Origin of the sequence: Nitrosomonas oligotropha (assembly GCF_009833085.1) — a bacterium.
Taxonomy (GTDB): Bacteria; Pseudomonadota; Gammaproteobacteria; order Burkholderiales; family Nitrosomonadaceae; genus Nitrosomonas; species Nitrosomonas oligotropha.
Window position 1 is genome coordinate 1 of the sequence record NZ_QRBZ01000017.1, and the last position, 52,839, is coordinate 52,839.

The window sequence follows — 52,839 nt, forward strand, 5'->3', positions numbered from 1 at the left end:
AATCCATGCAAGAACAAGCGCACGCATTAGCGCAAGCGATAAACACGTTCAAATTATCGGGAGCACACTCAGGAACACCGGCGGTGATCAAAAGAAGCAACCGTCCCGCCACTGTAGCCAAGTTGCCGAATCGCGGCCCTGCGCGGAAGAAACCCGCGGTGAGATCCGTAGCGAATACCGAAGCGGAACCGGCCCAACCCCGCAAGGTTGCCGCTGGCGGTAGCGGTGAGGATTGGGAAGAATTCTAAAATTTCACCCGCAACAGATTGATCAACCTGATCAATCTGTTTCTTCCTAATCCCCGGCCAGCGTGCCTTGCGAACATTCACAAGCACGCTGGTAAGCCAACCCGGCCACCGCCAAATCCCCCAACGCCAAACCCCGGAACACAAACGCAGTGCGCTCGTTCGCTGCGCAGCGCCCAGCCGCATCGCCCGTCACCAATCCGGTCAGATCACCACGCACCAGCGCCGGATCAACCAAAGGCTTCGGCATGCTGGCTTCCTGTTCCAGGTCGTCGACGATAATCCGGTCAAACGCCGCCATACTTTCAGCCAGCCAAGGCGCGGCGAGATCCGTCATGGTGACGAAAGCTCCGGACTTCAGCCAACGCGCGTCCAGAAAAGGAACCAATTGCGGCGACAAAGTTACAGACGTGACGATCACATCCGCATCGCGTAACGCTTCCTGCGCAGTTTCGCTGGCGATTGCCGTCAGTCCCATTTTTTCCACGCTGCGGCAAAAAGCATCGCGGCTCTCGGTTCCTCGTCCGAATGCATGAATCCGCTTAAGCGGAAACAGCGCCGCGAAAGCTTGCAAATGACTGTACGCCTGCACCCCGCAGCCGATAAACGCGGCAACGGATGCATCCGGCCGCGCCAGCCGCTTGGCGGCAACCGCGCTCAATCCGGCTGTACGCACCGCGGTTACCCAGTTGCCGTCGAGCACCGCCAGCGGCAATCCGCTGCGGCTATCGAGCAAAGTCACCAGTGAGTTGATGCTGGCCAAGCCGTGTTTGGGGTTATCCGGGTTCAGCACCAGAGCTTTGACGGCAAGAAAAGGCGGATCGTCGGCCGCCGCCAGCGTAGCCATCATATAGCGGCCATCCGGCGGGGTGATGACCGCTTTCGGTGCATTCCAAACCTGCTGCCGCTTACGGCCAAGCAACAGATGCTCAATACTGTGCGCAATTTCCTGCGGCGTTAATCGCAGCGACTGCAATAAATCCCAAGATAAATACCGGATGTCAGAACTTTGCCGCACGGAATGTTGTCTCTGAAGGTTCGATTAAGTTAATGGAAAATTAGCCATTTTCACGCTATGGCTGCTATAATGCTGCCCCCCGCCGCAACAACTAAAAGCTTATTTTTTTGAGGAATTATTTATGTCTCGCCCGATCCGCAATATCGCCATCATCGCTCACGTTGACCATGGCAAAACCACAATGGTTGACAAACTGTTGCATCAAGCCGGCACCTTTGCCGCGCACCAACAAATTTCTGAACGCGTGATGGATTCCAACGATATTGAACGCGAACGCGGCATTACCATTTTAGCCAAGAATTGCGCCATCGACTACGAAGGCGTGCACATTAATATCGTCGATACCCCGGGCCATGCGGATTTCGGCGGTGAAGTCGAACGCGTGTTGTCGATGGTCGACGGCGTGCTGCTGTTGGTCGACGCCGTCGAAGGCCCGATGCCGCAAACCCGTTTTGTCACCAAAAAGGCGCTGGCGTTGGGATTGCGTCCGATTGTCGTGATCAACAAAATAGACCGGCCCGGCGCGCGCGCCGATTGGGTAGTCGATCAAACGTTTGATTTGTTCGACAAATTGGGCGCCAGCGATGAGCAACTTGATTTTCCGGTCGTATATGCTTCGGCGTTGAATGGTTTTGCCACGCTGGATATTGATAAACCCAGCACGGACATGCGCCCGCTGTTTGACACCATCCTCAACTATGTCCCCGCGCCTGATGAAAATCCTGATGAACCCTTGCAACTGCAAATCAGCGCGCTGGATTATTCCAGTTTCGTCGGCCGTATCGGCATTGGCCGTATCCGCCGCGGTAAACTGAGACCCGGTCAGGAAGTCATGGTGTTAATAGGCGATAAGCCGCCGAAAAAAGCCAAGGTCAATCAAGTACTCGGTTTTCAGGGGTTGGAGCGGATACAAATGAAAGAAGCCTTGGCCGGTGACATCGTATTGATCAACGGCGTGGACGAACTCAGTATCGGCGCCACACTGGCCGATGTCGACAAACCTGAGGCGCTGCCGGTTCTCGCCGTCGATGAGCCGACCCTGACCATGACATTCCAGGTCAACACTTCACCGTTTGCCGGTCAAGAAGGCAAATTCGTCACCAGCCGCCAATTGCGCGAACGTCTGGAAAAAGAATTGCTCACCAATGTCGCCTTGCGCATGGAAGAAACTGCCGAGACCGACTCGTTCCTGATCTCCGGACGCGGTGAATTGCACCTGACCATTCTGCTGGAAAATATGCGCCGTGAAGGCTACGAGCTGGCAGTATCGCGCCCGCACGTTGTGATCCGTGAAATCGACGGCGTCAAATGCGAGCCGTTTGAAATGCTCACCGTCGATGTGGACGAAGCCAATCAAGGCGCGGTGATGGAAGCCCTGGGCGCACGCCGGGGCGACTTGCAAGACATGGTGTCGGATGCCAAAGGCCGCGTACGGCTGGATTACCGCATACCTGCGCGCGGTCTGATCGGTTTTCAATCCGAATTCATGACCATGACGCGCGGCACCGGCTTGATGAGCCATGTGTTTGACGAATTCGCCCCGATGCGTCCGGAAATTCCGCCGCGCAGAAACGGCGTGCTGATTTCCGCCGAACTGGGGGAAGCCGTCGCCTATGCGTTATGGAAACTGCAAGACCGCGGCCGCATGTTCGTTAGCCCCGGCGACCGCCTGTACGAAGGCATGGTGATCGGCATTCACACCCGCGATAACGATCTGGTCGTCAATCCGATCAAAGGCAAGCAATTGACCAATATCCGCGCCTCCGGAACCGATGAAGCGGTGACGTTAATCCCGCCGATTCAACTGACTTTGGAATCCGCGATTGAATTCATCGCCGACGACGAGCTGGTGGAAATTACGCCGCAAACCATCCGCATCCGTAAACGCTTTTTGCTCGAGCACGAACGCAAACGCGCATCGAGAGCGGCAGCCTAATCACGATTTTCAATCCATTGCGCCGGTATGAGGTAATACCGGCGCAGCCATAAAGCTTCACTGTTTCACCGCTTGACCGTCATCCGCCTGTTTTGCTGTTTTTCAGCAAATTGGGCGGCGGGCCGATCGGCTCAAAATCCTTCAACAGCGGCACATCGTTTTTATTGACCCAGCGGATATCCATGTCATACGTGCCGTGCGGCCCCCAGCTGCCGGTGAATTGCTTACCGTCCGGTGTAAACGTCCAGCACATATCTTCCCCGCCGGTATTGATTGCATCGCCGAGATTCAATGGCTGCTGCCATTCGCCGTCGGCGTTTTGCTGCGCAATCCATTCGTCATGCCCGCCGCGCGAACCCAAATCCGTGCGCATGCTGGTAATGATCAGACTCTTGCCGTCCTTGGACAATCCGGTCCAATGCATATGGTCGCGCTGCGGTGAATTGATCTTCGGCCCCAGGCTTTCCGGCTTCTGCCACACACCGTCTTTCTTTTCGACCTTCCAGATATCGCTATCCTGCGTCACGCCCGGCTGATGGTAACTGAAGTAAATCAGACTGTCGGACGCAATAATCGGACAATGTTCCTCGCCGGTCGAAGTATTGATGCCCGGCAATTCCGGCACATCGTTCCAGTTCCTGGCCGCTTGCCAGACACCGTCGACTTTTTGCACCACGTATAAATCGCCCGACAACATATTGCCCGCTTCGTAGCGGGTGAAATAAATCACGTTGCCATCGTCGGAAAAACTCGGCTCCAGCTCCCACGCCGACGTATTGATATCCGGCCCCACCTTGGGATCGATGCCCGGCCCCAGATGGATCGGTTCCTGCCACTCACCGTTCACCAAATGTGACATCCAGATATCGAAACTGTAGTTACCGCCAGGCGATTGAACACTGCCTTCGCGCGTCGACACAAAAATCGCCGTCTTGCCGTCGGCACTGTAAGTAATCTCCATCTCCGAACCGGGCGAATTGATTTTCCCGCCGAGACTGTTCGAGACTCTGGGCTGCTCCGTCACCGCCCCACCATCGGAACCGTGCATGCCCGGCATGGCATACGAAACACCCTGCGCCAGGATGAGCACCAGCGGGATGGAATAAAGTTTTGGCATCAAAAGATTCTTTTTCATTGATTGACCCTCCATTTTAGGTAGCTTTAGGTTTTAGGAAGAATAGGTAGGTGCGCCTGGTATTGCAATTTGATTTTTTTCGAGTGATATGAAGAGTCGTATAAGCTGAATATCATCAGGTATCGCCGCTATTTCTTTCCTGCCATGCCGCAAACTCCAACGGCCGCAGGCCAAAACGAATGACATTGCCGGAATGCAGATTCTGAAATTCCTCCATCGCCAACGCGACGAAGCGCTCATGATCGGCCTCAACCACGGTACCGGGCACTTGGGCGCGGATCACTGCTAAGTCGGCTTTAGCGCCACTACGAACAATTGCCGCGACAAGTGCTGACAATTGCGTGCGATAGCGAAGGCGTACGGCATCCGGCGGGATCAGCTGCTGGCGCACTGCGACGTATTGCTGGCAGGAACGCTCGTAGGCACGCACGAAAATGTCGTGTAGCAATTCCACACGATTGAGCTCATAGACGCCGAGCAGGGCTTCAATGTAATCCTTCGCGGCGACATCGATGAAGGACAGTGGCGAGAGGTTATGCCGGATAAAGGGAATGTTGGCAGCCAGCCGGGAAACACGTTTATTGACATCCTCAAACGGTTGCAGGTACGGCAGATGCACCATCAGGAAGAAAGCTTGCTCAAAGGGATCGAGAATTTCGGCCGCCATCTCGATAACGACGCCGAATAGCTCTTCGATACGCTGGGGCAGGGCAATCGGCAGATAAACACTGCCACCGATTTCAACCGGCCGGCTACGGAGGCGGCCGCAAGTTGCGGGATCGGGCATAAGGCCATCCGACAAAAAGGCATGCAGCGCAATGACGGTTTCCGGATTAACACCCACATGCTCGGTATCACGCACCAGATATTCAATCGCCGCCTTATGGTTTAGGATCATCTGGGTTTCCAGCGCATCCTTACCGGCGGCGGCTTGCCCGTATTCGATGAGACGTTCGGTATCCAGTCGCGAATAGGTGTTGCCCTCCAGTTGCGACGAAGCCCAGGAAAGATCAATCAACAAACGATTGAGAATGTCACGGGCAAAAGTACCCGCCGGAGCGTCTTCAACCTTTGGCGTGGCCGGACGGCCAAGGTTGTGCAATTGCGTACGCAGGGATTCAGGGAGATAGGCGGTACTGTTCGGGGTATATTGCTCCAGGAAAGACTGCTTGTAACTGACCGGCGCCCGCTGTTGCCTGGGCTGACGCACATAACGCCGGATCTCTTCCCCTTCCGGCGATACCGGAGTATCAACCTCCGTGCCCGGCGAAGCTGCAATTAAAGCCGGTTCATGACTCCGGGCATAGATTATTTGAGATTGGCGATAACGCAGACTCGGCCCTTTACCGGAGACGGACACCCTTTTTTGATCGGCCAAGTTTGCAAGACGGCGCTGCAACGTGCGGCGGCTGACTATCTCTGCCAATGCCGCATGCAGCACGTCGATACCAACGCCTTCGACGTGTCGGACAATCTCGGCTTCGATCCGCTCGTTTAGATCATCAGTCAGTTTTTTAGGCATAACAAGATTATTTGGCGCGATAGAAAAATTATTACGCCAAAAGATTAACTTTATTGGCGCGATTTGTCAAAATTTGCGCCAATAAACGCTATGAATCGGCATGATATCCCCAGCAAGACTAACTGTAGCACTTCACTTCAAAGCGCAAAAGTTAACAGCTACCGGAAAATCTTGAATTAATCAAAGTTGTATGAATCGCTAGTCCTTTTCTTGAGTAAGCTTGATTTGCTGCCAATCATCAGCTATAGCCTTCCAATCAACAGCTCGTTCGACTCCTTTTCCATCTTTGTCTTTGCCTGACCATACATCCCAAAAATCGGGGTCATTCGATTTGGGTTGGTGGTGCTCAGGCAGTGCGTTCATCTGCACCAATACCGGTAATTCCGATGCCCAGCCGAGCAAGATGGCGTGGCGCGATGGCAGCGAAGGTAAGTCGCGCAGCAATCCTCGCAGATTGTCGGGTACTAACTTATGCACCAGTTCTTGATCGCGGTCGTTACTGATGCGGTGCAAGAGGTAGCTGTTGCACTGGGAAAGCACGGTGGGCGACAATTCGCTCGGGCGCTGTGAGGACAGCACAAGACCTAAGCCAAACTTGCGACCTTCGCGGGCGATCTTTTCAAACACCTGGCAACAGATGGTTGCCGAGTTTTGATTCTCAGCATCGTCCTTATAGCGCTTGATGAAGGTGTGCGCCTCTTCCATCACCAGCACAGTGGGCAAGGTCTTACCGTGGTTTAGCTTGCGGTAACGCTGCAGGGCCTCCAGCGTCATGCGGGCAACCACTGCCGTGATGATATGCACCACTTCCGCCGGCACCAGCGAAAGATCGATGACGGTGACGGAGCCGTTAGATCCTTGGTTGTCACCGATATGATTCTCAAGCCAGTCGGCTAGGGAAGTTTCGGCAGTGCCTGTTACGATTCGCTTGACCTTGGTATCCGATAGTATGGTTCGAATTCGCATGATCAGGAAATCGAAAAACTGTGCGTTCGTTTCTTGGCTTGCCAATGCCTCAAGATGATCAGCGAACTGGGCACCATCAAATTTTAAAGGCGCATCCTCGTTAGGTCCCTCTTGATAAACCGCACCACCAATGGAAGAAAGGAATTTTTGAAAATCACAAATGATTTTCTCTACTGCAGTCGCGGGAAAATCGTTGTATCCAGTCTGTCCATTACTTTTTTGGAACGTTTGTCTTGGTCGATCCAGTAGAGCCTGCACTTGAGAGGTAAGTAATTCCAAATTCCCGCTGTGGTCAGTGAACTCGCGTGCAAACGCATTAAGATCCTCAATAAAAACCGGTAGCTTAGGGCCAAATTTCCAACCTTCGTAAGTTTCACCGTTACGGACTTGTGCTTTCAGGGTAATAAGAATGGAGCTAACTTTTCGCCGCAGAACGAACACGGTATCTTCGGCGGCATCGGAGCTGCTGCGCATTTCCCGAAGCGCCCTGCGTAGCAGCGGGCGTTGCGCACGTTCACTTGCCTGAGTAAATGCATTCCACTCCGCACTGTTCCAAAACCACAAAGGTACTTGCAGTTGTTCGACTCCTTTGTCGGGTTCGACGGCATACACCCGCACCTTACTCATATCGCGGAAGGTGTTGGCGTATTCGCCGTTAGGATCGAGCACGATGAAACGGGCATTGGGGTCTGCGCCTGCGCGGGCTTTTCTGGCCTCAACCATCGACCAGCGGATCAGGCCCGCAACTGAGCAGGATTTACCGCTACCCGTATTACCCAGTACGGCAAGATGGCGTCCGAAGAGACGATCAGGATCGATTCGCACTTCCGCATTGGCAGCCAGCGGACTGATGCCAATCTTGACTCGGCGGTTATCTCCAGATTCCACGATGGCACGCAACTGGATTTGCGTCGGCAGCAGCACCGCATCACCGACGGTGGGATAACTCTCGACACCGCGCCGGAAACGGTAGACCTCCTTGCCTTCTAGTTCGGTTCCTTCGTAAGTCAAAGAACCCAGGGGATTTAGGCTCATCTTGCGCAGTGGGTAAGGCAAGTCCACCAAGCCAAAGTCCTGCATACCCTTGCGCTTGGGGTACTGTGAACGCTCAATAGTGATCCACTCTACCTGAGCGACTAAATGTCCCTCATCGCTGGGAATTAGCACATAACCGTTGATACGCGGGAACGGACGAGGTGTGCCAGTATTGAGAGCCACGCCCTCGGGTGCTTCAATATCCAGCAGCACTTTGATTTCATCCGGTGAAACAAAATCAATGACACCAATGCGAAGGGAGTCGGCGTAAGCCAGTGGTGACATATTCATTCTACAAATCTACTTATATTAAGATTATCACCATCATTTACGTCCGGCTTGGCCGCAACTTGTTCTGCACTAAACCGTTGCTTAAGCAACTCACTCATACGGAAGGTGGCTTTGTCGATAGCTGCTTTGGGCAGGTAGTTCTCAGTTAGTGCGGACAAGTCCGCCAAGGCTGGTCCGATCATCAAGCTGATCTGCGAGGGGCGGCCCATCTCCTTAAAGATTTGCATGATACGGCCCAGAGGATCATCGTATGCAATTACCACCAAATGGGTAGAAGGAATGGTGAGCATATCGCGGATGATGCGATTGATATGCTCATCACCAAAGCTGTATCCATACGTGACCAGTGTACTATTCGGGCGGCACACTGCCGTTGCCAAATCACGGAACAGTTCCACATAAGGATAATCGGTAGTTTCCCTATCCTTGGCGGCGTTAGGATAGATCATCAATTGGTGTGCTGTGACATCACTTAAGCCAGGTGCCTTCAGATAAGGATTAGTACTCTCTGCACCAAAAGGGAGGCCAATACGGCGAATATCCTTACCCACTTGCACCCAATCCACCGAGCCATGCAGTTTACTGAAACGAGCAACACCTTCCAGGTAGCGCGGCTCCCCGCGTATACCGGGTGGGTTGTAGTGCATGTCAAGATCCAAACGCGAGGAACGGAAGATCGGCATTAGATTACCGAGAAAACGATCCAGCAAATGTAGTCCGGCCAGTTCTGCTCCAGCTTCAATTAAACGGTCGTAATTGGTGGTAAAAATATTCAGACGGTCGCGTGTGCCCGTCCTGCTTGCAAAGCTCATCAGGAAAGTGACGAGCTTATTGAAGGCTTGCTCACGTTTTTCATCCCCAGCAGTAACAATCCCTGCTTCACTTTTCAGGATGGATTCTGCAAATCCTTGCATTCCCTTTTCAAGCTCTGAACGCAAAGTTTTTGTCTGATCATCTCGCAGAATTTCCAACCCACGTAGAAGCTCGTTGGCAACACGCAGTTGATCCTCCAGATTACCTTCTTCTCGTCCAGCCTCTTTTGCTGATCGTTCCGCTGCCGCGACAATTTTGTCTGTATGGATGGTAAGCGGTATTGCATTCATACTGGCAGCACTTTTTTCCGCCGCTAAAAAATGCACTGCATGCGTTAACCCTGAACCAGCCAGCAGCGAAAGGTGCTCGGATTGAAAAAGTGAAGTCAGCCAAGGTTCTATACGGGCGCGCAACTCTTTGAAGCTAAAATCTTCGCTGGCCCACTGTGCTTCAAAGGCATCGCAAAGCTTGAATTTTCCAGTACTACTTCCCTCTTCAAAGTAAACAGGCTGATAATCGTCGCGAACTTTAAGAATATTGCAGTTCTTAAGCTTGGTTTTGTCAGGCATTATTTCAATTCCCATTCGATAGTGAACAACGCGCATTCTTTCACTTACTCATGACCTTGAAGTCCCAACCGGGTGAAAACAGCGGAGAATCAAGCCCGCTGTGGATTAAATATCAATATTCGTCGCCCTTAACGCATTCTTCTCAATAAACGCGCGCCGTGGTTCAACCACATCACCCATCAACGTAGTAAAGATTTCATCAGTCAATATGCTGTCTTCGATTTGCGCGCGCAGCAGGCGGCGGTTTTGCGGGTCCATGGTGGTTTCCCAGAGCTGGCTGGGGTTCATTTCGCCGAGACCTTTGTAGCGTTGCACGTTCAAGCCTTTTTTCGCTTCTTCCAGCAGCCATTCGAGCGCGTGCTTAAATTCGCTGACAGTTTGTTTGCGTTCATTACGCTGAATATACGCGCCTTGACTCAGCAGGCCGTCAAACACTTGCGCGGTTTTCTGGATTTGCGCGTAGTCGCCGCTTTCGAGGAAATCAATGTCGAGGTAGCTGGTCAGCACGTTACCGTGCGACATGCGCATGATTTTGAGGCGGTAACGTTCGTGCAGATCGTCGTATTCCGCAACGATTTCCACATCCTTGACCCGTGCCGCCAGACGGGCTGCACTGTCCGCCGCGGCTTGGCCGTTGCTTAAATCGACATCGGGCTGGCGCAGCAGTGCGTGCATGACAGTGCTGTCGATGGCCTGGCTCATGCGCTCGATGACCGCTTCCGCCAGGATATATTCATTGGCGATTTTTTCCAGTGTGTCGCCGGTCAATGCCGGTTTATCGCCGCCGGTATGCAGCTCGGAACCATCCAGCGCCAGGCTCAGCATGTATTGTTTCAATTCATGGTCGTCCTTGACGTAGCGCTCTTTTTTGCCGTGCTTGATTTTGTACAGCGGCGGTTGCGCGATATAAATGTGGCCGCGCTCGATCAATTCGGGCATCTGGCGGTAGAAGAATGTCAGCAGCAGCGTGCGGATATGCGAGCCGTCCACGTCCGCGTCGGTCATGATGATGATGCGGTGATAGCGCAGCTTGTCCGGGTTGTATTCGTCCTTGCCGATGCCGGTGCCGAGCGCGGTGATCAGTGAAATGATTTCCTGCGACGAGATCAGTTTGTCAAAACGCGCTTTTTCCACGTTCAGGATTTTGCCCTTGAGCGGCATGATGGCCTGGAATTTACGGTCGCGCCCTTGTTTGGCGGAGCCGCCTGCGGAATCACCCTCGACCAGGTACAGTTCGCACAGCGCCGGATTTTTTTCCTGGCAATCGGCCAGCTTGCCCGGCAATCCCATGCTGTCGAGCACGCCTTTTCTGCGTGTCAATTCACGGGCTTTACGCGCCGCTTCGCGCGCTCTGGCGGCATCGATGATTTTGTTGCAAATTGTTTTGGCGTCGATAGGATTTTCCAGCAAATACTCGGTCAGTTTTTGCGCCACGACTTCTTCCACCACCGGACGGACTTCCGAAGACACCAGTTTTTCCTTGGTTTGCGACGAAAACTTAGGCTCGAACAGTTTCACCGACAGAACGCACGACAAACCTTCGCGCATGTCGTCTCCGGAGGTTTCCACTTTGGCTTTTTTCGCCAGTTCGTTTTTCTCGATGTAGTTGTTGAGCGTGCGCGTCATCGCCGCGCGCAGGCCGGTCAAATGCGTGCCGCCGTCTTTTTGCGGAATATTGTTGGTGAAGCACAGCACCTGCTCGGTGTAACTGTCGTTCCATTGCATCGAGACTTCGACGGCAATATTATCCTTCGCGCCAGCGGCATAAAAAATACTGGGGTGCAGCACCGTTTTGCTGCGATTGATGTACTCGACAAAGTTCTTGATACCGCCGGTGAAAGCGAATCTTTCATCCTTGCCGGTGCGTTGATCGATCAGATGAATTTTCACGCCATTGTTAAGAAAAGACAGTTCGCGCAGGCGCTTGGCGAAAATATCGTAGTGGTATTCGACGTTACCGAAAATCTCCTTGCTGGCGAGAAAATGCACTTCGGTGCCGTGGCGTTCGCTTTCACCGGTGACTTCCAGCGGCTTGACAGGAACACCCATGCGAAATTCCATCTGATTGATTTTTCCGTCACGGCGGATGGTCAGTTTCAACCATTCCGACAACGCATTGACCACAGATACACCGACGCCGTGCAAACCGCCGGAAACCTTGTACGAATTGTCGTCAAACTTCCCGCCGGCGTGCAGTTCGGTCATGACGATCTCCGCCGCGGAGCGTTTCAGATCGTCGTCATGCTTAATACCGGTTGGAATACCACGGCCGTTGTCGATAACGCTGACGGAATTATCCGGATGGATGGTGACGGTAATTTCATCGCAATGACCGGCCAACGCTTCATCGATAGCGTTATCGACGACTTCGAACACCATATGATGCAATCCCGTGCCGTCGCTGGTGTCGCCGATGTACATACCGGGCCGTTTACGCACGGCGTCCAGGCCTTTCAGGATTTTGATGCTTTCGGAACCGTAATCGCTCGAACTTTCTTTAGGTACGTTGGGGTTTTGATCGCTCATTGGTCAGGATTTTCAGGGTTATGTAAGTTGCAGGGAATAGCTTCGATAGTTGCGGATTTTGCTGAGCGCTTGCTCACGTGCGGTTAAATTCTCATCGGCATGACGATATATTTAAACGCATCGTTCCCGGGTATTGTGATCAACACGCTGCTGTTGGCGTTTTCAAACGCGCACAGCACGGTTTCGCTATCCACATTGTTCAATAAATCGAGCAGATAGGTGATGTTCAGGCTGATATCCACCGATTCTTCACTGTAGTTGATTTCCAGTTCTTCTTCGGCTTCTTCCTGTTCGTTATTTTTGCAAACGATACGCAGGTTATTTTCACTGACGATCAAGCGCACACCACGGAATTTTTCGCTTTGGTTGGACAGTATCGATACCCGTTGCAACGCTTGTAAGAAGGTTTGGCGGTTAATTTCAAACTGTTTGTTGTTCCGGGTCGGGATAACGCGGTTGTAGTCGGGAAACTTACCGTCGATCACTTTGGACGTCAGGATGACGCCGGAAAAGGAAAACCGCACCTTATTCTGGAAGTATTCAATGGTCACCGGCTCTTCGTTGTCTTCGAGCAGTTTGGACAGTTCATACACGGCTTTGCGTGGCAGGATGACTTCCTGTTTTTTCTGCGCTTTATCCAATGCCGCTGCGATGTAAGCCAGACGATGCCCGTCGGTGCCGACGCTGATGAATTTCTTGTTGTCCGTCAATAACAACAGACCGTTCAGGTAATAACGGATGTCTTGTTGCGCGACGGCGAACTGGACATGGTGCAACAAGTCCTTTAATTCTTTTTGTTTCAGCGTGATCGCATCTTCCGATTCCGCTTCTTCCGCAACTTCGGGAAAGTCTTCCGCCGGAAGTATTTGCAGGTTGAACGCACTTTTACCGGATTTGACGTAGAGATGATCGTCTTGGCGGGTTAATGTCACTTCGGCATCGGCGGATAGTGAACGCAGAATATCCAGGAGTTTTTTCGCGGAAACCGTCAAGGAAAAATCCTGTTTGGGCAACAAATCAATGGTGGCAACCGTTTTGATTTGTATTTCCAGATCAGTGGTCAAAAAAGAGGTCTTTTCCGCATTTTGCCGGATCAGTACATTCGATAAGATGGGCAATGTCTGACGGCGTTCGACAATTCCGGTAACTGTCTGCAGGGGTTTTAACAAAGTATCCCGGTTGGTTTTAATTAAAAGCATTTATATAAAAGTAATAGTAATTTAATAATGTCCGCCAATCTTCTGTATAGTTTTTAACATCTGCTGAATATCAACGAGATAATTCAAAATTTTGCTTTGTATGGCGAGTGTATACTGCTTGGATAGTTTGTGGATAAAAATGGCGGATTTTTTAAAACAAGAGTTATACACAAACTGTTCAACTGTTATCAACCTCTCAAAATGAGTATCAGCGCATTGAAATCCCGGTTCACCACCGGATCGGAAATACGCAGTTCGTTAATTTTACGGTAGCCATGCAGCACGGTGGTATGATCCCGGCCGCCAAATGCCTCACCGATATCCGGTAAGCTCAACGAAGTCAATTCCTTGGCGATAGCCATGGCCATTTGCCGCGGCCGTGCGACGATACGCGAGCGTTTCTTGGAATACATTTCCGATACTTTGATTTTGTAGTAATCGGCGACGGTTTTCTGGATGTTTTCGATGGAAATTTGCCGGCTTTGCACTGCGAGTAAATCTTTTAGCGCTTCCTTTGCCAGATCCAGCGTGATTTCCTGGCCGACAAAGCGCGAAAAAGCCAGCACGCGTTTCAATGCGCCTTCCAGTTCGCGCACATTGGAGCGGATATGCTTGGCGATGAAAAACGCGACATTTTCGCCCAGGCGGATTTTTTCCTGTTCGGCCTTTTTTAACAAAATCGCCACGCGCATTTCCAGTTCCGGCGGCTCGACCGCAACTGTTAATCCCCAGCCGAAACGCGATACCAGCCGTTCTTCCAGTCCGGTAATTTCTTTCGGATAGGTATCGCAAGTGATGATCACTTGTTTGTGCGTTTCAATCAGCGCGTTGAACGCATAGAAAAACTCTTCCTGCGTGCGATTCTTCCCGCCGAAGAACTGCACATCGTCCACCAGCAGCAGATCGAGCGAATGATAGTACAGCTTGAACTTATCGAACGCCTTATGCTGGTACGCGCTGACGACATCGGACACGTATTTTTCCGCATGCACATAACGGATCTTGGCGTTTTTGTCGTTTTTCTGCACGTAATTGCCGATGGCTTGAATCAAGTGCGTTTTTCCCAGACCCACGCCGCCGTAAATGAACAGCGGGTTGTACGCGATACCGGGCGATTCCGCTACCTGGATCGCCCCGGCGCGCGCAAGTTGATTGGCTTTACCGGTGACGAAATTATCGAAGGTGAAATTGGGGTTCAGACCGCTGGGATTTTTCCTGCCTGGCTGGTATGTGGCCTTCGCTTCCGCTGGCGGCTCCTGAGGCGTTTCCACCGGGGTGGCTTTGACTATCACGGCTTTTGCATCGTTTTGCTCGGCCAGTTTCAGATGAAACTGGATTTTCTTATCGAAGTACATCAGCGCCATGTTTTCAATGTGCGCGATGAAATTATCCTTGACCCATTGCGACACGAAACGGTTGGGCGCAATTAACACAACCTCGTCGTCGCTGTTCAGTTCCGGATCAATCTGTAAAGGTTTGATCCAGGTGTTAAATTGCTGTGCGTTGAGTTCTTTTCTAAAATGATCAAGGCAGGATAACCAGAAAGTGTTCAGTGATTGCATCATTTTTTGTTCTTCGTCTGTCTGGTTTGGAAAGGCGGTCATAATGCTGCAATGTTAGTTTAGAAAAATCGGCGGTTCAATTTCCAGGTTATCGATTAATCGCGTGTTGCCGAGCCAGGCTGCCCCTAAAACGACCAAATCCCGGTCCGGGGCCTGCGCCGGCAGCAGCGAGCTGCGTTCATGGATGCTGATGTAATCAACTTTCCAGCCGCGTTGAAGTAGAGCGTTGCTGGCGTTTTGCTGTAGTGTCTGAAAATCGTTGCAGCCGGAAATGATTTCCTGCTTGATGCGCAAAAGCGTCTGATAAAGGTGGCAGGCTTCTGCCCGTTGTATGCCGTTTAAATATTGATTGCGTGAACTTAAAGCCAGTCCATCGGCAGCGCGGATCGTTTCTCCGGCCACAATATTAACGGGTAAATTCAATTGTCGTACCATTTCACGCACTATATGCAACTGCTGATAGTCCTTTTTGCCGAATACAGCCAGGTCAGGTTGAATAATATTGAATAGTTTCAATACGATCGTTGCAACACCACGAAAAAACCCTGGGCGGAATTTTCCTTCCAGGATATCTGCTACAGGCGGTAATGCTAACAAGAATTCTTGCGGTGTTGGGAAAAGAATTTTTTCATTGGGCGCGAAAACGGTCTTGACATTCAGTGCGGACAGCGCCCTGCAATCTTCTTCCAAGGTGCGCGGATAGCGCTCGAAATCTTCGTGCGGCAAGAATTGCAACCGGTTGACAAAAATACTGACCACCACGCAACCGGACAACCGGTTTGCCTGTTCGATCAGCGCCAGATGGCCTTCGTGCAGATTTCCCATGGTTGGAACGAAAGCAATGTTTTTTTCACCGCGCAGCGTTTCACGCAATGCAGCAATATCGGTCAGTATGTTCATGTTGCGCGGACGATCAAAATTCGTGTTCTTTAGCGGGAAACTGTCCGGTTTTGACCGCCTGGACATAATTCGCCACCGCTTCGGGTATGCTGTTGGCGCCCGGCATGAAGTCCTTGACGAAACGCGGTTTTTTACCCTGGGAGAGTCCCAGCATATCGTGCAACACCAGCACTTGGCCTGAGCAATCGGCGCCCGCGCCGATGCCGATGGTCGGGATGGTTAATGCCTGAGTGATTTTTTTCGCCAATTTCGCCGGAACCACTTCCATGACCAGTAAGCTGGCGCCGGATTTTTCCAGGCTTTTTGCGTCGTCGAGCAATTGTTTCGCCGATTTCTCCGTATTGCCCTGCAACTTATACCCGCCGAGCTGGTGAATCGATTGCGGCGTCAGACCGATATGCGCACACACCGGGATACCGCGCCGGGTCAGGAACTGAATCGTGTCAGCCATGAGATGGCCGCCTTCGATCTTAACCATATGCGCACCTGCAGCGATAATCCGGGCGGCATGCTCAAACGCTTGCGCGGGCGAGATCTGATAACTGCCGAACGGCATATCCGCGACGATCAGCGCCTTGCTGCTGCCGCGCGCCACACAACGGGTGTGATAAATCATGTCCTCGAGTGTCACGGCCAAGGTGGTGTCACTACCGTGCAATACATTGCCCAACGAGTCACCGACCAATAACACGTCGACACCGGCATTTTCCAGCACGGCGGCAAAAGTCGCGTCGTAACAGGTCAGTACCGCGAATTTTTCACGGTTCTCGACCATTTTTTGCAGGGTGAGGTGGGTAATTCTCATGTTTTTGTATCAATACCTAATAAAGACTTAGCCGTTACCGGATCATCATAGCGTATTTGCTGGCTTCGAATAGGCGTTTCAATACCCGGAACGGATGTGCATTCCGCTGTGATTTTTCTCACTGCGATTCCAAGTGAATCGCGCTATCTTGAAACTGGATTGGTTGATAAATGCATTGGCAGCGGTTTTTGGCAGCGCCAAAACCTTATTTCAATCGCAACTTTGGGATCGATCAATCCGCCTAGCAATGTTTATTAAATCCTTCAAAGGAGAAAAATCATGTCTCATGAAATGAGCGGTTCTGAAAAACTGAAAGCCGAATGCCAAACCATGGCGAACTTAACCCCGGAAGAAATCAGCCAAATTGCGGGTGGATTATCCGGTTTCAGTACAGCTAATTTTAACACTTTTCCATCCTGGCTGATCAGGGGTATCCCAGTCGATATTTATCACTTTAACCATTCGATCAGCAGCGGACACTAATAGCTCATCAAGAGGGAGATAGCAATGGGACCAACCGGATCAGCCCGTATTTTGCAAATTCATCCAACACGGCAGTGCAATCTGAGTTGCCTCCACTGCTATTCTTCTTCTTCACCGCGAGTACACGGCGCTCTTGCGCTTGATCTTTTGTGTGAGGCCATTTCGGATGCGGCCGACGAAGGTTTCAATTTTGTCAGTCTTTCCGGTGGTGAACCGCTGGTTTATAAGCCATTGGCGCAATTATTACAGCATGCCCACGCGTGCGGCATGCGTACCAGCGTGACTTCCAACGGTATGCTGCTGACCGCCCCGAATATCGAGCTGTTGCAGGGTAACGTCGATGTCCTGGCGATCAGCATAGACGGAATACCTGAGTCGCATAACCGTATCAGAGGCTCGCAATTGGCGTTCGATACCATGAAAGCGCGTTTGCCGCTGTTGCGCGCAGCGAATATGAGTTTCGGTTTTATTTTCACCTTGACGCAATACAATTTGAACGAACTCGACTGGGTGCGCGATTTTGCCCTCAGCGAGGGCGCAAAACTGCTCCAGATTCACCCCTTGGAAGAAGTCGGTAATGCAGCCACGATGCTACAGGGAAGCGCGCCGGATGCGACGGAAAGCGCGTACGCCTGGCTGCTTGCCCAGCAAAGCAATAACAGCGGGTTCAGGGTGCAAATCGATCTCGCATTTAGCGAAACCGTGAAACAACATCCGGAACTGGTTTTTGCCGGTGCTGTGCCGGAACAGAAAAGTAAACGGTTTGGCGATTTGATTTCTCCGCTCGTGATTGAGGCGGACGCCACCGTCAGTCCGATTCAATACGGATTTGCGCGCGATTTTGCCATAGGTAATCTAACCCAGGCGCCGTTGCGCACGCTGCTGAAAGACTGGCAAGCACAGCGCCTGCCAGCGTTTTATTCGCTTTGCCGCGATGTGTACGATGAAATTGCCGGTGCACCCAAACCCTATTTCTTTGATTGGAACAATCTGATCGGCAAACGGGCGGAAGAAATGAATCGTTCTTACGCCGCGAATAAGAGCGCTCCATTGAATGCGGTGCATGCGCACAGCGACATTTGACATCATCGATCCAATGAAGCGCACGCTCTTTCGCACAGAAGCCTTATCCCACCAGCAAAACCGCTTGCATGGCGATGTTTTGATTGCCCGCTCTCCGGCGGTCAGTGTGCTGGTTTGGGCGGCCGCGCTTTTTGCCATCGCGATCGCGGGTTTTGCCTACTGGGGGGAATACACCCGTAAGGAACATGTGGTGGGCTACTTGTCGCCGACGCAAGGCATGATCCGGATTTTCTCCCCGCAAGCCGGGACTGTGGTTGAAAAGCATGTCAGTGAAGGTCAACAGGTCAAACAAGGCGATGCGTTGCTGACGATTACCAGTGAGCGCGCCACGGCAAACACTCGCGAAGCGCAGGCGGCGATGCTGGCTGAACTGAAACAACGGCGCGATAGTCTGCGGCAGGAGCAAGGCAAGCAGCAGCAAATCGATGTACTGACCGGAAGCAGTATTGCCGGACGGATCCGCGGGTTGGAAACGGAAATCCGCGAAGCCTTGGCGCAATTGGCGCTACAGGCCAGCCGCGTGGCGAATGCGGAACGCACGGTGGCGCGCTATGAAAAATTACTGACAGAGCATTTTGTCTCCGATGCGGCAGTGCAGGAAAAGCAGGAGGCGTTGATCGATCAGCGTAATCAACACGCGCAATTAAAACGCAACATCACCGGTCTGAATCGAGAGTTGAACGCGGCGCGCGTGGAGTTATCGGCTTCCGGTTTGAAACAGGCCAACAATACCGCCGCGATCGAACGGCAAATCTCCGAGCTGGAGCAGCAACTGACGGAAGCGGACGCACGCCGCAGCGTTATTTTGACCGCACCGGCCGACGGCACGGTTACCACCATTTTAGCTGAAGTAGGGCAGACGGCGAATCCGGCCATGCCGCTGCTATCGATTTTGCCCGCAGGAGCCGAACTGCAAGCACAGTTATTGGTGCCCACGCGCGCCGCCGGATTTATCAAGCCGGAACAGCAAGTTTCCCTGCGCTATCAAGCTTTTCCTTATCAGCGCTTCGGGCATCATCTAGGTGAGGTGGTCGAAATCGGCCGCACGGTGATTCAACCGAATGAATCCAGTGTGCCGGTAGCGATCCAGGAGTCGGTATACCGCATCACAGTCCGTTTGCCGCAGCAGCAGGTGCAAGCGTACGGCCAGGCGATGCCATTGCAAGCGGGTATGGTGTTGGATGCGGATGTTCATATCGACCGGCGGCGATTGATTGAGTGGGTGTTTGATCCGGTGTTGTCGATTACCGGGCGGATTTAAAGGATTGATGATGCTTAATTTTTCCTTACGCCACAAAACCCCGGTTATTCTGCAAACCGAAGCAGCGGAGTGCGGTTTGGCGTGCTTGGCCATGATTGCCAGTTATCATGGCCACCGCATCGATCTGGCGACTTTGCGGACACGCTATCCCATCTCGTTACGCGGATCGACACTCGCCGATTTGATGAAAATTGCCGGTCAGCTCAAACTCACTCCCCGTCCGCTGCGGCTGGATCTTGACCATTTGCCGGAACTGAAGCTGCCTTGCGTTCTGCATTGGGATTTCAGTCATTTTGTGGTATTGACCCGCGTTCAAGGAAACCGCGTGACACTGCACGATCCGGCCGCCGGTGAACGTGAATTGGTGTTAGCGGAGTTCTCCAAGCATTTCACCGGGGTTGCGTTGGAGCTGATGCCTACCAATGAATTCACAGCGCGCGACGATACACGCAAAGTAAAACTGACCACGCTGATCGGCCGTCTGCAAGGATTGGGCGGGACGGTTACCCAGATTCTGGTGCTCGCACTGGTATTGCAGCTTTTTGCCATCCTGGCGCCTTTCTATATGCAATGGATAGTCGATCAGGCGCTGGTGGCGCAAGATTATGATCTCATCACCGTGCTGGGAATTGGATTTCTGTTGTTCGCCGTGGTGCAAGCGGGTGTGACGGCATTGCGAGCCTGGGTGCTGATGGTGCTTGGAACAACGCTCAATTTGCAGATGATCACGAACCTGTTCCGTCATTTGATCCGCCTGCCCATGAGCTGGTTTGACAAGCGTCACGTCGGCGATATCGTGTCGCGTTTCGATTCGCTCAATGTCATACAACGCACCCTGACGACCGGATTTCTGGAAGCATTGATCGACGGCGTGATGGCCATGGTCACGCTCGGCATGATGCTTTTTTACAGTATCAAACTGGCATTGATCGCGCTGATTGCCGCCACGGTTTATGCCTTGCTGCGGTTTGCGTTGTACCGTCCGTTTCGTCTTGCCACGGAAGAGCATATTGTCCGCAGCGCCAAACAGCAAAGTCATTTTCTTGAGACCATCCGCGGCATGCAGAGCATTAAACTGCACGCGCATGAATCGTCGCGCACGGCGGCGTGGCAAAACCTGACGGTCGATCAGTTCAATGCCGGTATCCGCACCCAGCGCCTGGGCATTTTGTACCAAGGACTCAATGGCCTGCTGTTTGGCGTGGAGAATGTCATTACCATTTGGTTCGGCGCCATGCTGGTGTTGGATACCGCGAACGGCAGCGGTTTTTCGATCGGAATGCTGTTTGCTTTCATCGCCTATAAAACGCAATTCGTGCAGCGCGTCGCAGGCTTGATTGAAAAAGGCCTGGAATTGCGCATGCTGGGGTTGCACACGGAACGTGCCGGTGACATTGCACTGACGCCCCCGGAACCACCTGATGAATCGGCAAGTATCACGGCAGCGCCGCTCGCCGGCCGGATCGAAGTGAAACATCTGGTTTTCCGTCATGCGGAAACCGATCCGCTGGTGCTGCACGATGTCAGCTTCACTATCCAACCGGGTGAGTCGGTTGCCATCGTGGGTCCGTCGGGGTGTGGTAAAACGACCTTGGTTAAACTGATGCTGGGATTGTTGCAGCCGAGCGGCGGCAGTATCGAAGTGGACGGCGTTCCGCTGGGCCTTTTTGGGGTTGAACGGTACCGCAATGCGGTTGCTAGCGTGATGCAGGACGATCAGCTTTTCGCCGGTTCCATCGCGGAAAACATTTGCTTTTTTACTCCGCAAGCGGACTACGGGCGTATCGAAGCAAGCGCGCGGCTGGCGGCGATCCACGACGACATTACCGCCATGCCGATGCAATACAATACATTAGTCGGCGATATGGGTGCGGTATTGTCGGGCGGGCAGAAACAGCGGCTATTACTGGCCCGGGCGCTTTACCGCCAGCCCAGCATTCTTTTTCTTGACGAAGCCACCAGCCATCTCGATATCGCGCGTGAGCACAGCGTCAACGAAGCGATCCGTGCGCTGAAACTGACGCGCATCATCGTTGCGCATCGCCCCGAAACGATTGCCAGCGCGGATAGGGTGATTGTGATTGAGGGCGGAAAAATTATCAGCGATGCGCCCAGCCAAACATCGGCGCAGATACTGGAACTCGACTCTGTGGCGCATTCCCCGGCAGAGCGACCGGTTGCCGTTGCAGGTTAACAGCCGGGTTAGGGCGATTCCTTTATTTGTTCCAGTTTTTGTTCGTGACACGCTGCAAGTAGCGGCGCAATGGGTCCATGACCCGGAATGTCGCAATCCGGTGCAATCTCAAACAGCGGTCTTAACACAAAAGCGCGTTGCGTCATGCGCGGGTGAGGGATGGTCAGATTGGCATCCTGGTATTGCAGCGCATCGTACAACAGAACGTCGAGATCAAGCGTTCGCGGTGCGTTGAGCGATTCGCGTATGCGCCCGTGGCGCTGCTCGATGGCTAGCAAAGCAGTGAGCAGATCGTGCGGCGCAAGCTGGGTTTCAATCCAGGTCACCGCGTTGATAAAGTCAGGCTGATCCAGCCTTCCCACCGGAGCGCTTCGATACAGCGATGAGCAGCTGATCAAGCGGGTGCCGGGCAGCCGTTTCAATTCGTCAAAGGCCTGTTGAATCTGAAGAACAGGGTTTTCCAGATTGCTGCCCAAAGCGATAAAGGCGTGGCTCGGTTTTTTATGCATGAATGGCGTGGATTAAGAGCTTTCCTGGTCAGCTGCGCTGTCCGTCGGAGCAGCGGAACCGGACGAAGATTTTTTGCGGCTGCGTCTTTTCCGGGGCTTTTTACCGGATGTTTGCTTGGGCAGCATTTTTTCCCGTTCTTCGCTATCCACGGCCAGGAAAGCTTTCCACCATTCGCCCAATTCCGCGTCCAATTCACCGCTTTCGCAGCGCAGTTGCATGAAATCGTAAGCGGCGCGAAAACGTGGATGGGCGAGTAAACGGAACGGTTTGCGTCCGCTACGCGCCTCGAAGCGTGGTTGCATCGACCAAATTTCCTGTATCACCGCGTCAAAACGGCGGGGAATCGCCAGATTCTTGTGTTGCCGCGCAAGAATCTGGTCCATCGCCTTAAATAAAGCGGGCATCGGTTTTTCGCCGGATGTTTTCAGGGAGTTCCAGTTTGCCAGCACTTCGTGCCACAACAATATGGCAAATAGAAATCCGGGTGACACGGGTTTGTTTTGCCGGATCCGCTCGTCGGTATTTTTCAGCGCGATGGTGATAAAACGTTCACCGAGGGGTTGTTCCAGAATCACATCGAGCATCGGCAGAAGACCGTGGTGCAACCCGCGTGCGCGCAATTCGACCACGCAAGACAACGAGTGTCCCGACAGTAACAGCTTGAGCATTTCATCAAACAAGCGCGATGGCGGAACATTTTGCAGCAATGGCGCCAGATCGCCGATCGGTTTGGCGGTTTCCGCGTCGATTTGCATATCCAGCTTCGACCCTAACCGCACCGCGCGCAACATACGTACCGGATCTTCGCGGAAACGCTGCTCCGGATCCCCGATAATGCGCAGTTTTTTGGCTTTAATATCTTCGTAACCGTTCAGGTAATCCAGAATCTCTTCTTTGATAGGATCGTAAAACAGCGCATTGACGGTGAAATCGCGGCGTACCGCATCTTCTTCCTGGCTGCCGAAAACATTATCCTGCAACAGGCGGCCATGCTGGTCGGTTAACGGGACTGCTGCGGAATCTTCCTCATCGTCCGGCGATGGTCCGCGGAAAGTCGACACTTCGACCGTTTCCGCGCCGCACATCACATGAACCAGGCGAAAACGCCGCCCGATGATGCGTGAACGGCGGAACAGCTTGTGGATTTCTTCCGGGGTTGCGCTGGTTGCAATATCGAAATCTTTCGGTGTCAATCCCAGCAGCAAGTCACGCACCGCGCCTCCGACGATATAAGCGGAAAACCCGCCCTGTTGCAGAGTGGTGGCGACTTTTAATGCGCACGGATTAATCTGGTTACGCCGGATGCCGTGGCGCTTGTGGGGAATGATACTCAGCGTTGCGATCGATCCGGCGGCGGGCGCTTTACGGCTGAATACCTTGCGGAGAAATTTACCGATCATTGCTAAACGTAAAGTATCAAGCGCTCATTGTGTTTTTGCATGGTGGCTACAATTCAATTCGGGTCAATTCCATTAAAATTTTGTGAAGCCAGCCGGTAAGCCGGGTTCTGTCGTGGACAGTCATTCCTCTAGACACACGGTTACCCGTGCATTCAAGCAACCTACCCGCAGGCTCTGCGAGCAACATCATCGCCTGCCTATTTGGTCTTGCTCCGGATGGAGGTTACCGCGTTTCACCGTAACTGAATACGCTCGTCTCTGTGGCCCTATTCCTCGCCTCACGGCGGACGGCCGTTAACCGTCATCCTGCTCTATGGAGCCCGGACTTTCCTCCCCCTGCGCTCAAAAAGAACAACAGGCGGCGACTGTCTGGCCAGCTTCGGCGGCTATTCTATCACTTGCTGGATTGGCCGTTGGAAGATTGTCCGTTACTTGATCAGCATGGCGTTAATTTGTATTAACGTATCCTCGTCCAATTCACCGGCTTCCGCGCTCAGGCGCAAGCGGGACATCAGGTAGCTGTGGTAGGCCTTGGCCAGATCGCGCTTGGCGGCATACAGTTGCTGCTGGGCATTGAGTACGTCGACTTCGGTTCTAACCCCGACTTGCTGGCCGAGTATGGTCGAATCCAGCTGGCTTTGGCTCGAAACCAAGGCTTGCTTGAGCGCTTTGACCTGGGCAATACCGTTGGTGACGTTCAGATACTGCTGACGCGTTTGTATCGTGATGTTGCGCCGGGTGTTTTCCAGATCGTGCAATGCCTTATTTTGCAGCGCCATTGCCTCGCGTACTTGTGATTGCACCGAAAAGCCCTGGAATAAGGGGACATTGAGCTGTAAACCGATGGATTGCGAGGTGAGATCGATACCGCGTCCGGTAATCGCCGCGCCGACGCCGATTTGATTGCTGTATTGCGCGACCAGATCCAAGGTCGGGTAGTGTTGCGCCCAGATTCTTTTTACGTTTTGATGCGCCGATTCATACGCAGCCTGCTGCGCTTTCAAGGTAAAGTTTTTTTCTTCCGCGGTGCGCACCCATTCATCCATGCTGCCGTATTTCAAAGTGGCCAGGTTGTTGGCGATTTCCCTGGCGCCGGAGAGATTCTCCGGAAGACGGTCAATAATGCCTTGCAACGCGCGCTTTTTGATTTCCAATGCATTGCGCGCGGCGATTTCCTGCGACAGTGTCAAGTCATAACGCGCTTGCGCTTCATTGGTATCGACGATGGTCGAAACGCCGACTTCAAAGTTACGCTTGGCTTGTTCGAGTTGTCTCAGGATGGCATTTTTCTGCGTCTCGTTGACTTCGACGTCGATTTGCGCGTCCAGTACGTCGAAATACGCTTGCGCTACGCGCAAAATGAGGTCTTGCCCGGCAGTGATGAATTGTGACTCCGCTTTGCTGACTTCGATTTTTGCCTGCTGGTAGATGACGATATTTTGCATGCGGAAAATCGGTTGCGTTGCCGAGATCGTAATCCCGCCGCTTTGGACGATATTGGCGCCGGGATTGATGGCCAGCCCGGTTGTCGAATTGACGATTTTGCCGGCATCAACTTCCTGCACCTGGCGCGTGCCCGACAAGGTGATGTTCGGTAAAAAACCGGCCCTGCCTTGCGGGATTTTTTCCTGAGCCGCTTCATAGGAGGCTCGCGCAGACTTGAACTGGGCGTCTTGTGTCAATGCTTCCTGATAGATATTCATCAGGTCGGCGGCTTGCAGCGGGGCGTGCGATAGCATCCCGATGCAACCAGCCCAAACGAAAGGCATAAATTTCATAGCGATTTCCGGCAATTGCCCGGAGCCGGTGATACTTCAGCTATAGGTTGATTGCTGTGGCCAATGACGCGGGTAATTGCTTTGATACTCAAAAGCTGAACCTTGCGGGTTGCTGGGCATTCACAAGCGTTGCCGTGCTGGTTTCGAACAATTGGGTAGTGGTGAATTCACCGGGAGCCACGCAGGTAATCAATAATGCTTCCATGACGGGATCTTCGCCGACAATCGCAAACAAACGCCCGCCGGGATTCAGGCTGTTTTGAAAAGCAGCCGGTAAAACCGGGGTCGATGCGGTCAACACAATTACATCGTACGGTTCATGCTTGGGCCAGCCGCGCGCGGCATCGCCCAGTTCGACGGTGACATTGGTGATGTTGTGCGCTTTCAGATTGTTTTCCGCCATCGCTTTCAGTTCGGGTATGATTTCGACGCTGTACACATGCGCGCCTCTGTCCGCCAGTAGCGCCGTCATGTAGCCGCTGCCGCTGCCCACTTCGAGAATTTTATCCGTCTTCTGGACGTGAAGTTCCTGCAGAATGCGCGCTTCCATTTTTGGGGTCAGCATGACTTGGCCGTAACCGAGCGGAATTTCCATATCGACAAAAGCGGCGGCACGATTGTCCGCCGGTACGAATTCTTCGCGTTTTACTTTGTACAGCAGATCCAGCACGTTATCGTCCAATACATACCAGGTGCGGATTTGCTGCGCTACCATGTTAAAGCGGGTTTGTTCAAGGTCCATTTCTATTCCGTATTCTTAAATTGACATAAGGCTTGCAATTATTTCACATTTCCATTAGCTTCACAGCATCAGCTAGGGGTCCGTTTTCAGAATTCTCTGATAATTTGGTGAGAAAGTCCCTTATTACCTGACGCGGATAATGCCGCCGTAGGGAAGCTGGGATTCATCCTCCCGCTCTTTATGGCATTTCTATTAAGGAGCATTTTATGAGCATTACAGTTTTAAATCAGAAAAGTTTTTCCAGCGCCACAGCCGAAGTCGACGCCGCCGCCATCAAGCCGCTGCCGAATTCTCGCAAAATCTACGTGCAGGGTTCGCGTGCCGATATTCAAGTGCCGTTGCGCGAAATCACTCAGAGTGACACAACCACGAGCATGGGCGGAGAAAAAAATCCGCCGATCTGGGTTTACGATACCTCCGGTCCCTATACCGACCCGGCAGTAAAAATCGATATCCGTTCCGGATTACCGGCGCTGCGGGAAAAATGGATTGCCGAGCGCGATGATACCGAAATTCTGGCAAGTCATAATTCCGCTTACAGCCAAGCCCGATTGAATGATCCGAAACTGGCGGATATGCGTTTCAATTTGCAGCGCCCGCCGCGCCGCGCCAAGGCCGGACTGAATGTCTCGCAAATGCACTATGCCCGCCGCGGCATCATCACACCGGAAATGGAGTATATCGCCATTCGCGAGAATCAGCGCGCGGAAGCGTTCAGCGCGCAGCATCATGATCTATTGACACGCCAGCATCCGGGGCAGGATTTCGGCGCAGCGCTGCCGAAAACGATCACCCCGGAATTTGTGCGCGCCGAAGTAGCGCGCGGGCGAGCTATCATTCCGGCCAACATCAATCACCCGGAATCCGAACCGATGATTATCGGACGCAATTTCCTGGTCAAAATCAACGCCAATATCGGCAATTCCGCATTGGGATCGAGCATTCAGGAAGAAGTGGAAAAAATGACCTGGGCGATCCGCTGGGGCGGTGATACGGTGATGGATTTATCCACTGGCAAGAACATTCACGAAACGCGCGAATGGATCATCCGTAACAGTCCGGTGCCGATCGGCACGGTGCCGATTTATCAGGCATTGGAAAAAGTCGACGGCAAATCGGAAGAGCTGACCTGGGAAATTTTCCGCGATACATTGATCGAGCAAGCCGAGCAGGGCGTCGATTACTTTACCATCCATGCCGGTGTACGCCTGGCGTACGTGCCGATGACGGCGAAACGCATGACCGGCATCGTGTCGCGCGGCGGTTCGATCATGGCGAAATGGTGTCTGGCGCATCACAAGGAAAGTTTCCTATACACGCATTTCGAGGAAATTTGCGAGATCATGAAGGCGTACGATGTCAGCTTCTCGCTCGGCGACGGGCTGCGTCCCGGCTCGATTTACGACGCTAACGATGAAGCGCAATTCGCCGAACTGAAAACGCTCGGTGAATTGACGAAAATTGCTTGGAAACACGACGTGCAAACCATGATCGAAGGCCCCGGCCATGTGCCGATGCATCTGATCAAGGAAAACATGGAATTGCAGCTGAAACATTGCGACGAAGCGCCTTTCTATACCTTAGGCCCGCTGACCACCGACATCGCGCCGGGTTACGATCACATCACTTCCGCAATCGGTGCGGCGATGATCGGCTGGTACGGCACGGCGATGCTGTGTTATGTCACACCAAAGGAACATTTGGGTTTGCCGGACAAGGACGACGTCAAAGACGGCATCATCACGTACAAAATCGCCGCGCACGCTGCCGATCTGGCGAAAGGCCATCCCGGCGCGCAAATCCGCGATAACGCGTTATCCAAGGCGCGCTTTGAATTCCGCTGGGAAGATCAGTTCAATCTGAGTCTCGATCCGGACAAGGCGCAACAATTCCACGACGAAACCCTGCCGCAGGATGGCGCTAAAGTGGCGCATTTCTGCTCGATGTGCGGCCCGCATTTCTGCTCGATGAAAATTACTCAGGATGTGCGCGATTATGCGGCCAATCAAGGCGTTGCCGAGGATGAAGCCTTGAAACTGGGAATGGCGCAGAAATCGGCGGAATTCAAGGAAAAGGGCGCTGAGATTTACAGCAAACTGTAATTTTTAATTTATGAAGGCATCACAATAACGCTTATGGATTTAGCCTTATTGCTAAAAGCGTTGATCCTGGGCGTTGTTGAGGGATTGACCGAGTTCCTGCCGGTTTCATCGACCGGCCATTTGATTCTGATTGGCGATTTGCTCGATTTCAACGACGAACGCGCCAAGGTGTTCACCATTGCGATTCAGTTGGGCGCCATTTTGGCGGTTTGCTGGGAATACCGCGCTAAGGTGATCGACGTGGTTCGCGGCATAGGCCGTAGTGCATCCGCGAACCGCTTCGTCATCAACCTGTTGATTGCATTCCTGCCGGCTGCGGTAATGGGTTTGTTGTTCATCAAAATCATTAAGTTCTATTTGTTTCACCCCATTCCGGTGGCTACCGCTTTGATTGTCGGTGGCTTACTGATTTTATGGGCGGAACGCAGGGAGCATGTGGTCGAAGTCGAGCAAGTCGACGATATGGATTGGAAACATGCGCTGAAGATCGGCCTGGCGCAATGTCTGGCGTTGATTCCGGGTACTTCGCGCTCGGGCGCTACGATCATCGGCGGCCTGTTTTTCGGTTTGTCGCGTAAAGCCGCGGCCGAGTTTTCTTTTTTCCTGGCGATTCCCACCATGTTCGCCGCTACTTTTTACGATTTATTCAAGAACCGCGAATTGCTCGATGGGAACGATTTAGGGCTGATCGCGGCGGGCTTTGTCGCGGCCTTTTTAAGCGCTTTAGTTGCCGTGCGCGGTTTGCTGCGTTTCGTCAGCAATCACGACTTCACCATTTTTGCCTGGTACCGGATCGTGTTTGGTATCGTGATTCTGGTCACGGCGTATACCGGCGTGATCGGCTGGTCGGAGATGTGAGTAAAAATTCATTCTTAAAACTAGCCGGTTAAATTCTTTTTTCCTCTCATCGAGCACTGGCCTGGCGATGTGGAAATCACCGGACAATTCGTTTGACGGCCTATTTGTCTTTCAGTACATTGGTTCATGGGAAAAAATGTTTTTTCCTATAACTTGGAGGGACAAATCATGAATATCAATAAATTACTCTTAGGCTGCTTTATTTTTATCAGCGCAACACTACCGGTTGCTGCGCACGAGGCGAAATACGCCGCACCTTTGCTGGGAAGCAGCGAAGTGCCCGCGAGCGGCTCGCCTGCTACCGGCTCGGTGCTGGTTACGATCGATTTTGACTTGGTGACGATGCGTATTGAAGCCAATTTCAGCGGTCTGCTGGGAAATGTGACAGCGGCGCATATCCATTGCTGCACGGCTCCGGGATCCAATGTGGGCGTTGCAACCCAGCTGCCATCCTTTACCGGTTTTCCTTTGGGCGTGACCGCAGGGACCTATGATCACACCTTCGATATGGCGATAGCTTCCAGCTACAACCCGACTTTTATCACCAACCACGGCGGCACCGTCAGTTCGGCATTCAACGATCTGGTACTCGGTCTTGATGCCGGAAAGGCTTATTTGAACCTTCACACGAATTTGTTCCCGGGAGGCGAGATACGAGGATTGTTAAGTCCGGTGCCGGAACCTGAAAGCTATGCGCTATTGCTGGCCGGTCTTGGAGTTTTAACACTGTTCACGCGCCGTAACAAGCGTGAAACTGCTCACGTTTGAGCGGTTTTTAACTGAAGCCAATTCGGCTTTTCGTTGCTTAATAGAAAAAAGCTACCCAAATCTAGTACAAACATACTAGTAAACTAGGCAGATTGTACATTGCGTAAAATGGCTCCTGCCGATATTGTCATTAAGCATTGGTTATTTATTACTATTTTTAATGAAACAAATGTCCGGGGCATCTTGTGAATTGTTAGCACAAGGGAGATTTTATTTTACGTGGATGGAATCTAAAGCAGGATTCGTCCGAATTGGATCAAAATAATAAGAAGGAATAATAATATGAATAAAATACAGTTTACGGCGCTGATGGCGCTAAGTGCCTTTGTCGGCACATCGGCTATGGCTGCTCCGGTATTATTCGGGCCGTCTAGCTATTTGTCGGATGCCGACATTCCCGCCGGTTTTTACCAAAGTGGCGCACCGGCTTTTCTGGATAACTTCGAGGATGGCCCTGGCATTGGCGGCGGCTTAACAGCCAGCGCGGGTTCCCGGATTGGAGTGGGATTATTTGATGGCGCCCGGGATTCGGTCGATGGCGATGACGGTGCAATTGACGGTTCCGGTCTGGCCGGTTCAAGCTGGTTCTCCGGCGCAGGTGATTCCGGTGTGCAATTTACCTACACAGGCAGCGATCTGCCGACAGCCTTTGGATTGGTATGGACAGATGGTTCCGGCTCCATTACATTCAAAGCCTTCGATGGCAGTGACACGTTGTTGTTTTCGCAGACTTTCAGTGGCATACCTGACGGTAGCTCTTCTGGTACAACCGCAGAGGATCGCTTCTTCGGTTTAACGTTCGATGGCGGTATTAAGTCGATCTTTATCTCGAACAGCAGTGGCGGCATTGAGGTGGATCATGTGCAATACGGCGCAATGTTTGCTGCACCGGTACCGGAACCCGATACCTGGGCGTTATTGATAGCCGGTTTGGGTTTGCTAGGCGTTGCTGCACGCCGGCGCGGTTGAGTCTTTAAGTTTCAAGTTGTTACTGTCAGCCGCCTGCCGGATTAAAGGCAGCGCGGCTGTATTGCTTAGATTACCGTTTTCTTAACTCTGTACCCACGGTAAACCGGCGGCTTTCCAGCCGGATGCTTTACCGCGATGACCCTGTTCATCCCGATCGCCTTCAAATCCCTCAAGAATGTTGTAGCACTCGGCAAAATCCATGTCCGTTGCCATTGCCGCCGCTTGGTTTGAGCGCGCGCCGCTGCGGCAGATAAACAGTACCGGCAGTGTTTTATCGACTTGCTGTGCGAGCTGATCCAGGAAGTTTGGATTGGGTTGCATATTGGGATATGAGCGCAATTCGATTTCCGTCGCGCCGGGAATGCGGCCGACCCAATCCAGTTCCGCGCGCGAGCGCACATCGACCAATTGTGCTTGGGTATGTTCCTGTAACACGCGGTAAGCTTCCATCGGAAGTAATGCGCCTTTGTAGGGAAGCCCCAATTCTTGCGCGCGTTGCTGCGCTTTTTCCAGTATTGCTGCGGTAGTTTCCATAAATGATCCTAGCGATGTTATTAAAAATGATCGATTGATTACCTTTATAATACCGGTAACGCCTACTTTTCATTCCATTCCTCGAATTTCCAATATTATAGCGCTTCATGGAAAAAATCCGCTTATCCAAACTGATGTCCGAGCAAGGACTTTGTTCGCGCCGTGAAGCGGACCGCTACATTGAGCTGGGCTGGGTGTTTGTCGATGGCGTGCGGATTTCCGAGCTTGGCACGAAAATTTATCCAACGCAGAAAATCACGTTGAACAAAGCGGCACAGGTGCAACAAACCGGTTTGGTCACGATCCTGCTGAACAAGCCGGTCGGTTATGTGTCGGGACAGCCGGAGCCTGGTTATCAGCCTGCCGTGGTGCTGATCAAACCGGAAAACCAGTTTATTTCCAAGCAACCGGCCAAGCGTTATCAACCCGCGCATTTAAAAAATCTGGCGCCAGCCGGGCGGCTCGATATCGACTCGCAAGGCTTGCTGGTGCTGACGCAGGATGGCCGTATCGCCAAACAGCTCATCGGTGAAAACTCCAGTATTGAAAAAGAATATCTGGTGCGGGTCGACGGCGGCTTACCACCGGCCAAGCTGGCATTGCTCAATCATGGTTTGAGTCTCGACGGCCAAGCTTTAAAACCGGCGCAAGTGAGCTGGCAAAACCAGAATCAATTGCGTTTTATCCTGCACGAGGGCAAAAAACGCCAGATCCGCCGCATGTGCGAGCTGGTCAATCTGAAAGTGACCGGCCTGAAGCGGGTGCGCATCGGCAAAGTGCGCTTGGGCAATTTGCCCGAAGGCCAATGGCGCTATCTGGAGGATGGCGAGAAGTTTTGATGGTGTTTCCTGATTGAGGTTGTTCATGCATCAACGCTTGCATGTTGTGCTTAAAATTCCCGCGCATCAATTGCTGTACTACTACGAAGGTGCAGTGGATACCGTGGCGGCTGAGGCAATCGATGGCCGCATCGTTCATTTTCCGGCCAATGTATTGCGTTCCGTGGTGCGGAACAACGGGGTGTACGGCACGTTTGAATTGGTTTTCGACGAAAACAATAAGTTTGTATCGATCAAGCGCATGGGCAGTTGAGCAAATCCCTTCCATTTGGCTATCATTGCCGCGAGACGTGCGCTAAACTCACCGTCTATTCGTTTCTTAATTTTTTTCATATCAAACAAAGATTAAACCCATGGCTCAATATGTAATGTCGATGCTCCGCGTGAGCAAAATAGTTCCTCCCAAACGTCAGATTATCAAGGATATCTCGCTCAGCTTTTTTCCCGGCGCAAAAATCGGTCTGCTCGGTTTGAACGGCTCCGGCAAGTCCACCGTGCTGCGTATCATGGCCGGTGTGGATAAGGAATTTGACGGCGAAGTGCAGCGCCTGCCGAATATCCGCATCGGTTATCTGCCGCAGGAACCGCAGCTGAACCCCGAACACACCGTGCGTCAGGAAGTCGAGGAAGGCATGGGCGAAGTGATGCAGGCACAGAAGAAGCTGGAGGAAGTGTACGCGGCGTATGCCGAAGAAGGCGCCGATTTCGATGCCTTGGCCGAAGAGCAAGCACGGCTGGAGGCGATTATCGCCACTTCGGGCAGCGATACCGAGCACCAGATGGAAATCGCCGCCGATGCGCTGCGTCTGCCGTCGTGGGATGCGGTGGTTAAGAACCTGTCCGGCGGGGAAAAACGCCGCGTGGCGCTGTGCAAGCTGCTGCTGGAAAAACCCGACATGCTGCTGCTCGACGAGCCGACCAACCACCTGGATGCCGAATCGGTCGAATGGCTCGAACAATTTTTGGTGCGTTTCCCCGGCACCGTCGTCGCGGTGACGCATGACCGCTACTTCCTCGACAACGCCGCCGAATGGATTCTCGAGCTCGACCGCGGCCACGGCATCCCGTGGAAAGGCAATTACTCCAGCTGGCTGGAGCAGAAAGAAGCGCGCTTGGAGCAGGAAAACAAGCAAATCGATGCGCACATGAAAGCGATGAAGCAAGAACTGGAATGGGTGCGGCAAAATCCCAAAGGCCGTCAGGCCAAATCCAAGGCGCGGATCGCCCGCTTTGAAGAACTCAATTCGCAGGAATACCAGAAGCGCAACGAAACGCAGGAAATTTTCATTCCGGTCGGCGAGCGATTGGGCAATGAAGTCATCGAGTTTAACGGTGTGTCGAAATCCTACGGTGACCGGCTGCTGATCGACAATCTCAGCTTCAAAGTTCCGCCGGGCGCGATCGTCGGTATTATCGGCCCGAACGGCGCGGGTAAATCGACCTTGTTCAAGCTGATTACCGGCAAGGAACAAGCCGATTCCGGTGAAGTGAAAATCGGCCACACCGTACAGATTGCGCACGTCGATCAAGCACGCGACTCACTGGAAAACGACAAAACCGTATTCGACGCCATTTCCGGCGGCAACGATCTGCTCGTCGTGGGCAAATACACCACCCCGGCACGCGCCTATCTGGGCCGTTTCAACTTCAAAGGCAGCGATCAGCAAAAAATCATCGGCCAGCTCTCCGGCGGTGAACGCGGCCGCTTGCACCTGGCGCAAACCCTGATCGCCGGCGGCAACGTGTTGCTGCTCGACGAACCGTCCAACGACCTCGACGTGGAAACGCTGCGCGCACTGGAAGACGCCCTGCTCGAATTCGCTGGTTGCGTACTCGTCATCTCGCACGACCGCTGGTTCCTCGACCGCATCGCCACCCACATCCTCGCCGCCGAAGGCGACTCGCAATGGACCTTCTTCAATGGCAACTACCAGGAATACGAAGCCGACAAGAAAAAACGCCTGGGTGAAGAAGGCGCGAAACCGAAGCGGATACGGTATAAGCCGATTAGCAGGTAACTTTGGTTTTTCACAACTATGTAATGGGATGATCATTGCAGGAGAACAACATGCTGGCAATTAAATTACCCGAAGAAATCGAAAATCGTCTGGCTGAACTGGCCGCCAAAACAGGGCGCACTAAAACCTATTATGTGCGCGAAGCGATTTTGGAGCATCTCGATGAATTGGAAGAAAAATACTTGGCGATAGATCGTCTGGAAAAAGCAGATAAACGCTGGACATTGGACGAAGTGGAGAAAGGTGTTGATTTGGAAAGTTGAGTTTGACGATGCAGCAGTAAAAGAGCTGCGAAAACTTGATCATCCCGCGCAACAGGACATCCTAAGATATTTCCGTGAGCGTATCGCAACCGATGAAGATCCGCGCAGATTTGGGAAACAATTGACTCATGATCTTTCCAATTTGTGGCGCTATCGTGTGCGAGACTATCGCATGATTTGTCAGATTGTCGATGAGAGACTAACAGTATTGGTATTAACTGTCGGCCATCGTAAAGATGTATATAAATAAGCAACTTGAATTAATGCCGACAGAAAAATTAACACCAGTAAAGTTACGGCATCAGCCGCCATGGCGAGCACGCACCGTTGCTGTACTACCTGATTATTGCCTTTCAGTGACTTGTAACGACGGCGTGGCTGGTACCGTAGATATGTCGCAACTTATTAGCCGGTATTTATCCAGCCTTGAAAGACGCGCAATTATTTAATCAGGTTCGCATAGAACTCGGTACGCTCACATGGCCAAATGGTGTCGATCTAGATCCGGTATGGTTGCATGAGGAGATTGGGAAAACTGGAACTTGGTATGTTCCGGGTTAGTAGCAATCTATCAATGATTTTATCTCTGTGTGGAAGCTATCAGAATGACTAGATTTAATTATTTGAGTTAGAAGATAAAATGATTTCATTTAAGTCAAATCATACTCTTAATCAGATTGAAGATTTATATTCGGAACTTCAGAATAATTCAACTATAGACATACGTTTGCCGGAACACTTAATGCAAGGTGGTGGTTTTGGAGTTACTTCTGCAATAATTCAATTTATTGCTACATGGTCGCGAAGTGATAGCAAAAATAGATTATTTCCATATAGTCAGAAAGCTGGGGTTCTTTCATATGCAAAACTATTACATCAGCCTCATGGGCTAATTGCATGCTATATGGCTCCCAATATAGTAGACTCCAAGTGGAATACTCTAAAGAAATCTGAAGTATTAGCTCAAGCAGCTTCGTATATTGAGGCTATGCAAACAAGTAAATTTCGCGAAACAATGAATGGTCGCGGAGCAATTCTGGCTTGCTTTGCGGGCGCAAGAAATGAATTTCTAATACCACTATATGAGCGTCCCGACGTGCAAGGATTGCGAGGAATTAGAGATTTTGAATTACTAACGCAACGACTTATAAAGTGTTGTGCTCCCTCAACTCTGCGATATCTGCCAGAAACACATATTCAAACAATAAGCCTGCTTATTCGTGAGCTATTTGAAAATACTAATGATCATGCGACTACAGATGAGTGTGGGAGAGAATATTGTTGGGATTATCCAAATGTCAGAAGTATCGTTGCAAAATATATTGCATTTAATCCGAAAGATACAGGGTCAATAAATGCACTGAGTGATGCACCGCATCATATGTTTTATCAAAAGGCGCTATTAGATTATACAGCGACCAGAACAATTGATTTTCTTGAGGTAACCGTTATTGATAGTGGTCCAGGTATAGCCAAGAGATGGTTATCACATGTTGATCCAAATGCTTGTGCCGAGAATATTCTGATTGACGAAGAGGAAAAATTAGTTAAGGAAGCATTTAAACTCGGAAAAACAACTAAAAACATTAGAGGCACAGGGGTCGGGCTTGATACTGTAATAAAAAGTTTGGTTAAGCTGAAGGCTTTTCTTCAACTAAGAACTGGTCGGCTTTGCTTGTACCAAAACTTTTCAGATAATTCAAAACAAGAATTTGCACCAAGTCACTTGCAGAACAATAGGAAAAAGTTACCAAGGACTGTTGGCACATCGTTTTCAATCCTTATTCCATTGTCGAGCAAGAAGTAATCATGCGAGGCTATTTTTCAATAGATATACGTGATGAAGAGAACGACGGTCCTATATTAGATTATCGATTCTTATTTAAGTCTCAAGGTATCGTTAGCCCAGCGGATTTGGCAGATTGTTTAACACAAGCGTTGCGACGAGCTCTTTTTCCCGATGCTATCATTTTTGTTTGCATTCCTAGCGAATTTGCGCAATTGGCTGAATCATTCAAGACTAGTGACGGAGTGAAACAGGCGCTTGAGCGTGCAAGTTCGAAAGTATGTGTGGCAATTTGCAAATTAGATATGTCAGGAAGTTTGGGAAAACCAGAATGTGTAAAGAATCATCATAGTTCGTTTCCCTTGATTGAAAAAAAACATAAAGAAAAGATTTTTCGTGAAGGATTACGAAAATTATTTGATACACCGAAAGTTTTAATACCTGCGCCTGCTGGATTTATTTTTGTTAAACCATCAAAAAATCGTTCAAAATATTTCTTGCGAGCTGAAGAAGCTTTTCATGAAACTGAACGAGTTCATTTTCTTGCTTATACAATACTGAGCAAAATTGCCGAACGAGAAAAAGAGACTCAGGAATCTATTGAAGTTATCTTCGTTGATACCATGGGAATTGCCAGCTTAGCATATGTCTTGCGTGAACTTTATCATGAATTCTATGAGAGACCACGACCTAGGGTTGAGAGTTTTCATTCTTACGGAGGAATCAAAAAAATACCAATTCCTCTAAGAGGTACTTCTTTTTGTATCATCTCAGCATCATCTTCTATGGCGATGCAAAGAGATTGGCGAGAACTTACTCGCTGTTTCCCTTCGGAAGTCGTAACACTGGTTACTTTTAGAAATGCTAAGGACAGCGAACAAGCTATTTATGCATTTGATTCAGTTAATTCGAATAACAACTTTGAAAATCAATCGGGATTACGTGATTTACGCATAGTTGGGGAAAGTTTTACTCACGAAGATGTACCGCTTAAATCGGTATTGTTAAGAGCCTCGGTTCATAGACAAAAGAAATGGTTTGAACTTGGGCCAAAATACTCTTGTTTGAAATTATTTTCGCTCATGAAAGCAGGGGAAATACTAAGCAAAACACGACCTATTTTTGTAGAAGGTGAGAAATTACTTGAGTGCGATATTTTTAAGAACTTTCTTAAGAAAGAGATCATGCAAAGTGTACCACTTTCGGTTCAAGCTATTGTGCATCAAGATGATAAGGATTCTAGAAAATTAGCTGAGATATGCGCATTTCGTATTAGAGAGATTAGAGAAGAAAAAGAAACTATAAAAGTGATTAGTGCCAATGACTTAGAAAACAATTCATGTCATCTCAATGAGGAGAAGGCCTTACTTATAGTTGCAGCAGTGATTGGCCGTGGAACAAAATTACTTTCAATAAGCAGAAGTTTGCGTGACATCCATATCGGTGCTCGTCACTATATGATCGGTTTTCAATTAACCGAATCAATTAATGATTGTGTGCAGCTTAAGAACAATCTGAAATTTTCAGCGATTAACTCGGTTATCAATATTTCTATTATGGAGAGTCTTGCAATTGGTCGTACTGTCGAGGATACATACCACGCTGAATTAAAAATTTTTAGCTCAAATGATTTAACCAGTTTTCCTTGTCTTAAGGATCGGATCGACGAATTGCGTCAAAAAAAAGGCGTGAAACAAAATGCTTTCTTACCTGCTACTTTACATAGCGAGAAAGATTTAAAGTTACGTAAAGACTTTGCATTCTGGAATGAGGATTATGATGAGGAATTAGATCATTCTGTAGCTGTATTGCTTACAGCTGCTTTAATACTTCAACATGCAAGAGAATTTAATAAATTTGAAGACGATACCCATCGATTGGCATCTGATACTTTTCAGCAAGTCGTGCTTGATCCAGAGAATTTTACTCGTTACAACGATGGTGTAATTCAAGCTGCGCTATTGCGTGCCGCACATCCATCTGAACTTGATTATTCTTCACACGAAGAAGTAAGTCGGCGTATGACAGACATACTTTCTGGGATATTTAGAATGAATTCTCGCCAACAAGGGGAAGCAGCGCTGGAGTTTGCTTTTGCATTAAGAACTGAACGTTTAAAACTTTGTGATTCGGACATAGAAAGACTAAAGCAAGAGATTAACAGTTTGAGTAATGAAAGCGGAGAAAAATATGTAGTTCTTTTAAAAAATCTCATGGATATGGATACTCCCGAAGTATCTGAAAAGAGTATTTAGATTTGGTGCTACTATTTTTTTGCGGCTACATAATAAATTGGAGTGTGCTAGTCCGTTTTGAGGGGGTGTTTTTTATGGATGCAATTAGTTATACAACAGCGCGTGCCAATTTAGCTGAAACGATGGAACGGGTTTGTAGTGATCATTTGCCTGTCATTATTACCCGCAAAGAGGGAGCATCGATAGTCATGATATCTCTGGAAGATTATCAGGCGATAGAAGAGACCTTGTATTTGTTTCGCACACCTGCTAACGCACGGCGATTGTTGGACTCCATTGACGAACTTGAGGCTGGAAGCGGTGTGGTAAAGCGATTGACCGATTGAATATATTTATTAAGCGAGTTGACTGCTCATGAAAGCATACGCCAATCAAGCATCACCAGAGCAAAAAACAGCCCTGCAAAGACGCGAAGCTTGGGCCGGTACTCAGGAAACCGTGCCATTTGAAGATAATCGACCTGAAACTTCAGTTCTGAGGATGTTGCAGGAATCCGCCAATAACAGTCCACAATCGCAAAACTTGGCGAATTTGAAGCAAGCTGCCAATCAATCCGTGCAACGTAAAATTCAGCCGCTGCAACGTGTAACGAAATTGAATATGGCGGTTGAAGAAGGGGCGCAGAAGCATCATCCAAACTATAAATTCGATATCGGGATAGGCCCTGCTAAGACGACGAAAAATGTCGACCTGGATCCCTGGATAACCCGGAAAGGTTTTGGTTATTCTCAGAAATACGTCGAAAAATCGGAAAAAAAAGCATTAAGAAAATTGATTAATACCTGGGATGCCAGTAAATCGATTGTCGATGATTTGGTTACAAATTATGTCGGCGCGAAGAATGACGATTCGAGCATCGATTTTGACGAGACTAAACATGGTTTTGTTGGCGTTGATCTGGCGATGCACTTGATGGCAATGCAGGAAAATGTCGCTCGCCGGGTGAGCGATATACCGGCTAACTGCAATGATATCGATTTGAAAATAAATGACCGGTTAGCGGGTGTGTCCACTGTGAGGAAAAAAGTTGGGTGGATGACATTATTAAAAGAATCCCGGGAAGAATTAAAAAAGGCTTTATTGAGCAATACTAAATCACCCAGTGCAATGGGCGATGTTGATCTGGTGCAAAAGGCTGTGCGTAGCACTGCTGATCCGGTGATCCCGGAGTTAATCCGTCTGGGGGTGCTGGATGATGAAATGAAGCTCAATACAGATACCATTAGAGATGGGCAAAAAGCCTATACCGCTTCAAACGCCGGTGGCGGGCAATTCAATTTCGGTTACGGTCACCTGCGTTTCATCATTTTCCTGGAATGGCGCATTTGCGCAGAAATGATGTTGAACCAGAGCGTTAAATAAAGCCTAAGTAACTACCAATTAGTAGGAAACTTCAATAGTGACGATTGTTTTTCTGTGAACGACTTCCAACAACTCACCGAAATTTTGCGAAAATTCCGCGATGAGCGCGATTGGGCGCAATTTCATAATGCGAAAGACTTGGCGATGGCGCTGAATATTGAGGCGGCCGAGCTGCTGGAAGTTTTTTTATGGAAAACGCCGGAGCAAGCGGACATTGCCAGTGTCAAGGAAGAGCTGGCCGATGTGATCGCGTTTGCTCTGCTGCTCGCTGACAAATACGAGTTGGACGTGAAGCAGATCGTGCTGGAGAAAATAGAGAAAAACGCGCTGAAATATCCGGTGGAAAAATCGAAAGGCAGCGCGAAAAAGTACACCGAGTTGTAGCAATTCCCCGGCTATTTTACGGCCAGCCGCCATAATGATGTCAGTTCCGCCGCGCGGGCGGCGTGCAGCGGGTCGCTGGTGTCCGAAACGCGCGGATGGTGCGGTTTAATATCGGTGCGTCCCAGCACTTTCAAACTCGCAGTGTCGATCATTTGCAGCAATTCTTCCCGTGTACGCAATCCCAAATGTTCGGCAAAATCCGACAAGATCAGCCAGCCTTCGCCATCCGCCAGCAGGTGATCGCGCAAACCGTGCAGAAATCCGCGCAGCATGCGGCTTTCCGGGTCGAAAATGGCATGCTCAAGCGGTGAGCTGGGGCGCGCCGGGATCCACGGCGGGTTGCAGACGATCAAGGCGGCTTGTCCTGCGGGAAAAAGATCGGCTTGCGCCAGCTCCACCTGGTTGATCAAGTTCAACCGCGTTAAGTTGTCGCGCGCGCAGGCTAGCGCGCGCACGTCCTGGTCGGTCGCGACGATGTGCTGGATGCCGCGCGATGCCAATGCCGCAGCCAATACGCCGGTGCCGGTGCCGATGTCGAATGCGATGGACTGTGTTGCTAGCAGTTGGGGCAGCGGCGCTTGTGCGATCAGCTTCACATATTCGCTGCGAATCGGTGCAAACACGCCGTAGTGCGGGTGTATCGTCATACCCAGCGCGGCAATTTCAATCCCTTTTTTGCGCCATTCGTAAGCGCCGATCAACCCCAGCAACTCGCGCAGCGAGGCGATATACGCTCCGGTGCAAGCCCCATAGGCTTCCAGGCAAGCAGCGTGCACATCCGGCGCGCGCCGCAGCGGAATGGTGTGATCGGGATTGAACGGAATCAGCAGCTTCTCCAGCGTGCGGGCCCGCTGCGATTGCGTCAGACGGTGCCGGTGAAATGCCTCAGCGGGTGTGAAAACCGGTTGCTGGCGGGGGTTTTTCTCCGGTTTCTTTTTATCCACCCGCCGCGCCATTGCTTGCAACAGTTGCCGCGCATTTTGGAAATCACCGCGCCATAACAACGCAGTTCCTTCACAAGCCAAACGGTAAGCGGTATCGGCAGGCATGCGGTCGTCAATAACCTGCACCCGTTTCGGCGGCGGCAATCCTTTTTCGCAACGCCAGCGGGCGGATTTTTCTTGGTTATCCTCGTTCCAGCAAATGACGGGATCATTCATCACGATGCTGGCAGACGGATCGGTGCCGCAGATTTGCATTCTTTTTTCCTTTCATTTTCAATCTTCATATTTCATCGCTAGTGCGGATAACTATCAGATCTTTAGTGATATTTCAGACTCAATTTATCAGAAATAAGATCAGTGACGGATAATCCACGCATGTGCGTGACAAAACTCACAGAACTTTTTCTCTCTACCGCCAATAATGCGCCCCCAAGCAAACCACCAAAGCGTAGAGGAAATAGGCATGTTAACAATCATCAAAATCAGGCAAATTGCTGTGCCTGGGTTATTGGCTTTTATTCTTGCATTCATTATCGCGGTATTACCGCAACCCGTCAGCTCAGCCGAGCTTGACGATGATGACGATGACCCTCCTCAAGATCTTATTCTGCGCGGCGATGGCAAGTGCACGGCGTGCCATGACGAAAACAGTGACAATCCCATTCTCGCTATCGGGAAAACCAAGCATGGCACCACTGCCGATCACCGGACCCCAACATGCACCAGCTGCCACGGTGAGGGCGGAAGTCATGAAGACTCTCCGGACAAAGCGCTCATGCCACAACGGACATTCGGGAAAAAATCCGTCAATTCCATTGAGGACAGGAATAGCGCCTGCTTAGCCTGCCATCAAGGTGGCAAGCGCATGCATTGGTCTGGCAGTACGCACGCGAATCGCGATGTCGCTTGCACGTCCTGCCACACCATTCATACCGAGCAGGACAAAGTGCGCAACCGCAACACGCAGCCTGAGGTTTGCTTTAATTGCCATAAGGAGATGCGCCAGCTGATTAACCGTCCCTATCGCCACCCCATCCGGGAAGGCAAGGTGATTTGTTCGGATTGCCATAACCCGCATGGTTCAGCCGGTCCAAGCAAAATGGTGCGGGATAGCATCAACGATACTTGCTATACCTGCCACATGGAAAAGCGCGGCCCCTTTGTCTACAACCATCCGCCGGTGCAGGAAAATTGCGCGATTTGCCACAATCCGCATGGCACCACGGCACCTAATTTATTGCGCACCCGTTCCCCATTCCTATGCCAGCAATGCCATGAGCCGAACACGCACCAAGGCAGCTCCGGCACACTCACGGGCGCTTATGCCAGAAACACGCTGGCACGTGGATGCGCCAATTGCCACACCCAGGTTCACGGCAGCAACATGCCTGAAAACATTCGCAATGAAAGCGTATTTCAGCGCTAAGAACGGAGGCGGAAACCATGTTCACTAACGCACTTAACTACAAAAAATTTCCACCGGCAATCGTATTGCTTACATGCATCGTGACGGCAGTTCCGGCCCATTCTTCCGGAGCGGATGCCGATCCTTTGAAAGAACTTTCCAAGCCGAGAAGCGTGGTCAATATCGGCGCCGGTCAGTTGTTCAATGATAATGCACGTTTCGGGCAGTATACCGGTTTGCGCAATGAAGGACCTTATGGAATCTTTAATGTCGATATTGCCAAACGCAACGACGATACCGGAACATGGTTCAAATTGCTGGGGCGTAATTTAGGATTCCAAAACCGCGACGTGCGTTTTGAGCACAGCAAACAGGGCAAGTGGGGCTATGTCATCGATTACAGCCAAACACCGCGCTACGAGCCGTTTACGGTCAATACCGCGGTGAGCGGTATCGGCACCACCGATCCTCACGTACCCACTACGCGAACAACGGGCAATCCCGCTCAATTAAGTACCGAGCGGCAATCGATCGGATTCAGTTTTAACCAATTCCTTCCCGGTAATCTGGAATTGCACCTCCATTTCCGTAACGAAGAAAAAGACGGGGAGCGTATTTTTGGCCGTGGAAACCGGCTGGGCGAGCCTCGGCTCAGCGGTTTCGATGGCAGACCCAGCCCGAGAGCGGTCGGCGGTTATGAGTTTATTCCCGAACCGATCAACTCAACCATCCGGATTTTTGGGGCTTCATTGGATTACGCAGGAAAAGATCTGCAATTATCGGGTGGCTATTACGGCACGATGTATAACAACAAAAATGCATTGCTGACGCCTACCGGCGGCAGTACCGTCGGGGGGATTTTTTCGCCCAGCCAATATGCACCGATTGCGCTTGCACCGGATAACGAATCGCATCAAGGTTTTCTGTCCGGTGGATATAGTTTTGCACCGACAACTCGCGGCACGTTCAAAGTTGCTTATACACGAGCGACCCAAACCGACTCATTTTCCCCGGGACTGCTAACCGCACCCGGTATTGGCGCCAATTTGGGCGGGCGTATCGATACCGTACTGGCGCAAACCGGATTAACAGCGCGCCCGCTGCAAAAGTTATCGATCAATACCAACTTCCGCTTTGAGGATCGCGACGACAAGACACCGGTGCGATTCTATAACCCTATGGCTACTTTGCACGATTTGAACGGCAACTCCTGGAATGGTCTGAATAATCCGCGTTCTTTCCGCACGATAACCAGCAAATTTGAAGCAAACTATGCGCTGCCGCACAATTTCCGCTTGATCGGCGGCATTGATTATGAGCACAGGGATCGCACCGGAACGGCGACCAATACCGGTCACCGCTTCAGAACCGATGAGCTTTTCTATCGTGCGGAATTGCGCCGCTCGCTATCCGATACCATCACCGGCACGATTTCATACATACACAGCGATCGTTTCGGTTCAAGTTTTCTCACCAATACGACCGGTTCCGGCGCGCCGTTCTTCAATCTCATCGCACCGTCCAATCTTGCCGATCGCAGCCGCGACAAAGTCCGCTTTATGGCCAACTGGGATCCGATCGATTCATTATCGATACAAGTTGCGATCGATGAATCGATTGACGATTACGGCCAACGGCCAGGCTCCGGATTAGGCTTGCGCAAAGGCTCCGCAAGAAACTATTCACTCGATGCCACGTATATATTTTCCGAGCGGCTGCAAGCAACCGCATGGTTTTCACGCAACGAAACCCATGTCGATCAGGCTTCCAGAAACCCAATTACCGACGGAGGGATTCGTGAAATTTGGGGAACCAATTTGCATAACATAGGAACTTCGGTGGGTATGGAAGTCACCGCCAAGCCAACCGATAAGCTGGAAACCGGCGCTAATTTCATGTTCTCGGATTACACCGATAAATTCAATCAGAAAGTCACGCTTGAGCCGCAAGTCAATATCGTTCCGAATCTTTCAACGCAATACTCCAGCCTGCGGCTATTCGCGCGGTACGATATCCGCAAGAACCTGGGTGTGCGCTTGGATTACATTCTTGATCACTTTAAAACCAACGAATGGACGTGGACGGGATGGCGCTATACCGATGGCACCACACTGACACAAAACAACAACCAGATGGTCAACTTCGCCTTTCTTTCGGTGCTCTATAGCTGGCAATAAAGGCAGTCATGGTTTCGTTCACCGCACGATTGACTCGCGGTGAACGCAACCATTGCGCATGCTGAATTTTACTTACCCTGACCGGTGTCTTTAGGATCTTCGGGATGATCAACCGCATTTTCCTGCGGACTCACTGTAACGGCCTGCGGTGTTTTCCGGCGCGTCATTTTTCCGATCACGACAAAGAACAGCGGCACGAAGAAAATCGCCAGGAAGGTGGCTGCCAGCATGCCGCCGAATACCCCGGTGCCGATCGAATGGCGGCTCGCCGCGCCAGCGCCAGAGGCGATTATTAATGGAAAAACGCCCAGTATGAAGGCCAGCGATGTCATGATGATCGGTCGGAAGCGTAAGCGTGCCGCTTCCAATGCGGCATCGGTGAGCGTTTCGCCGGAAGCATAGCGCTGATTGGCGAATTCGACGATCAGAATGGCATTTTTAGCCGCCAGCCCGATCAGGGTGACCAAGCCGATCTGAAAATAAATATCGTTGCTCAAGCCGCGCGTCCAGATGGCCAGCAGCGCACCGAGGATGCCGAACGGAATCGCCAGAATCACCGCCATCGGAATGGCCCAGCTTTCATACAGCGCAGCCAGCACCAGAAATACCATCAGCATGGCAAACGCAAACACCAGTACCGATTGTCCGCCCGCTTTGCGTTCCTGGAACGAGATACCGCTCCAGTCGATCGTATAGCCGCGCGGCAGTAATATTTCGTTGGCGACTTGTTCCAGCGCATCGAGCGCTTGCCCCGAACTGTAGCCCGGCGCGGCGCCACCCAGCACCAGTGCGGAATTGAGACCGTTGAAGTGCGTCACCGGATCGGGACCGCTGTTAAATTCGGTGGTTACGACCGAATCCAGCGGGATCATGGTGGGTGACGCGCCGGTCTGGGCGCGTACATAAATCTTGCTGATGCTGCTCGGATCGGATCGATACTCCGGCAGCGCCTCTGTTTGCACCCGGTAGATGCGGCCAAATTTGACGAAATCGTTGATGTACAAGTTGCCGAAATACGCCTGCATGGTATCGAAGACTTCCGAAATCGGCACGCCCAGCGCCTTGGCGCGTTCGCGGTCTACCGTTGCGTACAGCCTTGGCGCGCTGACACGGAAATTGGTGCTGGCGATGGCGATCGCCGGATGTTGCATGGCCTTGGCGGTGAACTCCTGCGCAACCGCGGCAAACCCGGCAAAATCGCCGCCGGCGGGATCTTGGATTTGCACCGAGAAACCCCCGGTGGAGCCGAGTCCGCTGATCGACGGGGCATTGAAAGCCAGAACCAGCGCTTCCGGAATTTTGGCAAACTCCTGGAAGGCCGCTGCAATCAGCCCATGCACTTTTTCACCGGGATTTTGGCGCGTATTCCAATGGTTCAGTGGTACGAACATCGTGGCTTGGTTCGTTCCGCGCGTGCCAAAAACAAAATTCTGCCCGGCCAGCACGTCGGTGGAATGAACGGCCGGGATCGATTGATAGTAATGTTCTATCTTGCTCAAGACTTCCGTGGTGCGGGTCATGGAAGCGCCGTCCGGCAGTTGCACCACGGTGATGAAATAACCCTGATCTTCTTCCGGCAGAAAGCTTCCCGGTATGATTTTAAATAACCCCAGAATGGCGCCTATCAGAACCGCAAACAGCGTCAGCGCAAGCGCCGAGCGTTTGAGGATTGTCCCGACGCTGCCGGTATAGCGGTTTTGCACCCAGTCGAACGAGCGATTGAACAGTTTCCAGAATCCTTTCGGCGCTTCGTGGCTGGGCTTGAGAACCAGAGCGCATAACGCTGGACTCAAGGTCAGCGCGACAAAGCCGGATATCGCGACGGACAGTGCGATGGTAATGGCAAATTGTTTGTACAATTCGCCGGTAATGCCGCCTAAAAACGCCACCGGCACGAACACCGCAGCCAGCACCAGCACAATCGCGATCACCGGCCCGGTAACCTCGTCCATCGCCCGTTTGGCTGCCTCCCGCGGCGAAAGACCGCCTTTGGTCATGTGCCGCTCGACGTTTTCCACCACCACAATGGCATCGTCGACCACGATACCGATCGCCAGCACCATGCCGAACAGCGTCAGTGTGTTAATGGAAAATCCCAGCGCCTCCATTCCGGCCAATGTGCCGATCAGCGAAACCGGCACGGCAACGGCTGGAATCAGCGTGGCGCGCCAGCTTTGCAGGAACAGGAAAACTACCAGAATCACCAGCAACGTCGCTTCCGCCAGTGTTATCAAAACCTCCTGAATGGACACCGTGATGAACGTGGTGGTGTCGTAGGGAATGTCGTGTGATACCCCAGCCGGAAAGGCTTTGGCCAGTTTGTCCATTTCCTGGCGCACGCGCTGCACGGTTTCGAGCGCATTAGCGCCCGGTGCGAGAAAAGTGAGCAAAAACGTATTCGGCTGGCCGTTCCAGCGTCCTTGCAAATCGTACGATTGCGCGCCCAGTTCAATCCGTGCCACGTCCTGCAGCCGTACCATCGAACCATCGGGATAAGCGCGCACGATCATGTCCTCGAATTCCTTCACCTCGCTCATGCGTCCGCGCGTAATCACCGGAATCGTCAGTTCGGTGCCGTGCGGCGTCGGTTCGCGGCCGATCCGTCCGGCTGGAAAATCGCGGTTTTGCTCGCGCACGACGGCGGCGATTTCGGTCGGCGTTACATTGAGTTGCGCCATCCGCACCGGATCGAGAATGAGCCGCATGGAATAATTCTGTCCGCCGAAAATGATGGCATCGCCGACACCGGGCAGCCGTTTCACATTATCGAGTATGCGCAGTAACGCGTAGTTCGACAGATAAACGTTGTCATGCTTGGGATCGGTCGAGCTCAGCGCAATTACGGCGAGCAAATCGGGCGAGGTTTTTTTCACCGTCACGCCTTGCCGCACCACTTCATCCGGCAGTTGCGGCTCGGCCAGACGCTGGCGGTTCTGCGTCTGCACTTGCGCGATATCGATATCCGTGCCGATCTCGAACGTCAGCCGCAGCATCATGTGGCCGTCGTTGGTGCTGATCGATTCGTAATACAGCAGGTTGTCGATACCGGGCAGCTGCACCTCGATCGGACGCGCAACTGCCTCCGCCACCACTTCCGCGCTGGCGCCGGGGTAATCGGCGTCGATCTGCACCATCGGCGGGGTGATTTGCGGAAACTGCGCGATCGGTAATTTCTGTAAAGCGACCAGACCTAATACGACAATGATGATCGACAGTACCGATGCGAAAATGGGCCGGTCAATGAAAAAGTGCGATTTCATGGTGCCGCCTGTTGTGTGGGTTCTGCTGAATCGAGCCGTGCTGCGGTTGCTTCCGGTTGATGCGGAATCGCATCGACTTTGCTGCCGGGCAGGATGCGGTAAAACCCTTCCACGACGATGCGCTCACCCGGCTGCAAGCCGCTTTCGATCAGCCATTCCTTGCCGCGCCAAGCGCTCGCTTGAACCTGGCGCAATTGCGCGTGCTCCGCGGCGTCGATGACAAAGACGAACGATCCATTGGGGCCTTGCTGCACCGCGCGTTGCGGAATCAAAATGGCATTGTTGCGGATATAACCCTTGATGCGGATTCTGACAAATTGGCCGGGATAAAAATAGGACTGCCCCGGCGCCATGCCGCCTTCGGGATTGGGAAATTTAAACCGCCCTTGCAACGTGCCGGTTTCCGGCCGTAGCGCGACATCGGCGAAATCCAGCACGCCTTCCTGCGGATATACGCTGCCATCGGTAAAGGTCATGACACCGCGCAATTGAAAGATGTCCGGCCGCTCCACCTTATGTTCGGTCAGTTCGCGGCGGCGGCGCAGCAGGTAGCTTTCCGGCACGCTGACATTGACATACATGGGATCGAGCTGGTCGATGGTGGTCAATAAGGTTTCCTGCGCGGAGACCAGACGGCCTTCATAAAAATGGCTGCGGCCGATGCGGCCGTTGACCGGCGCGGTGATCAGCGTATTGTCCAGGTCGAATTTTGCCTTGATCAGATCGTTCTGCGCGGCTTCCAGCGATGCTTTGGCGGCTAGCGTTTCGGCTTCGGCGTCGTCGACATTTTTCTTGCTGACCGCTTGTTTTTCCAGCAGCGGTTTGACGCGCGCCAGATCTTGCTTGGCTTGATTCAAGCGCGCTTGCATTTGCGCTACTCTGGCTTTGGCGCTGAGATAAATGGCCTTGAACGGCACCGGATCGATCAGATATAACTTATCGCCTTTTTTGGCATTGCGCCCTTCGGTGAAATAAACCTGCTTGATGATTCCGCTGACTTGAGGGCGGATTTCCACCGGGCGAAAAGCTTCCGTTTGCCCGATGAATTCCGGCTCATCCTCAATGGTTTGCGCGGCCACCGTGATCACTTGCACTTGAGGCAGCGGTGCGGTTTGTTCCGGCGCTTGTTGTCCGCACGAGGCGAGCAGAATCAATGATAATCCGGCACCCGCATTGAGCACGGCAGACCCGATCCGAGTTGCTGATGTGGTGAACCATAGAAATGTGCTTTGCATAGACTCAACCTTTGGCTGTTCGTTATTCTTATTAAAAGCGGATAGACCGGAAAAATTAATGTGATCAGCGTATCACGCGAGAAGTTTCAGTTGCACGCATCCGGTGCAATGCGTGCAAAACTGCGTCACGCCGCCAGCACACAGCGGCCTGGCGGCGATTGTTACAACATCCAGCCGCCGCCTAGCGCTTTGTAAAGTTGCACGATCGATACCAAATGCAGGCGGTGTGTCGCCATTAGGGCAAATTCGGCATCGAACAGATTGCGCTTGGCCAGCAGCACGTCGACATAACTGGTGATCCCGCCTTGGTAGCGCAGATCGGCTATCTGTAATGCGGAGCGCAGCGCTTCGACCTGCGATTGCTGTGCTTTACGCTGATCGTTTGCGGTGCGTACCGCGATCAGCGCATCGTCAACTTCCTTGAACGCCACCAGAATGGTTTGCTCGTATTGCGCCAAGGCTTGCCGCGCTTGCGCTTCCGCCGCGCGTTGCTCAAATCCGAGGCTTTGCGCGTTCAGCAGCGGAACCGCCAGACCGAGCCCGCCCGCGCCGAATTCGCTGCCGGACATCAGTAAGTTAGATAGCGCCGGGCTGGCTACGCCGAGAAAACCGGTGATCGAAATCTTGGGAAACCGTGACGCTTTGGCAACGCCAATCTTGGCGGTAGCCGCCGCCAGCATTTGTTCGGAACGCAGAATGTCGGGACGCCGTTGCAGCAGCTCCGACGGCAAACCGGCCGGTACTTCCGGCGGCATCGATTGCTCGGTCAGCGCACGGCCCCGTGCAATTGAGGCCGGATTTTTCCCCAGCAGCACGCTGAGCTCGTTTTCCTTTTGCCGCATTTGCCGTTCCAGCTCGGCAACCCGGGCTGCGGCATTGGCACGCTCAGCCTCGAATTGATCGAAATCGAGACGGGAAATAACGCCGCCTTGCAACTGCGCCTGCGAAATGGCCACCGATTCTTCCCACGAAGCCAGCGCACGCTGCGCGATGTCGCGCTGCATATCCAATTGCAGCAGATCGAAGTAAGACTGCGCCACCGCGCTGACCAGCGTCAATATGATGGCATGGCGGTTTTCCTCCTGCGCCAGCAAATCGGCGCGCGCCGCTTCGTTGGAGCGGCGGATTTTGCCCCAGATGTCCAGCTCCCAATTCAGCGTGGTTTGCCCGTAATAGTTGAACGGCGTGGCAAAGCCGGGACGCAAAAACCCGCCGAGCGTGCCGAAAGCCGGTGCATTGGCATCGACACCCATGTTCGGAATAAATCCCATGCGCGTGGTATTTAAACGCGCCTGAAATTCCTCAACCGTGGCTACCGCTTGCTTGAGATTTTTGTTTTCCTGCAGAGCCTGCCGGATCAGCTGCTGTAATGTCTCATCGTGCAACAACTCCCACCAGCGCAAATTGGCAACCGATTCACCCTCCATCGGCTCCATACGGAATTTCTCGGCGACATCGACCTGCGGGCGAATATAGTCCGGCCCCATCGCGCATGCGGTCAGCAGCAGGATGGGAAGGATGGATAAGGTGCGAAGCCAGTTTTGCGTTTGTTTCATTTTGGGATTGAAGATTACAGCTTTTATTTATTGCTAAAATTGATCATTGTTTGATTATAGACTATCGATAACATCTTTCCTTATTTTCCACTATTGAGGAAAAAGTGAATATGCAGTTAGGCTGCTAATCGATGATCTTAAGAGAGGTTAAAGCCTCACTCGGGCTTGTTTTATGGCGCTATACAAATACTTTGATGCGTTATCAAAGTATTTGTATAATTATGCCGATAAAATTACTGAAATTCGTTGGCTCAAGCCTGAATGATCTCAGAAGTTTTCCTGATGAAGTACGCCGCGAAGCAGGCTTTCAACTTGATGCTGTGCACGCGGCGATATGCCATATGATTTCAAACCCATGTTGAATATCGGTGCCGGTGCTTACGAAATTCGACTGCATATCAAGGGAGAATGGCGGATCATTTATGTCGCAAAAATGGCCGATGTGATTTACGTCTTGCACGCATTCCAGAAAAAGACGCAGAAAACCAGGCGTGAAGACATAGAGCTAGCGATCCGCCGCTTTCGACAAATAGGACATTAAATCATGAACAAAGAACCAGTAACCGATTCCAGCGGCAATGTTTTCGCCGATCTGGGTTTCTCCACCGAGGAATCCACGCTTCTAGCCATGCGAGCGGAATTGATGGCGCGTTTGCGCGATACCATCAAACAACGCGGCTGGACCCAGCAAGAAGCCGCGGAAAAATTAGGTATCGGGCAATCCCGTGTGTCCGACCTCATGCGCGGCAAATGGGATAAATTCAGCCTGGATATGCTGATTACATTGACCACTCGCACCGGGCAGCATGTGGAGTTGGTTGTTGGGTGAAAGCGATTGACTAATGCGTCAGTTAAATTTTTTGCAATAAGCCCGGTTCGAGCTCCCTTGCTGATACTTTTATAGAACGTACTATATTGAAAATTTTGTTGGCGTATTTTTGTAAGCAAATGCAAATAGCATGACGTTTTTATTTGTTATCTTTGACGCATTATATTGTGTCATTTCAGGTAGAGCACAATAAATTAGATAGAAAGAATTTTGGGGATACTTGAATGAAAGAAAAATTTAACACCTTGACTTTGGCAACACTTTTGATAGCAGTGCTGGGTGTAATCATTCCAATAGTCTGGGATTATCATAGCGGACAAAGGGGTATTTCTTTAACGTTAGTTTCTCATAGTCAAATTATTTATCCTACAACAGGTGTTGATGGTTTGGATGTTAGCTACAAAGGTACAAAACTGCGAACCTTATCAAAGACTACCTTTCTTGTTGAGAATACTGGAAATAGTCCCGTACTTGAGTCTGATGTCATTGCGCCAATCAAAATTGTAATTTCGGACAAAGCAAATGTCCTTGATACAATGATAGATTCAAAGTTGCCAACCAATCTTGAATTTCAGGCAATTAGAGATAAACAAGAAATATTTATAAAATTTTCTCTATTAAACCCCGGAGATAAAGCCTTTGTAAGTCTTCTTACGGATTCTAAAGAAATTGAGTTTAAAGCTTTCGCGCGAATAGTAGGTATAAGGGAAATTAATGTTAATCATGAACCGCCTAAAACTTTAACGATATGGGCAATAGTTTGGATTTTCGTAGGCCTTTTATCTTCAGCTTTACTTTTAGTGGCAGCCGTGGGCTTTTATTATTATCCGAAAGAAATTAGAGTAAAAAGAGATTTAAAAAGTGGGCAATTTACTGTTCCAGAATTCAATTCCTATGAAGATGCTCATTCATGGGTTAATAATTCTTTTGATTTTGTAACAGATGCAGAAAAAGCTCCAATTTTTCAGCAGTTGAAAGTATTGGAAGAAAATAAAGCGGGTTTTACGAAAGAAGTAATATTGAAAGTCGTCCGAGATTCAATACTTGGCAGCCTAAATAATTTTGTAATTGCTCTAATTCTTTCTGGTATTGGCTTATTTGGAATTTATTACTCATTAAGCTCCATGGGTTACTTGTGAAACCTAGCTCAACGTTGAGCATAATAGCTATGAGCCTGGCGATTTCCTGAAATTCGCCTTAAAGCCAATTGATGTGGTTGGAATTAGCTGTAAGAAATCTCAGGGTTGTTTACAGAGAGGTTGATAGAAATAAGCGTTGAGTATTTCATAAGGAGTGGCATTACTCAAACTCTTATGTGGCTT

At 51.3% G+C, this 52,839-nt stretch carries 43 protein-coding genes, 1 other RNA gene, 1 pseudogene and 1 riboswitch; of the genes and pseudogenes, 25 read left to right on the forward strand and 20 right to left on the reverse strand.

What is annotated here, in order from left to right:
- Positions 1–248: pseudogene (locus ABD07_RS06090) on the forward strand (methyl-accepting chemotaxis protein); the annotation flags it as partial.
- A gap of 46 nt (positions 249–294) precedes the next feature.
- Here the strand turns inward: ABD07_RS06090 and ABD07_RS06095 are convergent.
- Positions 295–1,263, reverse strand: coding sequence for an ornithine cyclodeaminase family protein (locus ABD07_RS06095; protein ID WP_160817559.1), 969 nt, complete (start codon positions 1,261–1,263; stop codon positions 295–297).
- A gap of 121 nt (positions 1,264–1,384) precedes the next feature.
- Here ABD07_RS06095 and typA point away from each other — a divergent pair, with 121 nt between their 5' ends.
- Complete coding sequence (gene typA / locus ABD07_RS06100; protein ID WP_160817560.1) at positions 1,385–3,199, forward strand: translational GTPase TypA; 1,815 nt, start codon at positions 1,385–1,387, stop codon at positions 3,197–3,199.
- A 79-nt stretch (positions 3,200–3,278) separates the two neighbouring features.
- On the opposite strand, the gene ABD07_RS06105 is transcribed toward typA, so the two are convergent.
- The 9 genes from ABD07_RS06105 to panB form a co-directional block, all read right to left on the reverse strand.
- Positions 3,279–4,334, reverse strand: coding sequence for a PD40 domain-containing protein (locus ABD07_RS06105; RefSeq protein WP_160817561.1), 1,056 nt, complete (start codon positions 4,332–4,334; stop codon positions 3,279–3,281).
- A gap of 115 nt (positions 4,335–4,449) precedes the next feature.
- Positions 4,450–5,856, reverse strand: a complete 1,407-nt coding sequence (locus tag ABD07_RS06110; protein WP_160817562.1) for a Fic family protein — start codon at positions 5,854–5,856, stop codon at positions 4,450–4,452.
- 198 nt (positions 5,857–6,054) lie between these two features.
- Entirely contained in the window at positions 6,055–8,142 is a 2,088-nt protein-coding gene (locus ABD07_RS06115; RefSeq protein WP_240142441.1) for an ATP-binding protein, read from the reverse strand.
- 2 nt (positions 8,143–8,144) lie between these two features.
- Positions 8,145–9,530 carry an SIR2 family protein gene (locus tag ABD07_RS06120; RefSeq protein ID WP_160817564.1) on the reverse strand — a complete coding sequence of 462 codons (1,386 nt, stop codon included), beginning with the start codon at positions 9,528–9,530 and terminating at the stop codon, positions 8,145–8,147.
- A gap of 105 nt (positions 9,531–9,635) precedes the next feature.
- A complete protein-coding gene (gyrB, locus tag ABD07_RS06125; protein ID WP_160817565.1) occupies positions 9,636–12,056 on the reverse strand; it encodes a DNA topoisomerase (ATP-hydrolyzing) subunit B in 2,421 nt (806 codons plus the stop codon).
- A gap of 83 nt (positions 12,057–12,139) precedes the next feature.
- A complete protein-coding gene (gene dnaN / locus ABD07_RS06130) occupies positions 12,140–13,255 on the reverse strand; it encodes a DNA polymerase III subunit beta (RefSeq protein ID WP_160817566.1) in 1,116 nt (371 codons plus the stop codon).
- 188 nt (positions 13,256–13,443) lie between these two features.
- Entirely contained in the window at positions 13,444–14,808 is a 1,365-nt protein-coding gene (gene dnaA / locus ABD07_RS06135; protein ID WP_420813505.1) for a chromosomal replication initiator protein DnaA, read from the reverse strand.
- 63 nt (positions 14,809–14,871) lie between these two features.
- Complete coding sequence (gene panC / locus ABD07_RS06140) at positions 14,872–15,717, reverse strand: pantoate--beta-alanine ligase (RefSeq protein ID WP_108699139.1); 846 nt, start codon at positions 15,715–15,717, stop codon at positions 14,872–14,874.
- Positions 15,718–15,730: 13 nt separating this feature from the next.
- A complete protein-coding gene (gene panB / locus ABD07_RS06145; protein WP_108699140.1) occupies positions 15,731–16,522 on the reverse strand; it encodes a 3-methyl-2-oxobutanoate hydroxymethyltransferase in 792 nt (263 codons plus the stop codon).
- A 279-nt stretch (positions 16,523–16,801) separates the two neighbouring features.
- Between panB and ABD07_RS06150 the strand changes: the two genes are divergently transcribed.
- From ABD07_RS06150 to ABD07_RS06165, 4 genes are read left to right on the forward strand one after another with little or no spacing between them, the layout of a single operon-like run.
- Positions 16,802–17,005 (forward strand): hypothetical protein, encoded by a 204-nt coding sequence (locus ABD07_RS06150; protein ID WP_108699141.1) that lies wholly within the window; start codon positions 16,802–16,804, stop codon positions 17,003–17,005.
- A 24-nt stretch (positions 17,006–17,029) separates the two neighbouring features.
- Complete coding sequence (locus ABD07_RS06155) at positions 17,030–18,088, forward strand: radical SAM protein (RefSeq protein ID WP_160817568.1); 1,059 nt, start codon at positions 17,030–17,032, stop codon at positions 18,086–18,088.
- Entirely contained in the window at positions 18,069–19,349 is a 1,281-nt protein-coding gene (locus ABD07_RS06160) for an HlyD family secretion protein (RefSeq protein WP_160817569.1), read from the forward strand. Before ABD07_RS06155 ends, ABD07_RS06160 begins: the two co-directional genes overlap by 20 nt.
- A 10-nt stretch (positions 19,350–19,359) precedes the next feature.
- Positions 19,360–21,543, forward strand: coding sequence for a peptidase domain-containing ABC transporter (locus ABD07_RS06165; protein ID WP_240142442.1), 2,184 nt, complete (start codon positions 19,360–19,362; stop codon positions 21,541–21,543).
- A gap of 8 nt (positions 21,544–21,551) precedes the next feature.
- Here ABD07_RS06165 and folK read toward each other — a convergent pair whose 3' ends face one another.
- The 5 genes from folK to ABD07_RS06190 form a co-directional block, all read right to left on the reverse strand.
- Complete coding sequence (gene folK / locus ABD07_RS06170) at positions 21,552–22,052, reverse strand: 2-amino-4-hydroxy-6-hydroxymethyldihydropteridine diphosphokinase (RefSeq protein ID WP_160817571.1); 501 nt, start codon at positions 22,050–22,052, stop codon at positions 21,552–21,554.
- 12 nt (positions 22,053–22,064) lie between these two features.
- Positions 22,065–23,453: a polynucleotide adenylyltransferase PcnB gene (gene pcnB / locus ABD07_RS06175; RefSeq protein WP_160817572.1), complete on the reverse strand. Its 1,389-nt coding sequence runs from the start codon at positions 23,451–23,453 to the stop codon at positions 22,065–22,067.
- An 80-nt stretch (positions 23,454–23,533) separates the two neighbouring features.
- Positions 23,534–23,834: RNase P RNA component class A (rnpB, locus tag ABD07_RS06180), an RNA gene on the reverse strand.
- 47 nt (positions 23,835–23,881) lie between these two features.
- Positions 23,882–25,231 (reverse strand): TolC family outer membrane protein, encoded by a 1,350-nt coding sequence (locus ABD07_RS06185; RefSeq protein ID WP_160817573.1) that lies wholly within the window; start codon positions 25,229–25,231, stop codon positions 23,882–23,884.
- Positions 25,232–25,319: 88 nt separating this feature from the next.
- Complete coding sequence (locus ABD07_RS06190; RefSeq protein ID WP_160817574.1) at positions 25,320–25,973, reverse strand: protein-L-isoaspartate O-methyltransferase family protein; 654 nt, start codon at positions 25,971–25,973, stop codon at positions 25,320–25,322.
- 64 nt (positions 25,974–26,037) lie between these two features.
- Positions 26,038–26,144: riboswitch (TPP riboswitch) on the forward strand.
- 35 nt (positions 26,145–26,179) lie between these two features.
- Here ABD07_RS06190 and thiC point away from each other — a divergent pair.
- The 4 genes from thiC to ABD07_RS14780 all read left to right on the forward strand — a co-directional run bounded on the left by thiC (position 26,180) and on the right by ABD07_RS14780 (position 30,670).
- A complete protein-coding gene (gene thiC / locus ABD07_RS06195; RefSeq protein WP_160817575.1) occupies positions 26,180–28,075 on the forward strand; it encodes a phosphomethylpyrimidine synthase ThiC in 1,896 nt (631 codons plus the stop codon).
- 33 nt (positions 28,076–28,108) lie between these two features.
- The gene (locus tag ABD07_RS06200) at positions 28,109–28,933 is read left to right on the forward strand and encodes an undecaprenyl-diphosphate phosphatase (protein ID WP_160817576.1); all 825 of its coding nucleotides are present in this window, start codon (positions 28,109–28,111) and stop codon (positions 28,931–28,933) included.
- Between the two features lie 168 nt (positions 28,934–29,101).
- Positions 29,102–29,701, forward strand: coding sequence for a CHRD domain-containing protein (locus tag ABD07_RS06205; RefSeq protein WP_160817577.1), 600 nt, complete (start codon positions 29,102–29,104; stop codon positions 29,699–29,701).
- 282 nt (positions 29,702–29,983) lie between these two features.
- Positions 29,984–30,670, forward strand: a complete 687-nt coding sequence (locus tag ABD07_RS14780; RefSeq protein WP_240142443.1) for a PEPxxWA-CTERM sorting domain-containing protein — start codon at positions 29,984–29,986, stop codon at positions 30,668–30,670.
- An 81-nt stretch (positions 30,671–30,751) separates the two neighbouring features.
- On the opposite strand, the gene ABD07_RS06215 is transcribed toward ABD07_RS14780, so the two are convergent.
- On the reverse strand, positions 30,752–31,204 hold the full coding sequence (locus ABD07_RS06215; RefSeq protein ID WP_160817578.1) for a rhodanese-like domain-containing protein: 453 nt from the start codon (positions 31,202–31,204) through the stop codon (positions 30,752–30,754).
- A 107-nt stretch (positions 31,205–31,311) separates the two neighbouring features.
- On the opposite strand from ABD07_RS06215, the gene ABD07_RS06220 reads away from it, so the two are divergent.
- From ABD07_RS06220 to ABD07_RS06270, 10 genes are all read left to right on the forward strand, one after another.
- Positions 31,312–32,043 carry a pseudouridine synthase gene (locus ABD07_RS06220; RefSeq protein WP_160817579.1) on the forward strand — a complete coding sequence of 244 codons (732 nt, stop codon included), beginning with the start codon at positions 31,312–31,314 and terminating at the stop codon, positions 32,041–32,043.
- 25 nt (positions 32,044–32,068) lie between these two features.
- A complete protein-coding gene (locus ABD07_RS06225) occupies positions 32,069–32,296 on the forward strand; it encodes a DUF2835 domain-containing protein (protein ID WP_160817580.1) in 228 nt (75 codons plus the stop codon).
- A 100-nt stretch (positions 32,297–32,396) separates the two neighbouring features.
- On the forward strand, positions 32,397–34,061 hold the full coding sequence (gene ettA, locus ABD07_RS06230) for an energy-dependent translational throttle protein EttA (RefSeq protein WP_160817581.1): 1,665 nt from the start codon (positions 32,397–32,399) through the stop codon (positions 34,059–34,061).
- 50 nt (positions 34,062–34,111) lie between these two features.
- A complete protein-coding gene (gene relB, locus ABD07_RS06235) occupies positions 34,112–34,324 on the forward strand; it encodes a type II toxin-antitoxin system RelB family antitoxin (protein WP_108697547.1) in 213 nt (70 codons plus the stop codon).
- On the forward strand, positions 34,308–34,574 hold the full coding sequence (locus ABD07_RS06240) for a type II toxin-antitoxin system RelE family toxin (protein ID WP_160817582.1): 267 nt from the start codon (positions 34,308–34,310) through the stop codon (positions 34,572–34,574). Before relB ends, ABD07_RS06240 begins: the two co-directional genes overlap by 17 nt.
- 390 nt (positions 34,575–34,964) lie before the next feature.
- Complete coding sequence (locus ABD07_RS06250) at positions 34,965–36,131, forward strand: ATP-binding protein (protein ID WP_160817583.1); 1,167 nt, start codon at positions 34,965–34,967, stop codon at positions 36,129–36,131.
- Between the two features lie 2 nt (positions 36,132–36,133).
- Entirely contained in the window at positions 36,134–38,365 is a 2,232-nt protein-coding gene (locus ABD07_RS06255; RefSeq protein WP_160817584.1) for a hypothetical protein, read from the forward strand.
- 74 nt (positions 38,366–38,439) lie between these two features.
- Positions 38,440–38,691, forward strand: coding sequence for a type II toxin-antitoxin system Phd/YefM family antitoxin (locus ABD07_RS06260; protein WP_160817585.1), 252 nt, complete (start codon positions 38,440–38,442; stop codon positions 38,689–38,691).
- 28 nt (positions 38,692–38,719) lie between these two features.
- Positions 38,720–39,727, forward strand: a complete 1,008-nt coding sequence (locus ABD07_RS06265; RefSeq protein ID WP_160817586.1) for a hypothetical protein — start codon at positions 38,720–38,722, stop codon at positions 39,725–39,727.
- 54 nt (positions 39,728–39,781) lie between these two features.
- Positions 39,782–40,111 (forward strand): MazG-like family protein, encoded by a 330-nt coding sequence (locus ABD07_RS06270; protein WP_160817587.1) that lies wholly within the window; start codon positions 39,782–39,784, stop codon positions 40,109–40,111.
- An 11-nt stretch (positions 40,112–40,122) separates the two neighbouring features.
- Here the strand turns inward: ABD07_RS06270 and ABD07_RS06275 are convergent, their stop codons facing one another.
- On the reverse strand, positions 40,123–41,271 hold the full coding sequence (locus ABD07_RS06275) for a methyltransferase (protein ID WP_160817594.1): 1,149 nt from the start codon (positions 41,269–41,271) through the stop codon (positions 40,123–40,125).
- Positions 41,272–41,518: 247 nt separating this feature from the next.
- On the opposite strand from ABD07_RS06275, the gene ABD07_RS06280 reads away from it, so the two are divergent.
- The gene (locus ABD07_RS06280) at positions 41,519–42,481 is read left to right on the forward strand and encodes a DmsE family decaheme c-type cytochrome (RefSeq protein WP_160817588.1); all 963 of its coding nucleotides are present in this window, start codon (positions 41,519–41,521) and stop codon (positions 42,479–42,481) included.
- Positions 42,482–42,498: 17 nt separating this feature from the next.
- Positions 42,499–44,637 (forward strand): MtrB/PioB family decaheme-associated outer membrane protein, encoded by a 2,139-nt coding sequence (locus ABD07_RS06285; protein WP_160817589.1) that lies wholly within the window; start codon positions 42,499–42,501, stop codon positions 44,635–44,637.
- Positions 44,638–44,705: 68 nt separating this feature from the next.
- Here the strand turns inward: ABD07_RS06285 and ABD07_RS06290 are convergent, their stop codons facing one another.
- From ABD07_RS06290 to ABD07_RS06300, 3 genes are all read right to left on the reverse strand, one after another.
- The gene (locus ABD07_RS06290; protein ID WP_160817590.1) at positions 44,706–47,897 is read right to left on the reverse strand and encodes a multidrug efflux RND transporter permease subunit; all 3,192 of its coding nucleotides are present in this window, start codon (positions 47,895–47,897) and stop codon (positions 44,706–44,708) included.
- Positions 47,894–49,132: an efflux RND transporter periplasmic adaptor subunit gene (locus ABD07_RS06295; RefSeq protein ID WP_160817591.1), complete on the reverse strand. Its 1,239-nt coding sequence runs from the start codon at positions 49,130–49,132 to the stop codon at positions 47,894–47,896. The genes ABD07_RS06290 and ABD07_RS06295 overlap by 4 nt, the downstream gene beginning before the upstream one ends.
- A gap of 161 nt (positions 49,133–49,293) precedes the next feature.
- On the reverse strand, positions 49,294–50,688 hold the full coding sequence (locus ABD07_RS06300; protein WP_108697557.1) for an efflux transporter outer membrane subunit: 1,395 nt from the start codon (positions 50,686–50,688) through the stop codon (positions 49,294–49,296).
- A gap of 334 nt (positions 50,689–51,022) precedes the next feature.
- Here ABD07_RS06300 and ABD07_RS14955 point away from each other — a divergent pair, with 334 nt between their 5' ends.
- The 3 genes from ABD07_RS14955 to ABD07_RS06315 all read left to right on the forward strand — a co-directional run bounded on the left by ABD07_RS14955 (position 51,023) and on the right by ABD07_RS06315 (position 52,656).
- Complete coding sequence (locus ABD07_RS14955) at positions 51,023–51,229, forward strand: type II toxin-antitoxin system RelE/ParE family toxin (protein WP_240142445.1); 207 nt, start codon at positions 51,023–51,025, stop codon at positions 51,227–51,229.
- 3 nt (positions 51,230–51,232) lie between these two features.
- Positions 51,233–51,517 (forward strand): helix-turn-helix domain-containing protein, encoded by a 285-nt coding sequence (locus ABD07_RS06310; RefSeq protein WP_160817592.1) that lies wholly within the window; start codon positions 51,233–51,235, stop codon positions 51,515–51,517.
- Between the two features lie 224 nt (positions 51,518–51,741).
- Complete coding sequence (locus ABD07_RS06315; protein WP_160817593.1) at positions 51,742–52,656, forward strand: hypothetical protein; 915 nt, start codon at positions 51,742–51,744, stop codon at positions 52,654–52,656.
- Positions 52,657–52,839: the final 183 nt, after the last annotated feature.

Coding starts and splice junctions, on each gene's coding strand:
- typA (WP_160817560.1), top strand. CDS start 1,385: ATGTCTCGCCCGATCCGCAATATCGCCATCATCGCTCACGTTGACCAT.
- ABD07_RS06105 (WP_160817561.1), bottom strand. CDS start 4,334: ATGAAAAAGAATCTTTTGATGCCAAAACTTTATTCCATCCCGCTGGTG.
- ABD07_RS06110 (WP_160817562.1), bottom strand. CDS start 5,856: ATGCCTAAAAAACTGACTGATGATCTAAACGAGCGGATCGAAGCCGAG.
- ABD07_RS06115 (WP_240142441.1), bottom strand. CDS start 8,142: ATGTCACCACTGGCTTACGCCGACTCCCTTCGCATTGGTGTCATTGAT.
- ABD07_RS06120 (WP_160817564.1), bottom strand. CDS start 9,530: ATGCCTGACAAAACCAAGCTTAAGAACTGCAATATTCTTAAAGTTCGC.
- gyrB (WP_160817565.1), bottom strand. CDS start 12,056: ATGAGCGATCAAAACCCCAACGTACCTAAAGAAAGTTCGAGCGATTAC.
- dnaN (WP_160817566.1), bottom strand. CDS start 13,255: ATGCTTTTAATTAAAACCAACCGGGATACTTTGTTAAAACCCCTGCAG.
- panC (WP_108699139.1), bottom strand. CDS start 15,717: ATGAACATACTGACCGATATTGCTGCATTGCGTGAAACGCTGCGCGGT.
- panB (WP_108699140.1), bottom strand. CDS start 16,522: ATGAGAATTACCCACCTCACCCTGCAAAAAATGGTCGAGAACCGTGAA.
- ABD07_RS06150 (WP_108699141.1), top strand. CDS start 16,802: ATGTCTCATGAAATGAGCGGTTCTGAAAAACTGAAAGCCGAATGCCAA.
- ABD07_RS06155 (WP_160817568.1), top strand. CDS start 17,030: ATGGGACCAACCGGATCAGCCCGTATTTTGCAAATTCATCCAACACGG.
- ABD07_RS06160 (WP_160817569.1), top strand. CDS start 18,069: ATGCGCACAGCGACATTTGACATCATCGATCCAATGAAGCGCACGCTC.
- ABD07_RS06165 (WP_240142442.1), top strand. CDS start 19,360: ATGCTTAATTTTTCCTTACGCCACAAAACCCCGGTTATTCTGCAAACC.
- folK (WP_160817571.1), bottom strand. CDS start 22,052: ATGCATAAAAAACCGAGCCACGCCTTTATCGCTTTGGGCAGCAATCTG.
- pcnB (WP_160817572.1), bottom strand. CDS start 23,453: ATGATCGGTAAATTTCTCCGCAAGGTATTCAGCCGTAAAGCGCCCGCC.
- ABD07_RS06185 (WP_160817573.1), bottom strand. CDS start 25,231: ATGAAATTTATGCCTTTCGTTTGGGCTGGTTGCATCGGGATGCTATCG.
- ABD07_RS06190 (WP_160817574.1), bottom strand. CDS start 25,973: ATGGACCTTGAACAAACCCGCTTTAACATGGTAGCGCAGCAAATCCGC.
- thiC (WP_160817575.1), top strand. CDS start 26,180: ATGAGCATTACAGTTTTAAATCAGAAAAGTTTTTCCAGCGCCACAGCC.
- ABD07_RS06200 (WP_160817576.1), top strand. CDS start 28,109: ATGGATTTAGCCTTATTGCTAAAAGCGTTGATCCTGGGCGTTGTTGAG.
- ABD07_RS06205 (WP_160817577.1), top strand. CDS start 29,102: ATGAATATCAATAAATTACTCTTAGGCTGCTTTATTTTTATCAGCGCA.
- ABD07_RS14780 (WP_240142443.1), top strand. CDS start 29,984: ATGAATAAAATACAGTTTACGGCGCTGATGGCGCTAAGTGCCTTTGTC.
- ABD07_RS06215 (WP_160817578.1), bottom strand. CDS start 31,204: ATGGAAACTACCGCAGCAATACTGGAAAAAGCGCAGCAACGCGCGCAA.
- ABD07_RS06220 (WP_160817579.1), top strand. CDS start 31,312: ATGGAAAAAATCCGCTTATCCAAACTGATGTCCGAGCAAGGACTTTGT.
- ABD07_RS06225 (WP_160817580.1), top strand. CDS start 32,069: ATGCATCAACGCTTGCATGTTGTGCTTAAAATTCCCGCGCATCAATTG.
- ettA (WP_160817581.1), top strand. CDS start 32,397: ATGGCTCAATATGTAATGTCGATGCTCCGCGTGAGCAAAATAGTTCCT.
- relB (WP_108697547.1), top strand. CDS start 34,112: ATGCTGGCAATTAAATTACCCGAAGAAATCGAAAATCGTCTGGCTGAA.
- ABD07_RS06250 (WP_160817583.1), top strand. CDS start 34,965: ATGATTTCATTTAAGTCAAATCATACTCTTAATCAGATTGAAGATTTA.
- ABD07_RS06255 (WP_160817584.1), top strand. CDS start 36,134: ATGCGAGGCTATTTTTCAATAGATATACGTGATGAAGAGAACGACGGT.
- ABD07_RS06260 (WP_160817585.1), top strand. CDS start 38,440: ATGGATGCAATTAGTTATACAACAGCGCGTGCCAATTTAGCTGAAACG.
- ABD07_RS06265 (WP_160817586.1), top strand. CDS start 38,720: ATGAAAGCATACGCCAATCAAGCATCACCAGAGCAAAAAACAGCCCTG.
- ABD07_RS06275 (WP_160817594.1), bottom strand. CDS start 41,271: ATGAATGATCCCGTCATTTGCTGGAACGAGGATAACCAAGAAAAATCC.
- ABD07_RS06280 (WP_160817588.1), top strand. CDS start 41,519: ATGTTAACAATCATCAAAATCAGGCAAATTGCTGTGCCTGGGTTATTG.
- ABD07_RS06285 (WP_160817589.1), top strand. CDS start 42,499: ATGTTCACTAACGCACTTAACTACAAAAAATTTCCACCGGCAATCGTA.
- ABD07_RS06290 (WP_160817590.1), bottom strand. CDS start 47,897: ATGAAATCGCACTTTTTCATTGACCGGCCCATTTTCGCATCGGTACTG.
- ABD07_RS06295 (WP_160817591.1), bottom strand. CDS start 49,132: ATGCAAAGCACATTTCTATGGTTCACCACATCAGCAACTCGGATCGGG.
- ABD07_RS06300 (WP_108697557.1), bottom strand. CDS start 50,688: ATGAAACAAACGCAAAACTGGCTTCGCACCTTATCCATCCTTCCCATC.
- ABD07_RS14955 (WP_240142445.1), top strand. CDS start 51,023: ATGCCATATGATTTCAAACCCATGTTGAATATCGGTGCCGGTGCTTAC.
- ABD07_RS06310 (WP_160817592.1), top strand. CDS start 51,233: ATGAACAAAGAACCAGTAACCGATTCCAGCGGCAATGTTTTCGCCGAT.
- ABD07_RS06315 (WP_160817593.1), top strand. CDS start 51,742: ATGAAAGAAAAATTTAACACCTTGACTTTGGCAACACTTTTGATAGCA.